Annotated in this window: 52 protein-coding genes (2 of these 52 running past the window's edge); 32 read left to right on the top strand and 20 right to left on the bottom strand. The window is 70.6% G+C overall.

What is annotated here, in order from left to right; translation table 11 throughout:
• The 3 genes in view from IPH07_33090 to IPH07_33100 are tightly spaced (at most 7 nt apart) and all read left to right on the top strand, a layout consistent with a single transcriptional unit that may run on beyond the window.
• Positions 1-55: the 3' portion of a hypothetical protein gene (locus IPH07_33090; protein ID MBK6922274.1), read on the top strand. 644 nt of this gene lie to the left of the window's left edge; the window shows 55 of its 699 coding nt (coding positions 645-699); its start codon lies off the left edge, out of view; it ends in the stop codon at positions 53-55.
• 7 nt (positions 56-62) lie between these two features.
• Complete coding sequence (locus IPH07_33095) at positions 63-686, top strand: sigma-70 family RNA polymerase sigma factor (protein ID MBK6922275.1); 624 nt, start codon at positions 63-65, stop codon at positions 684-686.
• Positions 676-1,530 (top strand): tetratricopeptide repeat protein, encoded by an 855-nt coding sequence (locus tag IPH07_33100; GenBank protein ID MBK6922276.1) that lies wholly within the window; start codon positions 676-678, stop codon positions 1,528-1,530. The genes IPH07_33095 and IPH07_33100 overlap by 11 nt, the downstream gene beginning before the upstream one ends.
• A 3-nt stretch (positions 1,531-1,533) precedes the next feature.
• Here the strand turns inward: IPH07_33100 and IPH07_33105 are convergent, their stop codons facing one another.
• Positions 1,534-1,851, bottom strand: coding sequence for a hypothetical protein (locus tag IPH07_33105; GenBank protein ID MBK6922277.1), 318 nt, complete (start codon positions 1,849-1,851; stop codon positions 1,534-1,536).
• A gap of 55 nt (positions 1,852-1,906) precedes the next feature.
• Positions 1,907-2,533 carry a PH domain-containing protein gene (locus IPH07_33110; GenBank protein ID MBK6922278.1) on the bottom strand — a complete coding sequence of 209 codons (627 nt, stop codon included), beginning with the start codon at positions 2,531-2,533 and terminating at the stop codon, positions 1,907-1,909.
• Between the two features lie 170 nt (positions 2,534-2,703).
• Here IPH07_33110 and IPH07_33115 point away from each other — a divergent pair, with 170 nt between their 5' ends.
• Complete coding sequence (locus IPH07_33115; protein MBK6922279.1) at positions 2,704-3,795, top strand: hypothetical protein; 1,092 nt, start codon at positions 2,704-2,706, stop codon at positions 3,793-3,795.
• A gap of 64 nt (positions 3,796-3,859) precedes the next feature.
• On the opposite strand, the gene IPH07_33120 is transcribed toward IPH07_33115, so the two are convergent.
• On the bottom strand, positions 3,860-5,290 hold the full coding sequence (locus IPH07_33120) for a DUF1552 domain-containing protein (protein MBK6922280.1): 1,431 nt from the start codon (positions 5,288-5,290) through the stop codon (positions 3,860-3,862).
• Complete coding sequence (locus tag IPH07_33125) at positions 5,287-7,044, bottom strand: DUF1592 domain-containing protein (GenBank protein ID MBK6922281.1); 1,758 nt, start codon at positions 7,042-7,044, stop codon at positions 5,287-5,289. Before IPH07_33125 ends, IPH07_33120 begins: the two co-directional genes overlap by 4 nt.
• Positions 7,045-7,189: 145 nt before the next feature.
• Between IPH07_33125 and IPH07_33130 the strand changes: the two genes are divergently transcribed.
• The 5 genes from IPH07_33130 to IPH07_33150 all read left to right on the top strand — a co-directional run bounded on the left by IPH07_33130 (position 7,190) and on the right by IPH07_33150 (position 12,484).
• The gene (locus IPH07_33130) at positions 7,190-7,816 is read left to right on the top strand and encodes a sigma-70 family RNA polymerase sigma factor (GenBank protein ID MBK6922282.1); all 627 of its coding nucleotides are present in this window, start codon (positions 7,190-7,192) and stop codon (positions 7,814-7,816) included.
• Positions 7,817-7,840: 24 nt separating this feature from the next.
• On the top strand, positions 7,841-9,256 hold the full coding sequence (locus tag IPH07_33135; protein ID MBK6922283.1) for a protein kinase: 1,416 nt from the start codon (positions 7,841-7,843) through the stop codon (positions 9,254-9,256).
• Positions 9,253-9,939: a hypothetical protein gene (locus tag IPH07_33140; GenBank protein ID MBK6922284.1), complete on the top strand. Its 687-nt coding sequence runs from the start codon at positions 9,253-9,255 to the stop codon at positions 9,937-9,939. The genes IPH07_33135 and IPH07_33140 overlap by 4 nt, the downstream gene beginning before the upstream one ends.
• Entirely contained in the window at positions 9,936-11,351 is a 1,416-nt protein-coding gene (locus IPH07_33145) for a hypothetical protein (protein ID MBK6922285.1), read from the top strand. The genes IPH07_33140 and IPH07_33145 overlap by 4 nt, the downstream gene beginning before the upstream one ends.
• Positions 11,352-11,416: 65 nt before the next feature.
• Complete coding sequence (locus tag IPH07_33150; GenBank protein MBK6922286.1) at positions 11,417-12,484, top strand: hypothetical protein; 1,068 nt, start codon at positions 11,417-11,419, stop codon at positions 12,482-12,484.
• 22 nt (positions 12,485-12,506) lie between these two features.
• Here IPH07_33150 and IPH07_33155 read toward each other — a convergent pair whose 3' ends face one another.
• On the bottom strand, positions 12,507-13,505 hold the full coding sequence (locus IPH07_33155) for a penicillin-insensitive murein endopeptidase (protein ID MBK6922287.1): 999 nt from the start codon (positions 13,503-13,505) through the stop codon (positions 12,507-12,509).
• Positions 13,502-15,676, bottom strand: a complete 2,175-nt coding sequence (locus IPH07_33160) for a hypothetical protein (GenBank protein ID MBK6922288.1) — start codon at positions 15,674-15,676, stop codon at positions 13,502-13,504. Before IPH07_33160 ends, IPH07_33155 begins: the two co-directional genes overlap by 4 nt.
• 77 nt (positions 15,677-15,753) lie before the next feature.
• Here IPH07_33160 and IPH07_33165 point away from each other — a divergent pair, with 77 nt between their 5' ends.
• Together IPH07_33165 and IPH07_33170 are read left to right on the top strand one after the other, a co-directional pair.
• Positions 15,754-16,308: an RNA methyltransferase gene (locus tag IPH07_33165; GenBank protein ID MBK6922289.1), complete on the top strand. Its 555-nt coding sequence runs from the start codon at positions 15,754-15,756 to the stop codon at positions 16,306-16,308.
• Between the two features lie 62 nt (positions 16,309-16,370).
• Positions 16,371-18,125 carry a hypothetical protein gene (locus IPH07_33170; GenBank protein ID MBK6922290.1) on the top strand — a complete coding sequence of 585 codons (1,755 nt, stop codon included), beginning with the start codon at positions 16,371-16,373 and terminating at the stop codon, positions 18,123-18,125.
• Positions 18,126-18,143: 18 nt separating this feature from the next.
• Here the strand turns inward: IPH07_33170 and IPH07_33175 are convergent, their stop codons facing one another.
• Positions 18,144-20,618, bottom strand: coding sequence for an SUMF1/EgtB/PvdO family nonheme iron enzyme (locus tag IPH07_33175; GenBank protein ID MBK6922291.1), 2,475 nt, complete (start codon positions 20,616-20,618; stop codon positions 18,144-18,146).
• Between the two features lie 218 nt (positions 20,619-20,836).
• Between IPH07_33175 and IPH07_33180 the strand changes: the two genes are divergently transcribed.
• A complete protein-coding gene (locus IPH07_33180; protein ID MBK6922292.1) occupies positions 20,837-22,243 on the top strand; it encodes a proprotein convertase P-domain-containing protein in 1,407 nt (468 codons plus the stop codon).
• Between the two features lie 15 nt (positions 22,244-22,258).
• On the opposite strand, the gene IPH07_33185 is transcribed toward IPH07_33180, so the two are convergent.
• Positions 22,259-22,951: an SRPBCC domain-containing protein gene (locus IPH07_33185; GenBank protein ID MBK6922293.1), complete on the bottom strand. Its 693-nt coding sequence runs from the start codon at positions 22,949-22,951 to the stop codon at positions 22,259-22,261.
• Positions 22,952-23,166: 215 nt separating this feature from the next.
• Here IPH07_33185 and IPH07_33190 point away from each other — a divergent pair, with 215 nt between their 5' ends.
• The 9 genes from IPH07_33190 (at position 23,167) to IPH07_33230 (ending at position 32,376) form a co-directional block, all read left to right on the top strand.
• Entirely contained in the window at positions 23,167-24,147 is a 981-nt protein-coding gene (locus IPH07_33190; protein ID MBK6922294.1) for a hypothetical protein, read from the top strand.
• A gap of 147 nt (positions 24,148-24,294) precedes the next feature.
• Entirely contained in the window at positions 24,295-26,766 is a 2,472-nt protein-coding gene (locus tag IPH07_33195) for a serine/threonine protein kinase (GenBank protein ID MBK6922295.1), read from the top strand.
• Between the two features lie 169 nt (positions 26,767-26,935).
• The gene (locus IPH07_33200) at positions 26,936-28,042 is read left to right on the top strand and encodes a PAS domain-containing sensor histidine kinase (protein ID MBK6922296.1); all 1,107 of its coding nucleotides are present in this window, start codon (positions 26,936-26,938) and stop codon (positions 28,040-28,042) included.
• Entirely contained in the window at positions 28,039-29,052 is a 1,014-nt protein-coding gene (locus IPH07_33205) for a response regulator (GenBank protein MBK6922297.1), read from the top strand. The genes IPH07_33200 and IPH07_33205 overlap by 4 nt, the downstream gene beginning before the upstream one ends.
• A 27-nt stretch (positions 29,053-29,079) precedes the next feature.
• Entirely contained in the window at positions 29,080-29,445 is a 366-nt protein-coding gene (locus IPH07_33210; GenBank protein MBK6922298.1) for a roadblock/LC7 domain-containing protein, read from the top strand.
• 27 nt (positions 29,446-29,472) lie between these two features.
• On the top strand, positions 29,473-30,117 hold the full coding sequence (locus IPH07_33215) for an OmpA family protein (GenBank protein ID MBK6922299.1): 645 nt from the start codon (positions 29,473-29,475) through the stop codon (positions 30,115-30,117).
• Complete coding sequence (locus IPH07_33220; GenBank protein MBK6922300.1) at positions 30,114-31,037, top strand: hypothetical protein; 924 nt, start codon at positions 30,114-30,116, stop codon at positions 31,035-31,037. Before IPH07_33215 ends, IPH07_33220 begins: the two co-directional genes overlap by 4 nt.
• 29 nt (positions 31,038-31,066) lie before the next feature.
• A complete protein-coding gene (locus tag IPH07_33225; protein ID MBK6922301.1) occupies positions 31,067-31,840 on the top strand; it encodes an FprA family A-type flavoprotein in 774 nt (257 codons plus the stop codon).
• Between the two features lie 95 nt (positions 31,841-31,935).
• Positions 31,936-32,376, top strand: a complete 441-nt coding sequence (locus IPH07_33230) for a hypothetical protein (GenBank protein ID MBK6922302.1) — start codon at positions 31,936-31,938, stop codon at positions 32,374-32,376.
• A gap of 22 nt (positions 32,377-32,398) precedes the next feature.
• Here IPH07_33230 and IPH07_33235 read toward each other — a convergent pair whose 3' ends face one another.
• A complete protein-coding gene (locus IPH07_33235) occupies positions 32,399-32,953 on the bottom strand; it encodes a DUF924 family protein (GenBank protein MBK6922303.1) in 555 nt (184 codons plus the stop codon).
• A gap of 218 nt (positions 32,954-33,171) precedes the next feature.
• Here IPH07_33235 and IPH07_33240 point away from each other — a divergent pair, with 218 nt between their 5' ends.
• The 4 genes from IPH07_33240 to IPH07_33255 all read left to right on the top strand — a co-directional run bounded on the left by IPH07_33240 (position 33,172) and on the right by IPH07_33255 (position 38,475).
• Positions 33,172-34,317 carry a lamin tail domain-containing protein gene (locus tag IPH07_33240; protein MBK6922304.1) on the top strand — a complete coding sequence of 382 codons (1,146 nt, stop codon included), beginning with the start codon at positions 33,172-33,174 and terminating at the stop codon, positions 34,315-34,317.
• A 174-nt stretch (positions 34,318-34,491) separates the two neighbouring features.
• Positions 34,492-35,430 (top strand): hypothetical protein, encoded by a 939-nt coding sequence (locus tag IPH07_33245; GenBank protein MBK6922305.1) that lies wholly within the window; start codon positions 34,492-34,494, stop codon positions 35,428-35,430.
• A 58-nt stretch (positions 35,431-35,488) separates the two neighbouring features.
• The gene (locus IPH07_33250) at positions 35,489-36,865 is read left to right on the top strand and encodes a hypothetical protein (GenBank protein MBK6922306.1); all 1,377 of its coding nucleotides are present in this window, start codon (positions 35,489-35,491) and stop codon (positions 36,863-36,865) included.
• A 95-nt stretch (positions 36,866-36,960) separates the two neighbouring features.
• Positions 36,961-38,475: a hypothetical protein gene (locus IPH07_33255; GenBank protein MBK6922307.1), complete on the top strand. Its 1,515-nt coding sequence runs from the start codon at positions 36,961-36,963 to the stop codon at positions 38,473-38,475.
• Positions 38,476-38,527: 52 nt separating this feature from the next.
• Here the strand turns inward: IPH07_33255 and IPH07_33260 are convergent, their stop codons facing one another.
• The 7 genes from IPH07_33260 to IPH07_33290 all read right to left on the bottom strand — a co-directional run bounded on the left by IPH07_33260 (position 38,528) and on the right by IPH07_33290 (position 46,482).
• Positions 38,528-39,172 (bottom strand): hypothetical protein, encoded by a 645-nt coding sequence (locus IPH07_33260; protein ID MBK6922308.1) that lies wholly within the window; start codon positions 39,170-39,172, stop codon positions 38,528-38,530.
• Positions 39,173-39,191: 19 nt separating this feature from the next.
• Entirely contained in the window at positions 39,192-40,703 is a 1,512-nt protein-coding gene (locus tag IPH07_33265) for a hypothetical protein (protein ID MBK6922309.1), read from the bottom strand.
• A gap of 133 nt (positions 40,704-40,836) precedes the next feature.
• The gene (locus IPH07_33270; GenBank protein ID MBK6922310.1) at positions 40,837-44,052 is read right to left on the bottom strand and encodes a TonB-dependent receptor; all 3,216 of its coding nucleotides are present in this window, start codon (positions 44,050-44,052) and stop codon (positions 40,837-40,839) included.
• A 41-nt stretch (positions 44,053-44,093) separates the two neighbouring features.
• A complete protein-coding gene (locus IPH07_33275) occupies positions 44,094-44,522 on the bottom strand; it encodes a biopolymer transporter ExbD (GenBank protein ID MBK6922311.1) in 429 nt (142 codons plus the stop codon).
• Between the two features lie 4 nt (positions 44,523-44,526).
• Entirely contained in the window at positions 44,527-44,970 is a 444-nt protein-coding gene (locus IPH07_33280) for a biopolymer transporter ExbD (protein MBK6922312.1), read from the bottom strand.
• Positions 44,954-45,628, bottom strand: coding sequence for a MotA/TolQ/ExbB proton channel family protein (locus IPH07_33285; protein MBK6922313.1), 675 nt, complete (start codon positions 45,626-45,628; stop codon positions 44,954-44,956). The genes IPH07_33280 and IPH07_33285 overlap by 17 nt, the downstream gene beginning before the upstream one ends.
• 32 nt (positions 45,629-45,660) lie before the next feature.
• Positions 45,661-46,482, bottom strand: a complete 822-nt coding sequence (locus IPH07_33290; protein ID MBK6922314.1) for a TonB family protein — start codon at positions 46,480-46,482, stop codon at positions 45,661-45,663.
• Positions 46,483-46,696: 214 nt separating this feature from the next.
• On the opposite strand from IPH07_33290, the gene IPH07_33295 reads away from it, so the two are divergent.
• Positions 46,697-47,395 carry a response regulator transcription factor gene (locus IPH07_33295; GenBank protein ID MBK6922315.1) on the top strand — a complete coding sequence of 233 codons (699 nt, stop codon included), beginning with the start codon at positions 46,697-46,699 and terminating at the stop codon, positions 47,393-47,395.
• A gap of 68 nt (positions 47,396-47,463) precedes the next feature.
• On the opposite strand, the gene IPH07_33300 is transcribed toward IPH07_33295, so the two are convergent.
• From IPH07_33300 to IPH07_33310, 3 genes are all read right to left on the bottom strand, one after another.
• Complete coding sequence (locus tag IPH07_33300; GenBank protein ID MBK6922316.1) at positions 47,464-48,492, bottom strand: LamG domain-containing protein; 1,029 nt, start codon at positions 48,490-48,492, stop codon at positions 47,464-47,466.
• Positions 48,493-48,570: 78 nt separating this feature from the next.
• On the bottom strand, positions 48,571-49,587 hold the full coding sequence (locus IPH07_33305) for a hypothetical protein (GenBank protein ID MBK6922317.1): 1,017 nt from the start codon (positions 49,585-49,587) through the stop codon (positions 48,571-48,573).
• 58 nt (positions 49,588-49,645) lie between these two features.
• Entirely contained in the window at positions 49,646-50,047 is a 402-nt protein-coding gene (locus IPH07_33310; GenBank protein MBK6922318.1) for a hypothetical protein, read from the bottom strand.
• 156 nt (positions 50,048-50,203) lie between these two features.
• On the opposite strand from IPH07_33310, the gene IPH07_33315 reads away from it, so the two are divergent.
• From IPH07_33315 to IPH07_33325, 3 genes are all read left to right on the top strand, one after another.
• The gene (locus tag IPH07_33315; protein ID MBK6922319.1) at positions 50,204-50,356 is read left to right on the top strand and encodes an arginase family protein; all 153 of its coding nucleotides are present in this window, start codon (positions 50,204-50,206) and stop codon (positions 50,354-50,356) included.
• 74 nt (positions 50,357-50,430) lie between these two features.
• Positions 50,431-51,750 carry an Hsp70 family protein gene (locus IPH07_33320; GenBank protein ID MBK6922320.1) on the top strand — a complete coding sequence of 440 codons (1,320 nt, stop codon included), beginning with the start codon at positions 50,431-50,433 and terminating at the stop codon, positions 51,748-51,750.
• Between the two features lie 59 nt (positions 51,751-51,809).
• Positions 51,810-52,625, top strand: a complete 816-nt coding sequence (locus IPH07_33325) for an MBL fold metallo-hydrolase (GenBank protein ID MBK6922321.1) — start codon at positions 51,810-51,812, stop codon at positions 52,623-52,625.
• 11 nt (positions 52,626-52,636) lie between these two features.
• Here IPH07_33325 and IPH07_33330 read toward each other — a convergent pair whose 3' ends face one another.
• The gene (locus IPH07_33330) at positions 52,637-54,478 is read right to left on the bottom strand and encodes a serine/threonine protein kinase (protein ID MBK6922322.1); all 1,842 of its coding nucleotides are present in this window, start codon (positions 54,476-54,478) and stop codon (positions 52,637-52,639) included.
• 100 nt (positions 54,479-54,578) lie between these two features.
• Here IPH07_33330 and aroA point away from each other — a divergent pair, with 100 nt between their 5' ends.
• The 3 genes from aroA to IPH07_33345 form a co-directional block, all read left to right on the top strand.
• On the top strand, positions 54,579-55,946 hold the full coding sequence (gene aroA, locus IPH07_33335; GenBank protein ID MBK6922323.1) for a 3-phosphoshikimate 1-carboxyvinyltransferase: 1,368 nt from the start codon (positions 54,579-54,581) through the stop codon (positions 55,944-55,946).
• 137 nt (positions 55,947-56,083) lie between these two features.
• Complete coding sequence (locus IPH07_33340) at positions 56,084-57,418, top strand: class I SAM-dependent RNA methyltransferase (GenBank protein ID MBK6922324.1); 1,335 nt, start codon at positions 56,084-56,086, stop codon at positions 57,416-57,418.
• Between the two features lie 124 nt (positions 57,419-57,542).
• Positions 57,543-57,671 carry the beginning of a polymer-forming cytoskeletal protein gene (locus IPH07_33345; protein ID MBK6922325.1) on the top strand. Its footprint extends 300 nt past the window's final position, so 129 of the gene's 429 nt are visible here — the first part of the coding sequence; it begins with the start codon at positions 57,543-57,545; the stop codon falls past the right edge of the window.

Consider the following 57,671-nt stretch of genomic DNA (forward strand, 5'->3'; position numbering starts at 1 on the left):
ACGGGCGTGGAACTTCGACGCCAGCGACGCGAGCGTCGACGTCGTTCTCGAGTGAGCACGACGTGACGGCCCGCGCGAGCACGATCGATCCCGAGCTGTCGGTGCGCGAGCCCGACGCGCTGGTCGAGCGTGCGCGTGCGGGCGAGCGTGGTGCACTCGAGGCCCTGCTGCAGGGCGTCGCGCCCCGCGTGCTCGCGGCGGTGCGAGGCGTGGTCGGCCGCGAGGCCGGCGATGCCGAGGATCTCGCCCAGGAGAGCCTCGTTGCGCTGGTGCGCGCGCTGCCGTCGTTCCGCGGCGACTGTGCGATCGCGTCGTTCGCCTGCGGGGTCGCGGTGCGCACGGCCCTGCGATCCCGTCGCAAGTGGTTGCGACGGCGCCGCAAGGACGACGAGCGCGCGCTGCTGGCCGACACCACGCCGGTGGCCGACGATCCCGAGCGCGAACTCCAGCGACATCGGCGGCTCGCAGTGATGCGATCGCTGCTACGCGAGCTGCCGATCGAGCAGGCCGAAGCGTTCGCCATGCGTTGCCTGCTGGGCGACTCGCTGCCCGAGATCGCCGCTGCGAGCGGCGCCAACCTCAACACGTTGCGCAGCCGCATCCGCCTGGCACGGACGGCGCTGCTGCGACGGATCCACGACGATGCCACGCTGCAGGAACTCTTCGAGGTGACCGATGTCGGATGAACCCACGCGCCGTCGCTCGCTCGAGTCGCAGCTACACGACGACATCGTCGTCGACACCCGCGCGCAGCACGGCGACGAGCACCGGCTCGCACGCGTGGTCGGTGGCGCGCTCGCGACCGGCGGGGGCCTCGGGATGCTGTGGTTGGCGCTGCGATCGATCACGGCCAGCAAGGTGGTGATGATCGCGGTCGGCACGGCGGCGATCACCAGCGCTACCGCGTGGGTGATCGCGAGCGGCGAGCCCGACGGGGTCACCGTCGGCGCGACGCCGCGGGCGAGCGCGGGCGACAGCGACGCAGGTGTCGACCCGAGGCAGGACCACGCGACGCAGCCGCCGGCGACGCTCGACACGATCCATGCGCCCGCCGTGCCACCACCGCCCGACCCGGGCTCGACCGGCGCGACGCCCCGGCCCATCCGACCCGCGGCCGCGACCCCGCCGTCGGCCGAGATCGCAAAGCGCGACGACACCGCCCTCGACGACGCCGCGACCCTGCTCGAACGTGCTGCGCTGGCCCGTCGCGACGGTCGCAGCGACGAGGCGATCGCGATCTATCGCGCGATCGAGCGGCGCTTCCCCGGCTCGCGCGAGCACGCGGTCGCCTGTGTCGCGCTCGGGCGTGCACTGCTCGCGAGCGATGCCGACGCCGCGCTCGAGACCTTCGACGGCTGTCTGCGCGATCATCCCCGTGGGCAGCTCGCCGAGCCTGCACTGGTCGGACGCGCCGAGGCCCTGGCCGCGCTCGGCCGCCACGGCGACGAGGCCGCCGCGTGGGTCGAGCTGCTGCGACGCTTCCCCGACTCGCTGCACGCCGAGCGCGCCCGCAGCCGCAGCGGGCGGTGATCGTCAGCGCCAGATGTACGCCCGCGGGGCGCCATCGACCTCGAGCACCAGCACCGGCGTCTGCGTGGTGTCGAGCACGAGCTCGACGTCGTCGCCCATCGCGAGCGTGTCGACCAGCGCGTCGAGGCTGGTGCGCTGCGGCACCCCGAGGAAGGCAGTGCGTAGCGCGGCATCGTCCCCCGCGTGGACCTCGACCAGCGCCATGTCGTCGTCGAGCTCGAGCTCACGCTCGAGCACGGCCGCGCCCGGTGCCACGGCGACGTCCGTGCGTCCGCATGCGGAACCCAGGGTGGCGAGCAGCAGGAGCGACGTTACGAGCATCGTGCGGAGCATGCCCGCAAGCATCGGCCCCTGGCCGACCGCGCTTGAGCGCGAGCTACTGCTGCTCGAAGTGACCGTGCTCGAGCCCGTGGCCGTCGCCGACCAGCTCCATCGGCCGGTTGCTGTGTCGGGCCAGCTGCACCGCGTCACGCAGGCGCTCGAACAGCTCGCGGGGGTTCGGCAGGCCGTACAGCACGAGCTCCGGCGTCGACTGATCGGTGCTCGACACCGTCACGCGTGCGACCCCGACGACGCGATCCCACAGGCTCTGGCTGTACTTGACGTCGAGCACGCGCCACAGCTCGAGGCTGTCGACGGTCTTGCTCAGCACGCCGCGCTCGAACTCGATGCGACGCAGCGTGATCTTGTAGCGCGTCGTGGTGTGACGCAGGAAGGTCCACAACAGGCCTGGCAAGCCGATGAGCGACAGCACCCACAGCGGCCAACTCTGGAACAGGGCGATGTGCCCGAGCCCCCAGCCGAGCACACCCGCGGCCACCGATGCGAAGATCCACTTCACGTAGTCGAACACGTACGCGCCCTGCTTGGCCGGGCCGTAGTAGATGATTTCTTCGTTGCCGGGCTGTGCGACCGAGCCGGCCGGGGCCTGTGCACGCGCAGGTGTGGACGGCTGCTGCGGCTGGAGGGACGACGGCGGGGGCGGACCTTGATTGGCTGACATCGTGAGCTTGGCGTCTTCGCGGCGCGTCAGAGGATAGCAGCGTCAGCGACCCGACGCTGGCGCAGCCCGTTGCCGCGTGCGAGGGGCCAGCGAGCGACGGTCCGCGGGACAATACCGCGTGCAGCGGGACTTCTTCCGCGTGCGCCCGCTCCGGGCGCGAGGACCCGCCCATGCGTGCAACACCCGGTTTCGTCATCCATCTCGGCCTCGCGGCCGCATGCACCGTCGACGCTGCGAGCGACGACGCGAGCGCGTTCACTGCCACCGAGACCGAGACCGCGGCTGACGGCTCGACCACCGCGTCGACGGGCAGCGCCACGGGTGCATCGGCCACGGCTGCCAGCGCGACGGCGACCGGCGCCACGAGCATCGACACGGCGGCGGATGACGCCAGCGACAGCACCGACGACGACGGTCACGGCGACTCCACGGGCGGCGCGCCCGACGATGGCGCGTTGCCGGCGAAGCTCGTGGCCGGCTACTGGCAGATGTGGCAAGGCCCGCGGGTCGCCGAGATCACGGCGAACGCCCCCGAGTACAACCTCCAGTACGCCGCGTTTGCGCTGGGCACCGAGTCGGGCACTGGCCACGTGTCGTTCGACCCGGTGTACTCGCCGCCCGACGAGCTACGGCTCGACATCGCGGCCAGCCGCGCCGCGGGCTCGCGCTGGCTGCTCAGCATCGGTGGCGGTGGCGAGGGCGCGATCACCTTGCTCGAGGCCTCGCATGCCGACCAGATGGTCGCGTCGCTCATCCCCATCATCGACGACTACGGCTTCGACGGCATCGACTTCGACCTCGAGTCGGGGCCGGACGGCTGGAGCGTCGACGCGATGGCCGCGGTCGCGCAGCAACTCGACGCACACTACGGCCCGCAGTTCATCATCTCGGCCGCACCGCGCCCCTACGAGGACGAGTACCGCGATGCCGCCCTCGCGATGGGCGACACGCTCGACCTGTTCGGGTTCCAGTTCTACGACGCGCCCGAGTTCAACGACCCGCAGTTCCTGCACGACAACATCGTCTATCGCGTGAACCAAGCCATCGACCTCGGCATCCCGGCGTCGAAGATCATGATCGGCTGCATCACGTACTCCGACTACGGCTACGGGCACAACACGGTCGAGGTCTACCGCGACATCTTCCTCGAGCTCGAGCAGGACCACCCGGACCTGCGCGGGGTCTTCATCTGGGAGACGTCGCTCGATGCGCTCGAGGGCTGGAGCTTCGCCCACGGCATGGGCGCGGCGTTGCTGCCGTAGCGAAGCGAAACGCGCTGCCGACGTGGCGATGGCCGTCGCGGCCCCGCCACGCGGCCGCACGACTTCAGCCCATCGCGGGGCCCTGGTACAGCACCGGCAGCGGCGAGCGACGGCCCTGGGTCGAGCTCCAGAACTCCGGACTCGGCCGCTGGTCGAAGTCGCCGTTGTAGTAGCCGTAGCCGCCGCCGGGGCTCGACTCGTAGTCGCCCGACGAAAGTCCCATGCAGTTCATGAACGTCACCAGCAGGTTCGACAGCGGCAGACCGCGGCCGTCACCCTCGAGGCGGTAGTCGATGTAGTTGCCCTGCTGCAGGCGGCCGCCACCGCCACCCGCGACCAGCACCGGCATGTTGTCGTTGTTGTGCTGACCGTCGATGTGCACGCAGCCGTACTGCATGCACCAGTAGACGATGGCGTTGTCGAGCACCGTGCCCTCGCCCTCGGTGATGGCATCGAGCACGCCGAGCAGCCGCGCCACGCGGGCGCCGATGTGCTTGAAGTCGTCGATGATGCCGGAGTCGGTCGCGCCGTAGAGCTCGTGGTGCTCGGTGTGGCGCGTGCCGTAGCCCTGCGACATCCCCATCGTGATGCTCGCGACCCGGGTCAGATCGCAGGCCATGGCGGCGGCGAGGATGCGGAACTGGTTGTCGATCGTGCGCTCGACGTCGCTCTCGTCGTCGAGGGTCGGCGCCTCGCAGATGGCGCTGATCGAGCCATCGATCACGTCACGGACGAGATCCATGTACGCGTTCAAGCGCTGCTTGTCGTCGGCGGAGATGCGGCCGCCATCGCGCACGCGGCGGTAGTCCTCGTAGACACCGTCGACCAGCTTCTGCTCGCGCGGGTCGAGCCCGTCACCCTGCGCGGCGGCGAAGCCGGCCGCGAACGGATCGAGGATGCCCTGGGTCTGCTTGACCGGACGGACCATCTGGGGGTCGCCGTCGCCGCGCCACGAGAACGAGCGGTTGTTGCTGTAGTCGTCGCCCGACACCGGGTTCATGTTCACGACCCGGCGCACCTCGGGCACGTCGTCGCCGTAGACCTTGCTCGAGCGCGCGATGACCATGTCGACCGACTCCTGGCCCGACAGTGGCGCGGCCTCGTCGTTGTCGACGCCCGAGGCGTAGCCCGAGGCGCAGGTCGCGAACACGTAGTGGTGGTTGGGGTTCTCGATCAGCACGTCGAGCCCGCGCAGCACCGACATCTTGGCGCGGAAGGGGTCGAACGCCGCGCCGAGGATCGGCGAGATGTCGCCGCCGATCTCGTCGAGCGCCTGCAGGTTGACGTTGGGTTCGGGGCGCACGTTGGTGGTGCGATCGCCGAAGAACAGCGGGATGCTGGGGCCGTAGGGGTTGAGCAGCTGGATGTAGCGCACCGGCGCCGCCGCGACCCCGGCCTGTGCGCCGCGGGGCAGCAGCGACGAGAGCCAGGGCACCGCGAGCGTGAGTCCGGCACCGCGGAGGAACATGCGACGGCTGGATCGGGAGAGCTTCATGGCACGTGCTTCCAGAAGATGTCGTCATTGGCGATCGCGGCGACGAAGACCTCGAGCAGGCTGTCGTCGTGGCTGCGCTGCTCCATCGTGAGCAGTGCGCAGCCATCGACCTTCGCGTCGACACGGCGCATGCGGTAGTACTCGAGCACGCGCCGCGAGAAGCATGCCCGCGCCTTGTAGCTCTCGACCATCGCGTCGACGAACGCACCGGATCCGTCGATGGCCTCCGGGCCACCTTCTTCGATCCTGGGCTCCTCGACGTGGGTATCGATCGGCCAGCTGTTCTGCACGTTGCCGTCGGGATCGAGCAGCTGCTCGGTGGTGCGGGGCATGCCGACCTGGTCGTAGCCCTCGAACGCGAAGCCGAGACCGTTGATCACGCCGTGACAACCGGCGCACGCGCCGGCATCGGTCAACAGCGTGACCTTGTCGCGGTTGCTGAGCTGATCGAGATCGCCGAGCTCGTCCTGGCGGGCCATGACGGCCGCTGGATCGGGCAGGCCCAGCTCGTCGCACAACAGCAGCTTGCGGATGTGGGCCCCTCGCAGGATTGGGCTGGTCCGCGCACCGGCAGAGGCCAGCATCGCAGGGCGGTGAAGCAGTCCGCGGTGTTGGGCGGCGTCGACCGGAGTGTCGCCGCTGGCGACCTCGGTGCCGAACACCTGCGCCAGCGTCTCGCTGCGCGGGAACGCTGCGGTCGAGCCCATCAGCGTCGCGAAGTCGTCCTCGCGCCACACCACGTGCTCGAAGAACTCGTAGGCCTCGGCCTGCATCTGCGCGCCCAGACCCTCGACGTCGGCGATGCCACCCAAGGCCGCGACCTCGGGCAGCGGGTCGGCCACGGAGGTCAGCTTGGCGTAGTAGCGGAAGAAGTCGTGGACCTTCGGACCCGCGAGCTGCTGCCCCATCAGCCGTCGAACGTGCTGCTCGATGGCGTCGACGCTGTCGAGCTCACCCGCACGGGCGGCCGCGAACAACTCCTCGTCGGGCATGTCGTCGATCGCGAAGTAGGACACCCGCGAAGCGACCTCGAATTGCGTGAGGTGTACGCGATCGCCGTCGGTCTCCTCGGTGCCGTACTCGAGGTGGAACACCAGCGAGGGCGCCTGCAGCAGCCGACGCAGCAGGTACTCCATCCCCTCCGCGCCGCCACCGGACTCGACGAACCACGCCACGTAGTCGGCGATCTCGTCGTCGCGGAGATCACGGCGCCAGATCTTTGCGCCGAGCTCGGTCGCGACCGCGGCTGCGCAGGCCTCGTCGAGCTGTCCGGCACCGACGCAGACGGGCAGCTGTTGCTGCACCCACTGCGGATCGGCCAGCCCGACCTCGGCCGCGCGCTTGGCCACGCCCGACAGCGCGAGCGCGAGACCGACCGGCGGATCGATCGCGAAGTCCCCCGCGAGCACCGTCGCGTCGACCGGCAGCGCCGCCAGACGTCCGTCGATCTCTGGATCGGCGACGAGCTCCGCACCGAGCAGGCGCGTGAGCGTGTTGCGCAGCTCGGTGCTCGACAACCGCCGCATCTGCGCGAACGACAGGCCCCGCTGCTGCCGCTGCTCGTCGTCGCACGTGTAGTACATGCGCGGATCGACGGGTTCGCCGGACTCGCCGCCGGACTCGAGCCCACCACCGTCGCCGTCGGCCCCCGCGCCGCCGCTGGCGGCGGCACCGTCGGGCAAGCCGACGTAGCAACCCGTGATCGCCGCGAGCGCGAGCGCGACCGCCGTCATGCCCGCAACACGCGAGTCCACGCCCCCCGTTGCTCGTCGATCCATACGTCCCTCGCCCCGACCCATGCGGGTGATCCCGCGGCCTGTTCGAGGGAGTCCGACTCGCGGGCGGTTTGTCCCGCGCTCTTGAAAACTGCGCGCCGCGGGGGCAAATTGCCGGGCGCGCGTGGACGATGACGACGAGGTCGCGCTGCTGCACGCCTGGCGTGCAGGCGATCGCGCCGCCGGCGACGAGCTGATGCGCTCCTACTACGGTCGCGTGCTGGGCTTCTTTCGTCTGCGGGTGCCGACCGTGGCCGAGGACCTCACCCAGCACACGTTCCTGGCCTGCACCGAGGGCCGCGAGCGCGTGGTCGGCTCGAGCGTGCGAGGGTTCCTGTTCGGGATCGCGCGGCACCTGTTGCTCAAGCACCTCGAGCAATCACGGCGCGCCGAGGATGCCGCGGAGCTCGGCGCGGGCCAGCCGCAGAGCATCCTCTCGCCCAGCGGCGTGATCGCGCAACGGGCCGAGCACATGTTGTTGTTGCGCGCACTCGAACGACTGCCCGACGAGACCCAGATGCTGATCGCGATGCACTACGTCGAAGGCATGCGCAGCCGCGAGATCGCCGAGGCCCTGGGGGTGCCGACCAGCACGGTGACGACGCGGCTGTCGCGTGCGCGCGAGGCCCTGCGCGAGCAGCTGACGACGATCCGCGCCGCGCCACATACCCGCGCATCGCTGCTGTCGGAGCTGGACACGTGGGTGTCGTCGCTGGGGCCGCTGCTGCGCGGGTATCCCGATGCGAGCTAGCGGCCTATACTGCCCGTTCACCGCGTGTCGCTGCCCGCCCATCGCACCCTCACCGTGCGCGGCCTGAGTCCGGGCACGCGCCTGGGTCGACATGTCGTGGTGCGCCGCCTCGGCAGCGGTGGCATGGCCGAGGTCTACCTGGCGCGACTCGACGGACCCCAGGGCTTCGTCAAGCCGGTCGCGCTCAAGCTCATGCACACGCACCTGCTCGACGACCCCGCGTTCGTCGAGCTGTTCGGTCGTGAGGCCCGCATCGCCGCCAAGCTCGATCACCCCGGCATCGTCGGCGTGCTCGACATCGGTGAGGCCCAGGGCGAGCACTACCTCGCGCTCGAGTACGTCCACGGTCGCGACCTGCGGCAGGTGCTGGTCGACGCGCGCAACGAGCCGCTGCCGCTGGGTTGCGTGCTGCGCATCGTCATCGATGTCGCCGATGCACTCGCGCATGCGCACGGGCTCCACGACGCCGCCGGTCGGCCGCTCGACATCGTGCACCGCGACGTCTCGCCCAGCAACGTGCTGGTCTCGTACACCGGCGTCGTGAAGCTCGCCGACTTCGGCGTCGCGCGGGTCGTCGAGCAGACCCAAGCAACCCAGACCGCCTCGCTCAAGGGCAAGCTCGGCTACATGTCGCCCGAGCAATGCCTGCAGGAGGCGATCGATCGGCGCAGCGACGTGTTCTCGCTCGGCGTGGTGCTCTACGAGGCCACCACCGGTCGACGTGCGTTCGTCGGCGAGCCGCTCGCAGTACTCAACGCGGTCATCGACGGACGCTTCGTGCCGCCCGAGCAGGTCCGCCCCGACTACCCCGCGGGGCTGGCCGCGATCGTTCGCCGGTCGCTCGCCCACGAGGTCGACGCGCGCCATCCGGGCGCCGATGTCCTCGCGCGCGAGCTCGAGGCGTTCGCCGCCACCGCCGGCCTCGATGTGTCGCGCGAGGCGCTCGCGCGCGAGCTGGCGCGACGCTACGGCGCACCGGCCCTGCCCGACCTCACGCTGCATCACACCGACGAGCCGCCGTCGATGCCCGAGGACGACGCGACCCTCGAGCTCTCGACGCTGCGTCGCGCCACCGTCACGCCGACGCGATCGCGGTGGGTCTTGGGTGGCGTCGCGTTGGCCGCTGCGCTGGGGCTGGGCCTCGCAGGCTGGTCGTTCGCGCGGGAACCGGTCGAACCACCACCAACGATCGCACCCGCAGCGAGCGAAGACACCGCCCCTGCGAGCATCGCTCCGCAGACCGCGGCGGTGCCGGTGCCGGTCATGATCACCGCGCCCGAGCCGACCTCGCAGGCGCCCCGCGTGGCCGCACCGACCGCACGCACGCCGCCGCGCAACCGTCGGACGTCACGGGCGAAGCCAGTGACGACCTCGCAGCCGTCGCGTCCCGAGTCGAAGCTCGATCCACGCGACGCCATGCTTCCACGGTCGGCACGATGAGCCCCGCGGCCTGGTGGCTCGCGGCTCGTCTGCTCGCGCCCGACGACGACGCGTGGCGTGACAACGAACACTTCGTGCGCGGCACGCAGGCGTACGCCGCGGAGCAGTGGGACGAGGCCGCCAGGGAGTTCGAGCTCGCCAGCGACGAGCAGCCCCACGCGGTGTTCCTGTGGGCGTGGGCGCAGTCGCTGCGCTTCGGTGGCCACTGCGACGAGGCGGTCGTGGTCTACCGCCGCTACGTCGAGCTCGACGTCAGCGCGCTCGAGCGCCGCGATGCGCGGGCCAACATCCGCGAGTGCGGCGGCGAGCCCGAGCCCGCACCACCGCCACCGGTCGCGGCCACGCTCGACGTACCACCCCCGCCGGTGGCCGTGCCCGCGCCGGTCGCCCGCGATGGTTGGGGGCACGGGCTGACGTGGTCGGGGCTCGCGATCGCGGCGGCCGGTGGCGGCCTGCTCGGCGCCGCCCATGCCCGCGCGCAGCGGGCCGACGCCGCCGGCAACGAGGTCGACTACGCTCGTGCGATCGATTCGGCGCCCGCGATGTCGCGGGCCGGCATCGCGACGCTCGGTGTCGGCGCAGCGCTGCTGACGGCCGGCATCGTACGCTTCGCCGTGCTTGCCGCGCGCGCACGCCGAACGCAACAGGCGGCAGCACGTCCGCGCCTGCAGGTGCAGCGATGAGGCGCGCGACCCCACGCACCCTGGCACTCGCGGTGCTGTCGCTCTCGAGCTCGTGCATCGATCGCAGCGCGTATGCCTGCCACGACGACGTCGAATGCAACTCGGCGGCCGGTGGCGCATGTGAGCCGCTCGGCGTGTGCAGCTACCCCGACGACGCGTGCGACAGCGGGCGCCGCTACGGCGGATACGCGGGCGTGCTGAGCCATGTCTGCGTGGAGGCCGATGGCACCACCGCAGTGGTCACCGACACCACGACGACCGCCGATCCGAGCGTCGCGACCACCGCGGTCAGCGACGACGCCGGTGGCTCGAGCACCAGCGCGACGGACACCGGCTGCGTCGACGGCTGTCCGATCCCCGGGGGTACCGAGCTGTGGAGTCTGACCTTCGACGGCGACGTCCACGGCAACGATCGCCTGTCGAGCGTGATCACCAGCGCCGGCGGCGACATCTTCGCGGCCGGGGTGTACGGCTCGGCGACCGCCGACGCGCTGCTCGTGCGGGTCACACCGGACGGTGAGCTGGTGGCCCAGCGCGTCCACGACGTCGAGGGCGGCGACGACGATCTGATGGCGCTGCAGCAGGGCCCCGACGGCACCATCTGGACCTGCGGCCGCGGCAACAGCTCGACCGGGGGCCTGCGCGCGTGGCTGGGACAGTTCGACGTGCAGCTCACCGATGACGCGCCCAAGAGCAGCGTGACCATCGACCACGTGGTGTGTCGCACGCTCGGCATCGCGGGCGTCGGCACCTGGATCGCCGCTGGCGACGACGGCGACTACGGCGGCGGCTCGTGGATGTACACCTTCGCCCACTGGGACGCCGACGGCGGCAACGTCACCCTCACCACCGAGCCCGTCGACGATCGCTGGTCGGCCAGCGCGCTCACGGGTGACGGCACGCTGTTGTTGGCGGGCGTGCAGGCCGGTCAGGGCATCGTCACGACGAGTGACGGCAGCATGCTCGGCGACAATGTGCTCGGCGACGGCGCGGGCGCGCGGCCGCAGGGGCTCGCGGCGATCGGGGACACGGTCGTCGTCGGTGGATTCGAGAACACCGCGGGCCAGGCGGATCGATGGATCGGCGCGTTCGATACCTCCGGCGCACCGCTGTGGAGCTGGCGCGCGACCCCGCCCGTCGCGATCGGCGACGAGGTCGAGTCGCTCGCGATCGACGGCACCGGCGCGGTGATCGCGGTCGGTTTCGTGGCCGACGACGTCCGCCGCCGCTGGGCGATGAAGCTCGATCCCGACGGCAGCGAGCTGTGGTCGAAGACGTGGCCTGCAGCGGCCGATGCCCTCGACGCCGCGCGCGACGTCACCGTGCTGCCCGATGACGGCATCGTGGTGGTCGGCGAGATCACCACCGACGCGTCCGCCCAGGACGCCTGGATCGCACGCCTGGCGCCATGATCGCGCCGGTGCTCGCGGCCAGGGCGGGCCAGTCGCGGGACCCCTGCTATGCTCGTGCGCGCACGATGTATCTCCTTCGCGCGCAGCTCGAGCAGGTGCCTCCGTTCGGTACGATCGAGCTGCCGTTCGCCGACGAGGACGGTCGCGCGCGCCCGCTCACCGTCGTGCACGGCGCCGGCGGCGTGGGCAAGACGGTGCTGCTCGCGGTGCTCGGCGCGACCCGCCCCGGCAACGCCACGGTGCTGTTCGGCGGCTCCCAGGGCACCGTGCCGATCGCGACCTGCGAGTGGCAGCTGGGCCATGACGACCCCGAGCGTCCCCACCCGCTGGTGATCGCGACGCCGGTGCAGCCGCGCGCGGGCGAGGACGAGCTGGCCGCGATGCGACGACGCGAGCAGGCGCTGTTCGAGCGTCGCGCGAAGGATGGCGGCTTCGTGTTCCTCACGTTCCCCACCATCCGGTGGTTCTCGCGGCAGCCGGTGGCGATCCACGCCCCGACCCGCACCGTCGCGCACTACGACGTGCGCTCGACCGTGAACCTCGACGATGCCCAACGCGCCGACCTCACGCGCGACACCAAGACCGCCCTGGTCTACGCCGCGGTCGCTTCGGCGCTCACGCCCACCGTGCAGCGCGAACGCAACGCCCAGCGCGAGCGCTCGCCGCTCGACATGCGACTGTTCGGTGCCGCCATGCGCGAGGTCGTCGACAGCATCGTGCAGCTGGCGGGCTTCTCGTACGTCGGCGTCGATCCGATCTCACTCGAGCCGGTATTCGAGAGCGCGGGCAACCGCCGCGTGCCGTTCGACGGGCTACCGACCCGCGGCCGCCACCTGGTCGCGATCGCGGCGCTGTCGGTACGCACGCTGTGGGCCGCGTATCCCGGCACCGATCCCCGCGTGTCCGAGGCCGTGATCGCGGTCGACGACATCGATCTCTACCAGGACGCACACGTGCAGGAGCGCATCGCCGGCGCGCTGCGCCTGGCGCTGCCGGCCGTGCAGTGGATCCTCACCACCAGCTCGCCGATCGTCGCGGGCGCCTGCGCGGCCCACGAGATCCTCACGCTGCGGCGGCTGCCCGACGACGAGCGCGTCGAGCTGTTCGTCGATGCGCAGGCGCAGACCCACTAGTACCTTAGCGCGAGCCCCGGCTTCACTCCGCCCATCGCACGTGGAAGTGATCGTCGTGGCCGCGCCAGTCACGGATGATGCCGTGCATGGCGCGATCGCCATGGGGGTACTGGAACAACGACTCCAGCGTCTCGCGGGGGGTGCCGCCGTGCAGCGCGTGCTCGTACAGCAGCTCCTGCACGCGGTAGTCCATGAAGATCCACGCGACCGCGCGGGTGTCGATCATCGCCTTCACCAGCTTCCACGTCCGCGCGCGATCGAGGTTGGCGGCCGAGGCCCGGACGAAGCGGGCGACGTCGGCGTCCCGCCCGCTCAACACATAGCCGACGTCGACGTCGCGACCCGTACGGTGCGAGAGATGCGGCGGGAACGGCCCACCGCCGGCCTTGCTCAGGTCGCCGACGTGGACGTCGGGCCCGCCCTCGGCCACGCGCACGTACGCGCGCAACGACTCGCGCAGGCGGTGCACGGTGCGACGCGTGCCCCAGGCGAACGCCGGAGTCTTGATCATCCAGCCCGGACCTTCGCCGAGCTGCACGGCGTCGCGCATGTCACTGGGCTCGCCGTCCTCGACGAAGTCGGCGTAGAACACGTCGCGGGGATCGAGCTTGGCCGGGGTCGCACCGACCTCGAGGCGCTCGCGCAGCTCGTCGTGGACCAACTCGACGTGCCCCTGATCAATCGCCACGATCAGCACGTCTTTGCGGATCGCATCGCCGACACGGTAGTGCGCGATGGTGCCGGCGTCGCCGTCGCGGATCGTCGCGCGGGCGAGGCTGGCGTCGGCCGGCACCTGCGTGGCCAGCAGTGTCAGCGGCAGTGCAGTCATCGGCAACGGCTCGAGCTCGAGCTCGACGCTCGGCGCGGCGGTCGAGGTCACCGCCGACGTCGGCGGCGCGTCGACCTCGATGGCATCGCCCGCCGCCGTCGGCGACGCGTCGGTGGTGCCGGCTGGCGCAGGCTCGCCCGTGCGACTGCACGCGCCCGCCAACAACCACGGCAACCACGCGCGCGCGTTCACGGCACCACGATGTCGACGTCGACGCGTCGGTTGCCGACCTTCACGACCCGCTCGATCGGCGCGCGATCGGGCACCAGCACCTGCAACGTGTAGGTGCCGGGCTTGTCGACCGCGCGATCGAAGCGGCCGTCACGCGCCCGCGTGGTCCATCGCTCACCCTCGAAGGTGTGGTGCTCCGCGAGGCGGACTTCGGCGTCCACCGCCTTGCCGCCGGTGTCACGGACGTGGCCGCCGATCCACGGCCCCCGTACGCGATCCAGCAGCGTCTGCCACAGCGGCCGCGTCGCCTCGACCGCGGCGGTGCGCACGTCCAGCGGCGGGTTGTGGTGGGAGCCCTCGACGACGTACGCCATGGTCCCGAACGCGTGCAGATACCAGTCCTGATCGCTGCCGGCGACCGGATACGGCCCCTCGCGCACCGCGTACGCGCGGTCGTTGGGCTGTACCGGCGTCGCAGCCGCGAGCGCCTTGCCGATCGCCCGCGCGACGTCGGGCTGGTGGTCGCGCTTGCTCGGTACGACGTACGAGCTGTAGACGTCGGTGCCGTAGGTGTGGAACGACAACACCGCCGCGAAGCGTTCGCGCTCGGCCAGCCCCATCATCGCGAGGGTCTCGGGCTCGGAGCCCGGCGCGGGCCCGCGATACCACTTGTGCATGGGCGCCTCGGAGCTGCCGAGCTCGCCCCAACCGAAGGGATAGTTGCGGTTGAGATCGACGCCCTCGAATGGATCCGCGAACCCATCGCGATCGCCGTCGAAGGCGTTCTTGCGGATCGCGAAGCGCGACTCGTGCACGAACATGAAGGTGCCGTCGACGTTGACCAGCGGCACGCACCAGATCTGCAGACCGTCGACCCACGTCGTCACACGGGCGTCGTGCCCGTAGCCGGCGAGGAGCTGATCGATGGCGTCGAGCACGTACTCGATGCTGAGCAGCTCGCTGCCGTGGTGAGCACCGTCGAGCAGCACCGCCGGCTCGTCGGCGTCGTCGGCGGTGTCGGAGATGCGCAGCGCCCAGATCGGGCGCCGCTGGTGGGTACGGCCGATCTCGACCAGCTCGGTGATCGCGGGGTAGCGCTCGTGGTAGGCGCGCAGCAGCTGCTCGACCAGCGCGGGATCTTTGTAGCTGTCGTCGAGCACGAAGCCGCGCCCGCGACGGCTCGGCGCTCGGCTGGCGCGTGCGCGGAACTCGGGGTGCTCGGCCGACCACGGGATGTTGCTGTCGATCGCGAGCACCTCGACCTGCGAGCGACGTAGGCGTTCGTAGCCGACGGTGTCGAGGAAGAGGATGGCGCGACGCCCCGCCGTGGTCTCGAGGGTCGAGGTGATGCTCGCGCGCAGCGGTGCCGGCAGGCGCCGCACCTCGGCAGCGTCGATCCACGCGTAGCGCGTGTTGCCGAACGGTGTCACGTCGGAGGGCGGCTGCACGCCGTAGCGACGGCCGCGCGCAGGCATGTGCTCCCGCGACGCGTGCTTGCTGGCATCCATCGTCGTCAGCAGCGTCACGGCGGCGGTGCTGGTGTGTCGTGGCCCAACCCGCACGCCGACACAGCCGAACGCGTAGGTGGTGTCGTGCGCGGTGGTGGTCGCGATGTGCTCGAGCGTGTCGCCGTCGTAGACGCTGGCGACCAGCTGCGGGCCGATCATCAGCACCACCAGCTCGAGGCGCTTGCGCTTGGCGAGCGCGAGCTTGGTGGTCGACAGCGAGGCCTCGGAGCCCATCGGCAGCGCCATGCCGCGGTCCCATCGATGCAGCCGCAAGCGATCGCCCTCGACACTGGCGCCGTAGCCCGACGGCGTGCCCGGTGGATCGCCGACGTAGCGCTGGCGCACCAGCACGCTCAGATCGAGCTTGCCGACGTTCTCGACGCGCGCCCGCACGAGCCCGTCACCGAGGTGCGCGGCGGGGTCGTCGGGGAACCACAGCTGCTCGGCCGGCGGCGTCGCAAACACCGGCATCAGGCGACCGCCGTCATCGGTGAACTCGCCGTTGCTCTTGGCCTTGCCGACCACCGGCGTGTCGCTGGCGCGCACGCTGCCCAGCAGGGTGTGCTCCCGTGCGGGGTCGTGCTGGGGGAAGCCCGTCACCGCGGGCGCCGCGGCCGGGGCCCCACGCGAGGGCGACGGCGCGAGCGCGAGCGCGAGCGCGAACAGGCATGCGCGCGTCGACACGACCTCGATCATGGCGCGCGCGCACAGACGTGCGCAAGCTCTTTGCTATCCTGCCGCCGCGCGAGCCGCCCCCACGCATGCCGCACCTCAGCATCGCGCTGCTGCACCACCCGGTGTGCAATCGACTCGGCGAAGAGATCACGTCGACCGTCGATCACTTCGACGTCATGGACGGCTCCCGGCTCGCGCTCACCTACGGCGTATACCGGCTGTTCGTCGTCAACCACCTGCCGGCGCAGCAGGCCCTGGTCGAGCGCTTGATCCGACATGGCAGCGCGGCGTCCGAGCGCGACGACGCCCGTGGCGAGTTCGCCCGCACCCGCTGGGCGCCGGATCTCGCGGCTGCGATCGCCGAGCTCACCCGCGAGCACGGTCGCGCCCCCACCACGCTGGCGACCAGCGCTCGGATCGGCGGTGACGCGATCTCGTTCGCGCACGCGCGGGTGCGCCTGCAGGCCGGCGAGCCGATGCTGCTGCTGATGGGCAAGGCCTGGGGCCTCGCGCCGCGCGTGCTCGAGGGCGCCGACCTGCGACTGCAACCGATCGACGCCGGCACCGGCTTCAACCACCTCTCGGTCCGCAGTGCGATGGCGATCCTGGTCGATCGCCTGCTCGCCCCCGCGGCGTCGTGAGGCCGGCCCGATCTGGTGCAGGTGGCTGCGCCGCCGCGGCCGCGACCGTATGAGGGTCGCCGATGACCTCGACTTCGCGCGATCGACTCGCACTCCTCACCGCCGTACTCGGACTCGCCGCCTGCGGGGACGGCACCACCACCGCCGACGGTGGCACCACGCAGGCCGACTCCAGCGCCGGTGAGAGCTCGGGCGGATCGAGCTCGGGCGGACCGGGCACCGCGAGCCTCACGGGCGACAGCACGTCGACCGATCCCGGCAGCACCGGCGAGACCACCGTCGACCCCTCCGCGGGCAGCGACAGCAGCAGCACCGACGCGTCCGCGAGCGACTCCAGCAGCGGCGGCAGCTCGGACGGCTCCAGCTCCGGCGGCGCGGCCTCCAGCGAGACCACCGCGGCCAACCCGTGCGACAGCGACATGATCGCGCCGGCGGTCACCAGCGCGCTCGATGCGATCGTGGTCGAGGCCGGCACCACCAGCGTGCAGTACACCCTCAGCTTCGACGAGCCGGTCGCGCTCGCGGTCGGTGCGGTGTCGATCTCCGGCGGTGCGACCATCAGCGCGCCGAGCTTGCCCGCCCAGGGCACCGACTTCGATCTCACCATCGACGGCCTCGATCCCGGCACCAGCTACACCCTGTCGGTGAACGCCGCCGCGATCGCGGACAGCTGCGGCAACGCGCTCGCACAGGACGAGACGCTCGACCTCATCGGCGCCTGCACCCTCGATCAGACGCCACCGACGCTCACCAGCGCCGCGTTCGTGCAGCTGGACCCCGACACCACCGCGTCGGTGATCCAGCTCGACTTCGACGAGCCGGTCGCGCTCGAGGATGCCGACCTCGCGCTCGCCAACGGCGCTACGATCGACAGCGTCGAGCCGGCGCTCCCGACCACGGCGAGCAGCTTCTCGGTCTCGGTCAGCGGCCTCGTCGATCTACACGACCTCACCATCTCCGGCTTCGCCGACGCGTGCGGCAACGCGGCGGCCGACACCGGCTTGACGATCTGCGTCGGCAACTCGGCCCGCCTCGACTTCACCGGTGGCGAGCAACAGTTCGTGGTGCCGCCGTGCGCCGACGGCTCGGTGTTCATCGAGGCCTACGGCGCGCAGGGGGCCGACGCCACGGGTGCCGACCCCGGCACCGCCGGTCTCGGTGGCTACGCCGCCGGCGATCTCTCGGTCGCGAGCGGCGAGGTGCTCTACGTGTTCGTCGGCGGCCGCGACGGCTACAACGGCGGCGGTGCGGCCGGCACCGGCAACACCAACGCCAGTGGCAACGGCGGCGGCGCGACCGATGTCCGCTACGGCGACAACACACTGGCCGATCGCGTGATCGTGGCCGGTGGCGGCGGTGGTGCGGCCGGCGATGCGGAGGGCTCGTGCATCGACGCAACGCCGGGCAACGGCGGCGAAGGTGGTCACCCCGACGGCGGCAGCGGTAGCTCGGGCTTCGGCTGCGCGGGCGAGGTGCACGGTGGCGGTGGCGGTGCGCAGGCCACCGGTGGACTCGGCGGCATCAGTGCCGGCAATTGCTCGACCTCCGGTGGCAGCGGTGCCGACGGCGATCTCGGCCTCGGTGGCAACGGCGGGTCCGGCGTGCAGGGCTGCGGCGGCTTCACCGGCGCTGGCGGTGGCGGTGGCGGTGGCGGCTTCTACGGCGGCGGTGGCGGAGCCGGCGGCCCCGGTGGCGGTGGCGGCTCGTGGGCCGGCGGTGGTGGTGGCGGCGGCGCGTCGTACATCGACGGTGTCGACGGCGGCGTCACGGTCGACGGTGCCATCACCGGCGACGGCTTCGTCGTCGTCTCGTGGTAGTCGCTCGGCCCCTCGCAATCAGTCGGGGCGGCCACTGGGCAGACCGATCACGGTGACGTCACCGTGGTCGGTCGGGATGCGCTCGTGCAGCAGCTGGACGACCTGTTGGTAGCCGGCGCGCTGCAGGCGATCCTGCATCTGCCGCCCGCCCTCGACGTTGTGGTGCCAGTGACCAGTCTGCTTGAACGCCCCGCGCGACATGGTCTGCAGCACGATCGAGCGCTGATCGAAGGGCAAGCCGGCGACGTTGCGACGGTAGCCCTCGGTGATCTGACCGCCCCACGAGCTCGGCGCGTTCGAGGTGTAGAAGACCCGCACCGGCACGCCCAACGCCTTCGCGGCGAGCCCCACGGTGCGCAGCGAGTCGTCGCCCAGCAGGTCGCCCTTGATCGGCATGATGCGCCCCTGCTGGAACAGCAGCCGCACGTAGGCGTAGTGCTCGGGGTTGGCGAGCCAGCCGTAGCCCGGCGCCTTCGGATCGGGGGTCGCCTGCTCGCGGTAGTACTCGTGCAACCGCTCGCGGGTGGCGTGGTAGCCACGGCGCAGCTTGGCCAGCTCGGGTGAGCCTGCGAACGCAGTCTCGATGAGCGCCGCGGCACGCCTGCTCTGCGAGGGCGACCACAGCGCGACGAACTCCTCGGGTGTCGCGGCGGCGAGCACGAACACCTTCAGGCGCTGGTGGTGATCGGTGACACGTGGATCGTAGTCCATGACCCACGCCCACTGCGAGCGCGCGACTGCGATGAAGCTGTAGTTCTGATCGCTGCCGACGCCGATGTAGGCGCCACCGATGTTGGCGAGGTAGCGCCGCCACAGGTGTGCGCGTGGCTCGTTCGACTCGAGGTAGGGGAACGGATCGCGACAGTGCAGCTCGCTGCGACCCCCGCGGGACTGCGCAGCGCCCCAGCCGACGCGCACATCCTCGGAGCAGATCGCCTTGGTCTCGATGGGATCCTGCGTGATCGCGGTGAACTTCGCCAACGCGTCGGCCTCGGGCGGCTCGGGCTCGGGCACCACCGCCCGTGGAAATTCGATCGCGGCGCTGGGGAAGCGCGTCAGCACGCCATCGTCCGCGACACAACGCGCGCTCAGACGATGGTTGCCGCTCTGCATGAACTCGACGCGCCGATGCGCGCCGTGGATGCGTCCGGCGGGCCAGTACCACGAGCCACCCTTGAGCACGCGCGTGCGACCGCACGGCACGGCGCCGTCGCACGGCCCGAGCGGGTCGCGTCCGTTGCAGCTGCTGCCGCAGTGGGTGAGGTCCTCTTCGCCGGCGGTCGCCGTCCACTCGTAGCCGTTGCCGGCCATCTCGAACAGACCGTAGCGCGCGGCCGGCAGGGTACCGACCGGCTTGGTCGCGTGCTCGCTGCAGTCCCAGCGATGCTCCTTGCCGGGAAACGGCGTGCAGTGCATGGGCGCGCACTCGCGGTACTGCGCCCGCTCGCACGTCGGCTCGGCGTCACCCCACGGGAAGCGCTCGCCGTCGGGTCCACGCGCAGCCTTCTCCCACTCCCACTCGCTCGGCAGGCGCTTGCCCGCCCACGCGCAGAAGCGCAGCGCGCGATCCCAGTCGAGCGGCACCATCGGCTGATCGCCGGCGACGAACGGCGCCATGATGCGCTGCTGGCCGTTGCGGCGCTTCGGACACGCGCCCTCGGCGTGACAGCGATCGTACTGCGCGATGGTGATCTCGTGGCGATCGACGTAGAATGTCGAGATCTCGATCTCGCGTCGTGGCCGCTCCTCGGGCGGGCCGTCGTCGCTGCCGACGATCGCGAAGCCACCGGGAACGCACGACATGTCCGCGGGCGCCGGCACGCACGGTGCGTGATCCGACGGCAGGAGCGCGCGCCGGAAGCCCGCCACGCGCGCAGCATCGAGCAGCGGAACCAGCTCGGCGGCCTCGCGCGCATCGTCGATCTCGACCGCGAGCGGCCGCTGGCGATCGGGCGCGGCGGCGAAGAGCTCGGGCGTGGCCGCCTTCGCCGTCGCCAGCGAGCTCCCACCATCGAAGAGCTCGACGCCGTCGGCGCGCACCTGCAGACGCAGGGCGTCGCCCCGCGGCGCGAACGACAGCGGCAGCGCGACGACCTGCTCACCTGCCGCGATCTCGCCCACGCGATGTGTCGCCACCGACGCCAACACGCCCCGCAACGCACCGATGCGGCTGGTCGCATCGAGCTCGATGCGCGTCACCTCGGCGTCGCCGATCGCCGCCCGCACCGCGTCGATCTCGTAGGTGGGCTGGAGACCATCGGAGAGGACGCCGGGCGCCTCGACGGGACGCTGCGCCGCGAGCTCGCGGCCGTCGAACCAGATCGCTCCGCCGCGCAGCACGATCGCCGGCGGGCCCGCGACATCCTGGGCGCCACCGTGGCCGACAGGCTCGGCGGCCCCCGCTGTGGGATTGGCACTGGGTTCGCCCGGCCGCGGCTCGCCACATGCGAGCGCGAGCACGATCACCGAGGCGATGACGCGGACGTCGGACACTGCGGACGTTGATATCAGCAACGTGGTCGCTCCTTGGGCGGGCTCGGCCGGTGACGCGCGAGCCACCCCCCGCCATCCGGCACCCCAGCCTCCGGCCACCACTCTTGCCACCCGGCCCGGGGATTCGCCGGGGGCTCGGGGGCATGATTTCAAGGGCTTGGCTTCGGCACACAATGTGCTCGGGGGCAGGTGGAAGTCCCACCCGAGGATCCACGACGATGATGCTCCGCCGACTGCTCCGCCTGCCGCTCGCACTCGCCCTCTTCACCGCGTGCGACGCCGCCGACGACGACGCGGCGATCGATGCCGACGCGCCGCTGTCGAGCTACGACGCGCTCTTCGAGGGTGCACCGATCGGCAAGGACCTCCCCTTCGAGCTCAAGGCCGACGGTCCTGCGCCGCTGCACCACGACGAGCTGGTCGAGCTGCAGTCGCCGGTGAAGAGCCAGGGTCGACGCGGGGTGTGCTCGATCTTCGCGACCACCGCGCTGATGGAGCACCTCTACATCAAGGCTGGCGTCGACGAGCCCGACTTCAGCGAGCAGTACCTGCAGTGGTCGACCAAGTTCGAGCTCGGCGCGTTCAAGAACACCAGCGGCTCCAACAACACCTTCAACCTCGATGCGATCACCCGCTTCGGCATCCCGGAGGAGTCGGCGTGGCCGTACGAGATCGCCCAATGGGACGGCACCAACGACGCCGCGTGTGCGGCCGGCGGCGAGAACCTGCCGACGCGCTGCTACACCAACGGTGAGCCGCCGACCGAGGCCCGCGAGGCCGAGAAGTTCCACCTGCCCAAGAGCCGCTTCGTGAGCACGCGCCGCGCCGCGATCATGGACCACATCCGCGTCAACGGCACCGCGGTCGCGATCGGCCTCGACTTCTTCTACCAGAGCTGGAACCACCGCAAGTCCACGCTACCGGTCAACTCGGACAACTGGGACCGCGGCATCGTGCTGTTCCCGAACGACGCCGACGTCACCGCGAGCCACCTGCAGCGGGCCGGCCATGCCGTGCTCATCGTCGGCTGGGACAGCGAGTTGGAGGTGCCGCGTCGCGACGAGCACGGCGAACTCGTGCGCGACGACGACGGCAACCCGGTGGTCGAGAAGGGCTTCTACATCATCAAGAACAGCTGGGGCACCGCGGGCTTCGGCATCGACAACCCCCATGGTGCCGGCTACGGCTTCCTCTCGATGGACTACGTCGAGGAGTACGGCAACGCGCGAGTGAGCGACGTGCCGGTGGTGACTCCCGACGCGCCCGAGCCCGGTGAGGCCGAGCAGTTTGCCTCTACGCGCAGCATCGCGATCCCCGACAACGACACCACCGGCATCAGCGACACCATCGAGGTCGGCTCGATGGGTGTCGTCGAGCGCGTCTCCGTGGGCGTCGACATCAGCCACGGCTTCCGTGGCGACCTCGTGGTCGCGCTGCGCAAGGGCGAGCGTCGCGTGGTGCTCTCGAACAAGCAGGGCGGCGGACAGAAGGATCTGGTGCAGACCTTCGTCCTCGAGACCGAGCTCGACGGCATCGATCGCGCCGGCGCATGGACACTCGAGGTCGCCGACACCGCCCGCGCCGACGAAGGCACCCTGCGCGGCTGGACGATCGCGATCCAGTAGCTCGCGACGCGCCCGCTAGCGCGGGCGTGACCTCGCCGCAGACGTTCGCGCTGCGGCCTTCTTCGCAGGCTTCGCCTTCGCTGCCTTCTTCGCAGGCTTCGCCTTCGCGGCCTTCTTCGCAGGCTTCGCCTTCGCTGCCTTCTTCGCAGGCTTCGCCTTCGTCACCTTCTTCGCAGGCTTCGCCTTCGCTGCCTTCTTCGCAGGCTTCGCCTTCGCTGCCTTCTTCGCAGGCTTCGCCTTCGTCACCTTCTTCGCAGGCTTCGCCTTCGCTGCCTTCGTCGCAGGCTTCGCCTTCGTCGCGGGCTTCGCCGGGAGCTCACCGAAGCCGCCGAAGTAGAGCTCCATCGGCGTCAGGTAGTGCTCGTACCAGCCCTGGGCGTAGCGGGCGGCCTGGCCTGCCGGGATGTCCAAGTGCGTGATCGTGACGCGCGTGCCGTCGGGATCGGACTCGAGCTCGAGCTCGAGTCGCGAGTCCGGTGCGTCGGCGGGGAAGTCCCGCGTGCGCCAGTTCTGCACGATGCGCCCGCCACCGTGCTCGAGGGTGCGCGCCTCGATGTAGCCGCCCCAGGCCTCGAACACACCGTCGTCCCGCACCCGCGCGCTGCCACCCGTCATCGCCGCGTGCCGTGCGGGATCGAGCCACGCCTCGCGGATCGCATCGACGCTCGCGGGCAGGACGGCGGTGACGTACGCGCGCTCTGTGGCCATGGCCGCCCTACCGTGGCGCCTGCACGCCGCGGTTGTCAAACGTCCCAGGGGACGTCCCAGGGGGATCGCAGCCGATGTCCCAGGGGACGTCGCGCACCCGCGACGACGCGAGGGACCGCGACGTTGGTCGATCGGCCACACCCCCCGATGGCGCGACGCTTGCTCTTCGCTGCGACCTTCACATGCACGGGACGAAGGGGGCGCAGATGATGGACATGCACAGTTGGGGTTGGCTTGGAGCGCGTCGCGCGAATTGGATGATGGCGGCCGCGATCGCGATGGCGTCGGCATGCGACGCGGACTCCCCGGACGACGACGGCCTCGCGCAGGACCACCCCCGCTCGGGCGGCGGTGCGACGTGCCGGACCTGCGGCTACAAGAACTCGCCGATGCTCGGCAAGTTCGCGCTCGACACGTTCACACTGCCGACGGCGGCTGCGCCCGCCGAGGGCCTGCAGCTGGTCGGCATCGTCGACCCGGGCGGCCAGGCTGCGACGGTCAAGATCGACGACGAGGCCTTCTTCGCGGTCTCCGGCGGCGTGACCTACGGCGGCGCGCAGCTGGAGGGCTGGTCGCTGGTGTTCGCATCGGGCACCGGCGAGCGCTTCGAGGTCGAGATCGCAGTCGCCACCGGTGTGTTGGACTGGGCGACCGGCGCGACGGTGCCGAGCTACACGCTCTTGTACCGCGACCCTGCGAGCCCCGACGGCGACGACAACGTCTGCCCGGGTGTGAACCCCGACCACCCCTCGATCGTGCTGATCTCGGGCGAGCGCTACGACTTCGAGACGAAGTCGGTCGAGCCGGGCCTACCCGACATGGTCACGCTGGCCTGCCACGGCCACGCCATCGCGAAGCTGCGCATGCTCGGCTATGGCCCCAACGACGACGCCGGCGCGACGCCCTCACAGCGCCAGGCGGCGCTCAAGATGCTGACGGCGGACTACTGCGGGAAGGGACACTCGTTCACCGCCATCGGGCAGCCGCTCGACTGGCACGACGCGCTCGATACCTTCGTGTCGAGCATCGCAGACCCCAGCCGACTCGAGGCGAAGTGGACCGACGCGGGCGCGTCGTGCCTGGCGACACCGCGGCTCGTGAAGCGAAGCGAGGTCGAGAAGGAGTGCCCCGCCCTGCCGCGGTGCAACGGCACGCTCGACCTCGACGGCAACGACTGGATCTCGCTCAACCCCTGACCTACCGTCGGTCATGGTGTCGAGGTGACGCGCGTAGGCCCCACACCGAGCGACGCCACGCCGTCGCGTGGGCACGCCGCCCCCACGACCGACGGCGAGCGCCGCGAGCCTGTCGCTACGTCCGAACCGATCGCCGTCGATCGCTACGTGATCGTGCGCCCGCTCGGTGAGGGCGGCATGGGTGTGGTCTACGAGGCCCGCGATCCCGAGCTCGATCGTCCGGTCGCGCTCAAGCTGCTGCACCCGCTGCGTGGGGGCCTGCGCGCGAGTCGACGGCTGCTACGGGAGGCACAGCTGCTCGCGCGACTGTCCCATCCGAACGTCGTGCAGATCCACGACGCCGGCGAGATCGGCACGCACGTGTTCCTGGTGATGGAGCTGGTGGTCGGTCGCACGCTGCGCCAGTGGCTCGCGACCAAGCCGCCGGTGGCCGATGTGCTGCAACGCTTCATCGAGGCCGGTCGCGGCCTCGCGGCGGCCCATGCGGCCGGCATCATCCACCGCGACTTCAAGCCCGACAACGTGCTGGTCGGCGACGACGGTCGCACCCGCGTGGCCGACTTCGGGCTCGCGAACTTCGATCGCCACGGCGCGCCGACGACCGCGCTGTCGCTCGCGTCAGCGCCACGCGCGAGCACGCTGACCGCCACCGGCGCGGTCATGGGCACGCCGCTCTTCATGGCGCCCGAGCAACACCTGGGCGCCGAGATCGGCCCCGCCGCCGATCAGTTCGCCTTCTGTGTCGCACTCCACGACGCGTTGTTCGGTCAGGCCCCCTTCGGTGGCGGGCGCACCGACGACGTCGCAGCGGCAGTCATCGCGGGTCGCTACCGGGAGCCCGATCGCGTGCCCGCGTCGCTTCGCTGGTTGCATCACATCGTGCGCCGCGGACTCCAGCTCGAGCCCCGCGCGCGCTTCCCCGACATGCTCGCGCTACTCGACGCGCTCGCGCGCGACCCGGCCCGCCGCCGTCGTCGCTGGCTCACCGCGATCGCAGGCGCGGGCCTGGTTGCAGCGGGCACCTGGGCCGCGACACGCAGCGTTGCGACCGCGCCCTGCTCGGATGGTGCCGAGGCGATCGCGTCGATCTGGAACGCGGACGCGCGCAGAGGCCTCGCCGCAACCGCAGACGCGCGCGAGGCCGGCGAACGGCTCGCGAGCCACCTCGACGGCTACGCCCAGCGGTGGCGTACGGCCCACCTCGAGGCCTGCACGGCCCATCGCGACGGTGCGATGTCGTCGGCGATGTTCGATCGCGCGAGCGCCTGCATGGAGCGGCGCCGCGATGCGCTCTCGACCCTCCTCGAGCTCGCCGCCGCGCCCGACGCCGGCCTCGAGCATGCCGTCACCGCTGCGTTGCGCCTGCCCGACCCTTCGCGCTGCCACGATCCCACCGCCGTCGAGCTGTCCGTGGGCACGCGCACCGATCCGGACGCTGCTCGCACGATCGACGCTCTGCGCGACCGGCTCGCACGCGCGAAGGTCCGCCACGACGGTGGCGCCGTCGACGGGGCGACCATGGAGCTGGCCGCGATCGAGCGCGAGGCGCAAGGCCTGGCGGACCCTGGCCTCGTCGCCGAGGTGGCGCTCGTCACCGCCGTGCTGGCGATGGACCGCAGCGACTGGCCCGCGGCCGCATCGCAGCTCGAGGTCGCCGCGTCGCAAGGCCTGATCGCGCAGCTCGACGCGTTGGTGGCCGAGGCGCTCGCGCGCAAGCTGTTCGTCGACGGCATCGACGCACCCGACGTCGAGCGCGTGCTCGCCGATGCTGCCATCGCCCGCGCGATGGTCCACCGTGCCGGCGATCCACCCGAGCTCGCGGCGCTGCTGGCCAACAACAGCGGTGTCTTGCGCAGCCTGCTCGGACAGCGCGAGGGCGCGCGGCGGGACTTCGCGGCCGCGGCGGCGCTCGCCGACGTCGAGCACGCCAACCCGGTCGACGTTGCCGGCAACCTCGTCAATCTCGCGCTGCTCACCGAGGATGACGACGAGAGAGAGACCATCCTCGACCGCGCTGCCACGTTGCTACGCCAGGCGCTCGGCGAGCACCACCTCATGCTGCTCGACATCGAAGACGTCCGCGCGCGGCAGACCGGCGCGCGCGACCTCGCACGCCGACGCTTCGAGGCCCTGTGCCCGCAGTTCGACGCGCGCATGCCCGGCGCTGCGTGGCCGCGCCAGCTGTGCCACACCCGCCTCGCCGAGCTGTACGAAGTGCGCGGCGACGTCACCGATGCGATCCGCGAGCTGGAGCTCGCCCGCGCTGCGCTCGACGCGAGCGACGACGGGGCATCGCCGGCATTCCGTGCAATCACGCGCAACCAGCTCGCGGGGTGGCTCGCGTGGCTGCGCGGCGATGCCGAGCTCGCGCTCGCAGATCTTGACTCCGCAGCCGCAGCGCTCGTCGAGGTCGGATCGCGCGACTACGCCGACATCGCCGACGTCGCGTGGCTTGCCGCACGGGCCCAGCTCGCGCTGGGCCGACGCGACCAGGCGCGGGCTCGGCTCGCAGCGGCGATCGGCGGCTGGGCGCTGCACCTGCAGCGAACCCGCGATCCCGCGGTGCGTGATCGCATGGACCGAGCGCGCGCGCTGCTGACGAGCCTCGACGCGGGCTGATCGACCCTACCCCGCCGCGATGTGGGCGATCGGCGTCCTCGTCCGTACTGCATGCACGCTGCACATGCGAGACCCCGAATCGAGCGGCCCGTAGCGGTCCGTCTCGGCAGAGTTTGCCGACAGGAGCTCCGAGCGTTTCGCCCGAGAGCCCGGCATACCTCTAACTGTCGTGGTTGTCGCCTCCGATCGTGTGCCGAACAAGTTGCGGATCGTCCGCGACGCGGGCACCCAGGATGATCCGCCGCACGCCGGCACCACGCGTCCCGGATCGCTCGGCCTCATTCCGGGCTGCGCACTGGTCTGCGAGGGGCTGCTCGATCGTCTACCGGTCGCGCTGTTGCTGGTCGACGAGGCGGGGACCATCCGTTCGGCCAACGACTTCGCATGCAGGCTGCTCCGCCGTGATCGCGCGCAGCTCGAGATGCACCCGATCGCATGCGCACTCGTACCCCTCGAGCGCCTGGTCGCGAGCATCGGACGTGGCGAAGCACGGGTGTGCGTGCGAGGACTCGACGGCGCCGCAATCGAGCTGGCTTACGCATGCTCGCAGGTCTCGAGCTCACCCACCGGCGGGTACGGCCCCTACGCGGTGATCGTCCGCGCCGCGACCTCGCTCGAGTCCGAGGACATGCACCGGCTCGCGTCGGTCGGCGCCGCAGTCCCGGCGATGGTGCACCGCGCGAAGAACTCGCTGATGGCGGTGACCATGGGCCTCGAGCTGCTCGACCAGGTCGCCGACGACGCGGGCATCGACTCCGCCATCCACGCCACGCTCGGCGAAGCCCACGACCTCGTGATGTCGCTGGATGGCTTCGGTGCGCTCGGCCGACCGCTGCGCACCACCACGCCGAACGACCCCGCGCGCGTGCTCGAGGATGCCCGCCTGCGACTCGGCGAACGGGCCGACCGCGCCGGCGTCCGGCTCACGTGGCTCGTCGATCGCCTGCCACCCATGCGGCTCGAGCCGTCGGTCATCCACGCCCTACTCGTCAACCTCGTGTGTCACGCCTTCCGCCTCTGCGACGCCGGAGCGCAGGTACGCGTGCAGGCCGAGCTGATCGAACGGGGCCTGCGCGTGCAGGTCGAGGACGATGGCGCCCACGACCTCGCCGAGGCCTCGCCACGCGGTGAAATGAGCCTGTGTCAGCAGGTCATCGAAGCCGCCGGCGGGACACTCGAGTTCGGCACGACATCGCAGGGCACACACACCCGCATGGTGATCCTCGGGGACGTCTTCTCGCGCCCCCGCGCAGCCGGGCGAGGCAGGCCGTCGTGAATCGAATCCTGCTGCTCGAGGACCACGCGACGCTGCGACAGTCGATGTCGCAGGCACTCGCCGCGCTGCCCCACACCGCGGTCACGGCGGTGGGAACCATCGCCCGCGCGAAGGCGGCACTGCGAGAACTCGCCCACGACCTCGTGGTCTCCGACCTCGATCTTCCCGATGGCTCGGGCATCGAGCTCATGGGCCACCACGGCTGCGGCAGCGAGATCCCCATCATCTACGTCTCGGCACATCTACCCAAGTTCCGCGCGCAGCTGCGCGACTTCCCGGGCATCACGGTGCGCGAGAAGCCGATCTCGTTGCAGGAGCTGCAACGCCTCGCGACCACGCACCTCGAGCAGGCCGCGCAGGAGACCGAGGCGCCGTTCGGCGCCGGCGACTACATCCAGCTGGCGTGCATGGGCCGACACTCGGTCCGCATCGATGTCAGCATCGGCGACACCCACGGCGCCATCGTCGTCCGTGATGGTCGACTGTGGTCGGCCAGCGTCGGCCAGCTGCGTGGGGTCGAAGCGCTGCAGGAACTGACCTTTGCGTCCCACGCGACGGTGCGCTGCTCGACGCTCAAGCAGACCAGCGTCGAGCGCAGCAACCTGCCCGACAAGCCCTGGGAACAGCTGTTGCTCGACGCCGCCCGTCAGCACGACGAAGACAGCCGCGGCGCGGTCACGCAGGAGATCGTCTGCGCCGACGACCCCTTCGACTTCGGGTCGCTGTTCGACGGCGAACCTGCGGCACCGACAACCGCGGCCGCGCGAACCGAGCTCGAGATCCCCCGCATCGACGACACCACACGCATCGACGACGCGAAATCGAGCGACGACGAGGCATTTCTCGCCGAGCTCGAGCGCGGCGCCGAGGCACTTCTCCACAAGGACTATGCGTCTGCGCTACGCGCCTACGGGCGAGCGCAGACGCTGCGTCCGCACGACCGAATGGTCCACGCCAATGTCGAGCGACTCACCCAGCTGATCGCCCGTCAGAACCCCGCCACGCACTAAGGCGAAGCGCAACAAGGAAGCACGCACATGTCCAGAGTCGACAGCCTCAACAAGATCCTGCGTGGCCTGCAATCGGGCAGCCCCGATGTCGAAGCCAGCGCCCTCATCAGCGAAGATGGTCTGATGATCGCCAGCGCCCTGCCGCAGCACGTCGAGGAAGCTCGCGTCGCCGGCATGAGCGCGACGCTGCTCGGGCTCGGTACCCGCGCGGCCACCGAGCTCTCGCGTGGCGACCTCCAGGAGGTCCTCATCCGCGGCAAGGAGGGCTATGCCTGCATGCTCGATGCGGGGTCGGGCACGCTGCTGCTGGCGATGGCAACCCGCGAGGCCAAGCTGGGCCTGCTGTTCCTCGACATGCGCCGTGCGGTGGAGGACATCCGCCGCGTGCTCTGACGGGCGCTCTCGTCCTCGGAAGCAACCATGTCTGCCTCGACCATCGCCATCGACATGCCTCCGGGCGAGCACACGCCGGTGTGGTTCGTCCCGCTCGCGCTCGCGTTGGGGATCACGTGTTGGATCGGCGTCGGCCTCGAGCTGACGCGCGCGACCCCCTCGGCGACCGACACGCTGGCGCCACCGCAGATCGCGGCTTCGACGGCGCCGACGTCCGAGGCCGCGCCGCGAGAGGACGTCGCGCCGCAGCAGCCGCGCCCCACGGCCGCGAGCGAAGGCACCGCGGTCGCGTCGGCGCAGGTCGGCGCCACCAGCACCTGCGCACCGGTGACCGGCTTCGCGTTCGCACAGGGCGGCGCGTCACCGGGCTCGACCGATGACGGCGTCGATGCCGTGACCCGCTTCGCACGACGACATCCCGAACAAACCGTCACTGTCGAGGGCTACGCCAGCGCCGAGGGCTCGCCCGAGGTCAACCTGCGGCTCAGCCACGAGCGCGCGCAGGTGATCGCGAGGCAGCTCGAGAAGCACGGGCTCGCGAGCGAGCGCGTGCTCGTGCAGGCCTATGGTGAGTACCGCCCGTCGCTCCAGGGTCGCGGCAGCGACGAAGACCGCCGCGTGATCGTGCGCTTCCCGGGGCTGCCCGAGTGCCCGCAGGAGACTCCACCATGACGACGACCGCATTGCTCTTCGCCCTCGCGGGTATCGTGACCACCGGCGCCGCCGGCTACCTGCTGGGCATCGTGCTCGGCCGCGGCGCGCGACATCGGCTCGCCGCGCACGCGCAGGGGCAGGCACAGCAGATCGCGCAGCTACAGCTCGCGTTGTCCGAGCAGCAGGCCACGATGGCAGCGACCGCCGGCGTGCGCGAGCAGGTGCAGGGCGTGCTCGCAGGCATGATGGGCCAGCAGCAGGCCACCAGCGACGAGCGGCAGGCCCAGATCCAGGCCCAAATGCAGGCCCAAATGCAGAGCCAGTTCCAGAGCCAGATGCAGGCGCTCCAGCGTCAGATCGTCCAGCTCATGCAGCTCGGCGCCGGCGAGCGCACCGCCGACGAGGTCGAGCGCGTGCGTCAGGAGATCCACCGCGCGCTCGCGCCGATGCTCGAGCGCGATCGCGAGCAGAAGGGCCTGCGTGAGCTCGTGCTCGACTTGCTCGGTCCGATGATGGAGAGCGAGCGTCGCGCGCAAGGCCTGAAGAACCTCATCGCACCCGCGCGCGGTCGCGAGCAGCTGCCGATCCTGCTCGACAGCATCGCGCGCCGCGGTGGCTTCGCTGCGGTGCTGCTGAGCGACGAGGTCGGGCTGCCGCTTGCCGCCAGCTCGAGTGCGCGCAACGCCGACGTGTTGGCGGGCGTGTCCTCGCTCATCCTCTCGCTCGCCGATCGCGTGACCAAGACCGGTGGTCCGACCCCGACCGCGGTGTTGGTCCGCGACACCGCCAACCAACTCATCCTGCACCGCATCTTCACCGCCGCCGGCGAGCGCTTCCTGCTCACGGGCGTGTCGAAGGGCACCGAAGTGTCCACCAACGCCCTCGACCCGGCGCTCGCCGCCCTCGAGGACGTGCTCTCCAAGAGTCAGGCCGCCTGAACCCACCTCTCGCCACGAACGAGGCCACGATGTCCGACAACAAGCCGTTGACCCTCTTCTCCGCGGGCGAGCACCGCAACTTCCTGCTGCCCGACTTCGAGACCGGGACCCTCGCCGTGCAGGCCAACCAGCACCTGATCGTGCACGGCAGCGCGGGCATGCTGCTGGATCCCGGTGGGCACAAGGTCTACGCCAAGGTGCTGAGCGAGACCTTCGCCCTGCTCGGCCGCTCGACCCTCACGACGATCCTCCTCAGCCACCAGGACCCCGACATCGTGGCGGCGATCAACGGTTGGCTCACGACCACCGACGCGGTCGCCTACACATCGGTGCTGTGGGCGCGCTTCATCCCACACTTTGGGCTCGACCAGCTGCTCGGGAAGCGGTTGCTGCCCGTCCCCGACGAGGGCATGTGGATCGACCTCGGCGGCAGCCCGCTCGCGCTGCTGCCCGCCCACTTCCTGCACTCGTGCGGGAACCTGCACGTCTACGACCCGACCTCGAAGATCCTCTACTCGGGCGATCTCGGCGCGTCGCTCGGGCAGCCCTACCGCGAGGTCGAGGACTTCGATGCCCACCTGCAGTACATGGACGGCTTCCATCGCCGCTACATGGGCAGCAATTCGATGATGCGCGCGTGGGGACGCATGGTCCGCTCGCTCGACATCGAGCTCATCGCCCCGCAGCACGGCGCGCTCTTCCGCGGCCGTGAGATGGTCGAGCGCTTCATCGGATGGTGCGAAGGTCTCGAGTGCGGCATCGATGTGATGGCATCGAAGCTCGCGGTGCCACCGCGGCCGTAGCGTTCTTCCCCGCGCACGAGCACCTGCGCTCCGAGCACGCTGCCGCAGCGCTTGCGCGACCGCATGATGGCCGATCGGCCCATGCTGTTGCGGTGATGAGCCCACGAACGGCCGTTCTCGAAGCGGACTCGCCACTCCCCGCACCGCCGGCCTTCGCGGGGAGCGACGGCGCGGTCTTGCCGATGCCGCTGCTGATGCTCGAGGGCGCGCTCGATGACCTCGCGCCGTCGATGTTCCGGCGCGAGCCACCGCCCTACACTCGGCCGCGATCGAATCGCGACGATCGGCGCGTCACCGTCGAGGTCGCGGCGCTCGTCGACGCGGTCGAGGCGAGGTTGGCGGTCGACCCCGTGCGCGCGGTGTCGGCACTGGTCGAGGTCGCCGTCGACGCGCTGCTACGCAAGGATCTTCGGGCTGCGCTGACGGCCTACCTCGACGCGCAGACCATCGCCCCGTCGGATCGCACCATCGCCGGCAACATCGAGCGGCTGCGATTGCTGCTGCAACGTCGCGAAGACCTCGAAGGCGCGCGATAGCCGAGACGGGTCGGCGATCCGTTCACCCCGCGAAGCCGCCGGCGTCGAGGAACGCCTGCTCCTGCGCCGTGGTCTCGCGACCGAGCACCGCGTTGCGGTGGGGGAAGCGACCGAAGCGGACGATGATGTCGCGGTGCGTCTTCGCGTGCTCGACCGTGGCCGGTGCCATCTCCTCGCAGAGCGCAAGGCACCGATCCTGATCGGCGAGCGACTCGGAGTGCATGAAGGGCAGCAGCATGAACGCGCGGAGCTCGGGTGCGGTCGCGCGATCGAAGCCACGCTCACCTGCTCCGAGCGCGAACATGCGTGCGAGTGGATCGGTTGCGAACATGTGCGCGGTGCCGCGGAAGCAGTTGCGGGGGAACTGATCGAGCAGCAGCAACAGCGCGAGCGTCGACTCGGCGGCGGCCTGCCAACCATCGAGCTCTCGTGCAGCGGCGGCGCGGTGGGCATCGGCGAAGCGCGCGCGGAAGTCGTCGTCGAACGCCGGGTCCTTGCGGTACCACCGGGTCGGTCCGGCCTCGCGCCAGAATGTCACCACGGCGTTGGGGTCGTGAATGTTCGGCAGGGTCTGCATCGCGAACACGACCGTCGCAGCCCCCGCCCGCGCCCGCAACTCCCGCCTGCGCCCAGGGACGACTTCGACTGATCAAACCCCAGCGATGCGGGTCTATCCCAGGGAACGACGCCCGCGCGGGGCGACAACGGTGTGCTTGGGACGAATTCGCGGCCGAGGGATGGCCCGCGTCATGACTCGACCCCCGCGCGTCAATGGTTCCGTTCGTAGGGGTGAAGATGAGCAGCAACGACGTGAGCAGGGCGATGTGCCTGGCCCTGATGTACCTGTGCGCGTGCACCGGAGACAGCATCGGGGCCGACGGTGGCAGTGACAGCAGCTCGGGCGTGCCGGGGAGCTCTGGGTCCGACGGTCGAGACGACGCGGTGACCGTCGGCGCAACCCAAGGCCCGGGCAGCAATCCCCAGGACGAGCCGACCGACACCGACGCGTCCGCCAGCAGCGACGCCAGCGGCAGCAGCAGCGACGGCGAGCAGCCACTGGCGGTGTGTGGCGACGGCGTCGTGCAGCACGGCGAAGCCTGCGACAGGTCCGTGGGCGACGTGACCTGTGCCGACCTCGGTTGGCTGCACGGGACGCTGCTGTGCAACGACGCCTGCGAGTTCGACGAGAGCCACTGTTCCAAGTGCGGTGACGGGCACGCCGACACCAACGAGGCCTGCGATGGCGACGACGTCCGCGGTGAGACCTGCGCGAGCCTTGGCTTCAACGTCGGCACGCTGTCGTGCCTCGCATCCTGCGAGCTCGAGCTCACCCACTGCAGCACGTGCGGCGATGGTGTCGTCAACGGCGACGAGACCTGCGAGGCCGGCGAGTTCGGCGGCGACTGCAAGTGCAGCGACACCTGTCAGCTGAGCGGCAGCGAGTGCGCACCGCCGTCGCTGGTGATCACCGAGTTCTTCCCCGCGCCGCTGGCCGACCCCGACGCCGCCGAGGGCCAGTGGTTCGAGCTATACAACCCCACGCGGGGCGATCGCGTGCTCACGGGGTGTGTCGTCAGCGGCGACATCGCGAGCGACAGCTTCGAGATCGACAGCTACGTGGTGATCCCCGAGGGCGGCTACGCGACCATCGGCAGCGGTAGCGCGCACGAGCTGGGCTTCGTGCCGGACTTCTTGATGCCCCAGACGGTGGATCTGCGCGCCGACGCCGACTCGATCACGATCGCGTGCCACGACGTCGTGCTCGACGCGGTGCAGTACCGCAGCGACGGCGCGTGGCCAGCGGCGCAGCCGGGCGTGGCCCGTGCGACCCGCAAGCTCGGCGCCGACGGCAACGACGAGGGGGATGCCTGGTGCCTGTCGAGCCACGTCTACGGGCTCGGCCAGACCGGCACCCCGGGCGCCCCGAACGACTGCCCGTAGCGCGACAGCGGAACTAGACGGGCACCATCGGCGCGTCGTCGCTACGACCCCATGCGCGCGCATCGATGGCTGCCCTGCTTCCTGCTTGCCTGTACACCCTCGGGCGGACGCGCGCAGGGCGACACGCACGCCGCGTCGGCTGGCGCGGACGCGACGTCCCGCGCGGACGCAGCAGTGCCTGGCACCGCGCCGCAGGACCCCGGAGATGCCCCGTCCACCGCACCACCGTCGGCGGACGCGGACGCGGGGGCGGACGCGATCGCCGACGCACCCGCCGAGACCCCACCGCCGACGCCCGAGCGTCGCCGCCGCGGCACGATCCACATGGCCTACCCCGATCCCGAGCGCGGTTGGACCGTCGACATCATCGACCTCGAGGCCGACGCGATGGGCCGCGCGCTCCAGGCCCAAGCCGCCGCCGGTGAGTCGGCGCCCGAGTTCCTCCCGGCCGACGCGGCCGTGATCCCCAAGGGCTGGCGGATCGGCGACACCTGGACCCTCGTGACCCGCGGCGGCGTGCTGCGTCGCAGCGTCAGCGGCTTCCGTGTCGAAGGCGGCGCCAGCGAGGGTCACTTCCTGGTCGTGCTCGGCGGCGCAAAGACCCCCGCGACGAGGCGGGTGGTGGCGATCCGCGGCGACGACGTGCCCGACACGCTGCGTTTCACCAAGCCCGCCAAGTCGGAGCTCTCGCTGCTCGGTGACGACCCGGTCGGCGCGGTGCGGGACGCCGTGCTCGCAGCGGTACCCCGTGACGCGCGCTCGTTGTTCCGCCGCGCCCGCATCGGCAAGCGCCACATCAGCGTGTACGCAGGCCGCTTCGGCAACGGCCGCACCCATGTGGTGATCCTGGATGCACCCCTGCCCGCGGGTGAGGACACGGATCTCTACCGCGCGTCGGCGATGTTGATGCGCCGCGAGGACGGCTCACTGGAGTACGTGACGCGCCCCGGCGTGGACGGTTGGCTGGCAGTCCGAGCCGTGCTCGACATCGACGGCGACGGCATCGACGAGGTCTTCTACGACGACGAGTACTACGAGGGCGCGTACGAGGCGATGCTGGGGTGGAGGAACGGCGAGCCCACGACCCGCCTGCTGTCCGGGGACGGCGCGTGAGCGCGGTCGCCTCCCTGCGCGCGATCGCGATCGCGGCGGGTGCTGATATGCTCGGTGCATGAGCTTGCCCCGCACCGGGTCGTTCGTCGTCGCGCTGGTGACCGCGTGTGCCGGCGGTGGCGAGCCCGGCGTCACGGGCGGCAGCATCGGCTCGATCTCCAACGGCGGATCCGAGGGCCCCGGTGACAGCGGCAGCGCGACCAACCCGGCCACCAGTGCGGACTCGGGCGGCGACGCCGAGGTCTCGAGCGGCGGCGCCGACTCGACCGGCGGCGAGCCGCCCGATCTCGCGGGCGGGACGTGGATGTTCGAGAACGTCTCGATGACGCCGATCATGGGCTTCCACCCGCGCCGCGCCCTCACCGTCGACGGCCGCGAGCTGGTCACCTGGGCCGAGACGGCGCCCGACGACATCGGGACGCTCAACATCATGGCCGCCAGTCACGACGGTGGCAGCTGGATCAGCGAGAGCCTCACGTCCTACGCCGGGGTCCAGAACACGTTCCCGTTCATGGTCTCGGCGCCGTTTCCGATCGTCGCGTGGTCGGGCCGCACCGCGGTCGACGACGATGACGACGTCTTCGTCTCGATCGCGAAGCTCGATGGTTGGACGCCACCGCGCAACCTGAGCGACGCGCTCGAGCCCGCCACCGAGGCGCGTGCCGATCAGCACCCCGCGTTGGTGGCCACCGACGACGGCGAGCTCGCGATCGCGTACATCTCGGCCGCGATCGACGGCTCGCAGCCCGATGCGACCCCCGAGGTGTTCGTCAGCGAGTTCCTGCTCGAGGACGCGCCGAGCAAGCGACTGCCGCTGGTCGACGCGGCGACCACGACGTGCACCGACATCGCCGGCGCCTCGGCGCCCACCGGCGTGTTCCACTTCGTACTCGTCTGTGTGAAGTCCAGCGCGAGCACGCTGCTGCAGGCCACCAACCGTAGCGGCGACTGGAAGACCAACGAGCTGTCGGGGCTCGGCACCGCCATCCTCTCGCCGTCGATGGCACGGGGGGTCGCCGGCGTGCATCTGGTGTGGATCCAGAGCCTGCCGTGCGGCACCGAGACCTGCGCCGAGGTCTTCCACGCCGCGACGAACGACGAGGTGTTCGGCTCACCGGTGCAGGTCACCGACGAGGTCAACCTCGACGAGCGTCGCCCGGCGGTCGGCGTCGACCCGTGGGGTCGCGTGCTGGTGCTGCACCAGGCGTCGGTCGACGGCGTGGTCGGGGTCTATCTCTCGGTGTCCGAGGACGACGGCGCGAGCTTCACCGCGCTCGGTCGCATCAGCCCCAGCGACACCGACGACGACTACCAGAGCCCGACCTCGATCGGCTTCGATGCCGACGGCAACCCGAGCTTCGCGCTCGAGGTGCTCGAGACCGGCAGCGATCCGCTCAACGTCGACGTGCACGTCGCGCGCTTCGTGCCGGGCTGAGGGCGACACGCGCCGCGCCGTCGCGATCGCCCCGCGACGAGTCGTGGGACGCCCGTGGGAACCTCGCGCAGGGCCGGGCGAACCATGTTCGCGAGATGTCCGCGCAGCGCCGTACCCACTCGATCCTGCTGACGGCCCTCGGCCTCGCGCTGGGCGCATGCGACGACGGAGCCGGCCGCGGGCGCGAGCTCGGGCTCGGCCCCGCCGACGACGTCCGCGAGGTCGTCGAGGGCGACTACGGCCCCATCGCGCAGTACCTCGTCGACAACGCCAACACCCCGGTGCCGAGCGGCCAGGGCGAGAGCGGCGGCAGCGATGGCGGTGTCGATCCGAGCGCGGGCGGCAGCGGCAGCGATGGCGGCGGCGACCCCAGCGGCGGCCTGGGCTGCAGCGGCTTCTCGTGCAACGACGGTCAGTGCATCGACGCCAGCTGGCGGTGCGATGCGATCACCGACTGCAGCGGTGGCGAAGACGAGGCCAACTGCGGCAACGATGGCGGCAACGGCAGCGGCGGGGGCGGTGATTGCTCGGGCTTCGCATGCAACGACGGCAGCTGCATCGACGCGAGCTGGCAGTGCGATGGCTACTCCGACTGCAGCGGCGGCGAGGACGAGAGCGGCTGCGGCGGCAGCGGAGGCGATCCGTCCGGCGGCGATCCGTCTGGCGGCGATCCGTCCGGCGGCGACAGCTGCGACGGCTTTCGCTGCGACGATGGTCTCTGTGTGGAGTGGTCGTGGGTTTGTGACGGCTATGCCGACTGTGCCGTCAGCGAGGACGAATCGGGCTGCAGCGTCGATGCCGACGCATCGCTCGGCCTGACGCAGCCGCCGCGCGTGCAAGAAGGCCCCGCGCTCGACTGCATCGCAAAGTGGACCGTCGGCGGCGGCGCGGCCGGAGCAGCGGCGGGCGAGGCCATCTCGAAGGCCTGCGAAGGCGGCGGCGTCGTGGTCGGGCTCGCCACCGGCGGTGGTGGTTTCGCAGCCGCGACCGTGTGCTTCGCGGGCGACGTCACGCAGATCGACGCGGTCGTCGGTGGCATCTTCGGCGCGGTCGCGGGCCTGGTCGGCGGCATCGCCAGCTGCGAGGGTGACGCGCTGGCCGAGGCGGGCTCAGCACTGCAGGCGGTGCTCTCGGTCGGCTCGATCCCGACCTACAAGGTCGAGGCCTCGGGCACCACCGAGACCAAGCGGTGCGGCATCCCGGTCGACGTGCCGCTGTCGGGCGATCAGGCCGACTGCGACCAGCGCCACAGCACGATGAAGCAGTTCGAGCAGAACGAGCCCCACAGCTGCGACATCGACATCGGCAACGTCGGCAACGACGCGGCTTCGATCGCCGCGGCGTGCAGCGAGATCCGCAAGAACTTCGACAATGCCGCCAAGCTCGCCGACCTGCGGCTCGACGTCGGCCGTGCCTGCTATGAGAACGGCGACAAGGGCCCAATGGGCAACTCCGACTTCGGCCACCAGTTCGCGTGGTGCTCGGTCCACAAGGCCATGCAGCGCTGCGTCACCCAGGCCAACCACGCCAAGCTGAAGTGCGACCTGACGCAGACGATGGCGCAGCACTTCCTGCCCGCCGGCTGCGAGAACGTGCTCGCCTGTCAGTGACGATCGCGCGTGCCCGATCGATCCGACAGCGTTCGCGCCGATGGCCGCCGCCTCAGTCGACGTCGCGGAAGCTGAGCAGCTTGAAGCCACCGCTCGCGGGGTGTTCGATGATGGTGCCGAGCACCCCGAGGCGCAGCTCCTGTCCGTCGGCATCGCGCACGCGGAGCACGGGCTTCTTGTGGAAGACGAGGCCGTGGTGCGCCTCGGTGGCACGCACTTCGACGGCGACGAACTCGAGCGGCTGACCGCCCAGGCGATCGAGCGTCTGTTGCAGGTGGCCGAAGCTCTCGCCGGCATGCATGTCCCACAACAGATCGGGGCCCATCGCGAACGCCGATGGATGGCGAGCGATGGCCCCGAACAAGCGGGTCTTGTACTCGCTGGCGTCGATCGCCAGTGCGCTGAGCGCGACGCGATCGTTGCTCGCGAGCGCCTGCACGACCGCGCGGCCGAGCGCCTCGGTCGAGGGCTGCGCACCCGCGAAGGGTGCATCGCCGACCTCGGTCTCGGTCTCGACCGCGCGCGCGTCCGCGGGTGCGGCCGACGCTGCGACCGCGGGCTTCGCCGCGTTCGCGCGTGGGCTCGCCACGTCCGCCGACGCGACGACGACCGGCGCCGGGTCGCGCTCTCGTTGCTCGGCCACGCAACCTGCGAAGCACGTCAGCGAGAGCGAGAAGATCCAGCGCCGTCGTCCCATCGATTGCGTCCGCGTCGACTCAGTCGATCGCCCAGTTGATCCAGCCGGCCTGCGTCCAGTCGTCGCCGTTGGGATCGACGGCACCGACGTAGGTCGTGGCCTCGAGCGAGCCCGGCGTGACGCCAGCGCCGTCGGCCGGACCGCCGGCGGCGGGCTTGAGGTTCGGCGCCGTCCAGGTCCCGTCGAGCCCGAGGTCGACGTTGTCCTGCACGCCGTCCTGGCCCAGCAAGAAGTCGGCCCACTCGCCGTCAGTCCACGTGTACGGGCCCGAGCCCTGGTGGCCGAACGCGCCGTGGGTGCCCCACAGCACGCCCTCGTTGATGATGCCGCCGTCGGCGACATCGAGCGTGGCTTGATCCTGGAAGGTCGCGCCGGGGCCGGTGACGTTGGTGAAGTACGAGTTGTACACCGCCATCGTCGCGCCCTGCTTGATGTTGTAGCCGATGCTCTTCATCGCATTGCCGCCCTCGCCCTGACCGACGAAGGTGAGGTTCGCGATGGTCGGGCTGGTGAGCGGCTCGGCGGTGAAGTTGTCGGGGCCGTTCGACCACTCGAGGCCGTGGTTGCCATCGGGCTCGCCCGGATCCTGGTGGACCACGACGTACTGGAACGAACCCGTGAAGCCCAGGTCGACGTCGAGGGCGTCGTCGGCCATGCCCGAGAGGATCAGGTAGGTGGCATCGAACGCGCCGCCGAAGAATTCCATCGCGTCGTCCGAGCCCATGTGGCTCTGCACGTGGTCGACGGTGGTGTCGGTGCCGCAGGTGTAGAACGTGATGCCGTTCAACTCGTTGTCCATGACGAGCTCGAAGCCGGCCCACTCGACGCGGACGTACTGCAGCGTGCCGCAGTCATGCGCAGCGTCGCTGCCACCGTAGGTCGGCGGGTCGGCGAAGCCCTCGGCATCACCGACGCCGTTGGGCAGGTTGGTGACCGCCGTGCCGAGCAGCACGAGGCCGCCCCAGTCGGCGCGCTGACGCTCGCCCTTGGCCTGCGCCGAGGTCAGCACGATCGGCGCGTCGGCGGTGCCGGCGGCGTTGATCTGCGCATCGACGTCGATGACGAGCGCGCTGCCGTTGGCGCCGACCACGGTGGTGCCGGGCTCGAGCGTCAGGGTCGCGCCGCGCACGAAGGTCGCGGTCGTGAGCACCCAGACGGTGTCGCAGGTCAGCGTGGTGTCGGCGGTGACCTCGGCGGCGACCTCCATGCGGGGCGCGTTCGGGTCGTCACCGTCGACGCAGCCCGGCGGGGGGCCGGTGTCGGTGTCGGTGTCGGTCGTGTCGACGCTGGTCGTCGTCATCGTCGCGGAGGCCGAGTCGGTCGCCGAGGCCGAAGCCGAATCGGTCGCCGAAGCGGACGCGCTGGCCGACGCCGAGGCCGAGGCGGAGGCCGAGTCGGTCGCCGAGGCCGAGCCGTCGGTGGTGTCGGCGCCGGTGTCGTCGGCATTGGTCTCGTTGTCGGTGTCCGACGGGCAGCCAGCCAGCCCCAGGGGGAGGGCGATGGCGACGCAGATCTTGCTGAGGCGCTGCATGGAAAAGCTCCTGCGGGTGAAGAAGTGGTCCCGCTTCTCGGCCAGCGTTATGGCTGACCGAAGTGACCGTTCGAGTGCACGCAAGCGAACTCTCTGTCACGAAGCGGCCGAGCGATCGTCACGCCGCGGGGCGCTACAGCTCATACGAGATGCCGAACATGATCGTGGCACCCGGATACATGCGGTAGTTCAGCGCCTTCTGCGGCCCCTGTCGCCACACGATCGGCCAGTTGAGCATGTTGCCGACCTGCAGCAGGCCGGCGAGGTTCTTGTAGATGCGCTGCTTGCCGACGAAGTCGAGCTGGTGGATCGCCTGCTGGTAGATGTCGGGCAGCTTGTTGCCGCCGACGAACGCGAGGTTGCGGCCGACCATGTTGTAGAGCAGACGCAGGCTGGTGCCGCTGCTCTTGTGCTCCCAGTCGAGGTAGGCGTTCGCCACGAACGGCGACTGCCCCTGTAGCGGCCGCACGCGCGAGGTCGAGACGTCCTTGGCGGCCTCGGGATCGCACAGCGGATCTTCGATCGCGCAGTTGTCGTTCAAACGTACGCGGGAGAACACGTACGCGAAGTTGGCGCCGACCGAGACCTCGCGCAGCTGCTTGGTGATGAACTCGAGGTTCTTGCGCAGCTCGAGCTCGGCGCCGACGTTGTAGGCATAGCGCGCGTTGCGGAACGAGACGTTGGGGTTGCTGGCGCCGGCCGACATCGTCCGCTCGATCGGATCGATGAAGTACTTGCCGAACAGCGACACCGCGACGACCTCTTCGGCGCTCGGGAACCACTCCCAGCGCAGATCGCCGTTCCAGATCTGCGCCGACTTCAGGCTCGGGTTGCCCAGCACCGTGATGCCGCCGGCGAAGTCCGAGAACAGAAATGGCGCCAGCTCGCGGAACTCGGGTCGCGCGACCGTCTGCGTGGCGCCGATGCGCACGTTCATCTTGTCGGTCGCCGGGAAGATGAACGACAGCGAGGGCAGCACGCTGTTGTTCTTGATCTTCGACGAGCGCATTGCGTCGGTCTGGCCGGTGAACTGATCGAACGGCTCGACCTTCTGACGGTTGGCCTCGAAGCGCACGCCGCCGGCGATGCGGAACCACCGCACGATCGGGAGGTCCAGCATGCCGTAGGTGGCGTAGATCTGCTGCTCCGCACGGTAGCTGTCGTAGGGCTGCGTGGTCTCGGAGAGGTAAAACGGCTGCTGGCCACCGGCCGCAGGGCTCAGGCCGCCGCCGATGTACTTGTTGATGAGCAGGTTGCCGGTGCCGAGCGGCGCATCGATGCCGTTGACGGTCTGGAAGGTGAAGCGGCGCACCGTGAAGGTGCGATCCTTGCCCTCGGCCCACACGCCGATCTTGGCCTTGCCATCGAGCTGTCGCCACTGCTTGAACGGCAGCGTGAAGTCGACCGCGCCGCTACCGGTGTGGTCCTTCAGGTTCAAGAACATCACGCTGGCGCCCGACCCCGACAGCCGCCAGTCGCCGGCGCCGGGATCGGGCTGGTAGACCATGTCGCGGATGCTGGGATCGTCGCGCTGCGCCTGGGCGTAGGAGCCGAACCAGTCGATTGCGAGATCCTTCGCCTTGGGGATCACGTGGTGACCACCCAGGCGCGTCAGCAAGATCGAACGCATGACGTAGCGGATGCGCGTGGTCAGCAGGTCGCCGTTCTCGGCCGGGCCGGTCAGCGAGCGGGCCTCGTTGTCGGCATCGCGCGAGTAGAACGCCAGCGCGCTGAGCTTGTTGTGCTCGTCGACGTCGTACTTGACCATCGCGACGGTCGACCACTGCGCGTTGGCGACGGTGCGGATGCCGCGGAAGTCGATGCGCGGCGCGGTGAGATCGTAGTTGCCCGAGCCGGTCGGCTCCTCGACCACCGAGTACCACTTCCAGTTCTCCCGCAGCGTGCGACGCTGGTTGCGATAGCCGGCCGACACCAGGAAGCCGAGCTTGCTGGTGTTGGTGGGCTTGAAGCCGTAGCCGACCGTCGCTTGGCCGTTCAGATCCGGCAGCGCGACGCGACCGCGACGCACGCGGGTGTCGGTGTAGAGCGACTCGCCGAAGCGCTCGATCTGCTTCGCGGTCCACACCGGCTTGAGGTCGTCGCCGAGCGCGTTGCGGTTGGCGGGATGATCGTTGGGAATCGCGTCGGGCAGCCGGCGCGGCAGGTTGCCGAAGCCGAACGCATCGGGCCCTGGAAATCCGCCCTCGAACGTGCGGTCGCGGAACGTGGTCTGGGTGTTGCCGCCGGTGCGCAGGTTGAGCTCGAACAGTAGCTTGCGCGGGATCTCGCGGCTCTCGAGCTGCACCGAGCCGCCGGCGAAGTCGCCGGGCCGATCGGGCGTGAAGGTCTTCTGCACGTTGATGGCCGACAGCGCACCCGAGGGCACGATGTCGAGTGGCACGGTGCGGATGTCGGGCTCGGGCGAGGGTAGGCGCGCGCCGTCGAAGAGCGTGTTGCCGTAGCGGTGGCCGAGGCCGCGCACGAACAGGTACTTGCCGTCGAGCACGGTCGCACCGACGATGCGCACCGCCACCGACGCGGTCGAGCCACCGCCCGACTTCGAGATGCTCTCGCGGCTGAGGATGTCGCGCGTTGCCGCCGACTCGCGCCGCTGCTGCAGCCGCGCGCCCTCGCTCTCCTTGTTCATCTCGGCCTTGACCGCGACGACCATGTTCGCGCCCGCCAGCTGGGTGAGCTCGCTGTTGATGGTCTCGTCGCTGCCCTTGCTGACGACCACGCCCGAGATGCGGCGCGGCTCGTTGGCGTCGCTGCGGATGCGCAGGTCGTAGGTGCCCGGCGGGAGCTCGAGCACGTAGTTGCCCTCGAGATCGCTCTTGGTCTTGTACTGGGTGCCGAGCGCCTCGACGTAGGCGCCGATGAGTGGCGCGCCGGTGGTCGCGTCCTTGAGCTTGCCGCGGATCGTGCCCGCGTCGCCCTTGACCTCGACGGTCTTGACCTCGAGCTCCTTCGCGAGCGCTTCCTTGTCCTCGGTGAGATCGACGACCTCGAAGCCACCGTCCCAGCTCTCCTCCTCGGCGGGCGCGACCGGGCCGGTGGGCTTGGCGGGTGTCGGCGGCGTCTCGGCCGGCGGCGGCGTCTCGGCCGGCGGCGGCGTCTCGGCCGGCGGCGGCGTCTCGGCCGGCGGCGGCGTCTCGGCCGGCGGCGTCGTCGGGGCCGCGCCCGGTGGCGTCGACGGTGGTGTCGACGGCGGCGGCGTGGCGCTCGGTGGCGTCGGCGTCACCGCGCCCGGCCCCTGGTAGTCACGCGACGCCGGCGGCGCGGCGCGTGCCACCTGCGGAGCTGCGGATAGACCCATCGCGAGCAGGACCCGTTGGACCCGGCGAGACATCGTCATGTTGGCCTTCTGCAAGCGCGAGTGGATCGCGATCGCTACTCGAGCTTCTTGGTGATCATCACCACCGGCGACGCAGCTCCACTGCGCGCCAGATCGACGGCACCGAGCACGGCGCCGTAGGGCGCCTCGTCGTCACCGTCGAGGTAGAGCACGTTGTCGGGGCGCGCATTGAACATGCGGCGCAGACGCTCCGGCAGCTCCTCGCGCGCGAGCGCGACGGTGTTCACCTCGAGCGAGCCATCGGCGAGCACGCTCAGCACCAGCGGCTTGTCGGCGTCGTTGACCTGATCGAGCTGCTCGTCGGTGTCGTCCTTGGGCGGCAGCCGCACGTTGAACGCCTCGGTCATCACCGGCGCCAGCGTCATGAAGATGATGAGCAACACCAACACCACGTCGACCAGTGGCGTGACGTTCATGTCGGGGCGGACCTTGGCCTTGAAGCCGGTGCCGATGCTCATGCCCATGGTGCTAGCTCTCCTCCGACGACCACTCGCGACCCACGCCGACCGCCAGCGAGACCCCGGCGAAGCCGATCTGCTGGGCCTCGTGGAAGTAGCCGCGCATCACTCGATACGGCAGCGTGGCGTCGCCGCGCAGCAACACGCGACGCCTTGGATTCTCCGACCAAGCCTGCCGCAGCGCGGCCATGCACTGGTCCTTGCTCATGTCGACCTTCTCGTAGGTGCAGACCTCGGCGCGATCGACCGTGAGCGTGATGGGCTCGTTCTCGGTGTCGACCTTGTCGGCCGCGGTCACCTTCAACAGCTCGATGGTCTTGCCATCCTGCATGTTGGGGATGACCACCATGAAGATGATGAGCAGCACCAACACCACGTCGACCAACGGCGTGACGTTGATGTTAGGGGCGATGCCGCGCTTGCGGCCGCCACCAGCGTCAAGCTGAACGCCCACCGGCGCCCTCCAAGTAGTCCACCAGCTCGCTGGCGGCGTGCTGCATGGTCATGTCGAACTTGTCGAAACGCGCGGTGAGGTAGTTGAAGACCAACACCGCACCGATGGCGACCACGAGGCCCACCGCGGTCACGATGAGCGCCTCGGCAATACCGGCCGAGACCGCACCGATGCCACCACCACCCGAGGCAGCGATGCCCTGGAAGGCGGTGATGATGCCGATGACGGTGCCGAACAGGCCGATGAACGGCGCAGTCGAGCCGGTCGACGCGAGGATGCCCATGCCACGGCGGGCCTCGGCGGCGAGCTGCTCGAGGCGTCGCGCGAGCTCGCGGCGCGACATCTCGACCGCATCCACGGCCTCGTCCTTGCGGTTGGCCTTGAAGCTCTCGAGGCCGAAGCGGATGAGCCGCGGCAGCGGTGCCTTGGCGTACTCGGCCCCGCGCGCCAGATCGAGCAACGTGTCGACGTCGCGATCCTCGAGCAGCGGCCGGGCCTTGGTGGCGAACGCCGACGACAGCGCGGTCGCGCGACGCAGCACCATGATGCGCTCGATGGCGACCACGAGGCTCGCGAAGCCCATCCCGACCAGCGAGATGGCGACGAGGCGGGCCATGAGGCCCATGGATTCCCAGATTTCGACGAGTGACAGCTCCATGACGATGACTCCTGGCGGACCGAAGCGGGCGTCTAGCCGCCGGTGAGAGAGAACGGAATGGTCGCTTGCTGCCAGACCGAGATCGGCTCGCCAGCGATGGTGGAGGGCGTGAACTTCCAGCTCTTGACCGCATCGATCGCGGCCTTGAGGAACAGCTTCTCCGCGGCGTCCTTCTCTTCCTCGGTGGCCGCGGTGCTGCGCTTGCGCAGGACCTTGGCGCCGCGGACGGTGCCGTCGCGGTGGATGTGCAGCTTGAGCACGACCTCGCCGGTGATGCCCTGGTCGCGCAGCGACTCGGGATAGGCCGGCGACTTGTTGCCGGGATCGGGCTTGGCCGCGGTCGCGTTCTCGGGCCTGTCGATCGGCTTGGTCGGATCGATCGGCTCGGCCTCGGGCTTCTTCGGCTTGGGCGGCGCTTCGACCTTGGGCTTGGGCGGTGCTTCGAGCTTCGGCTTGGCCGGCTTGGGCGGTGCGGTACCGGTGCCGGTGCCACCGGGCGTGCCACCACCGGCGGGCGCGTCGTAGGTCTTGCCGACGTTGGTCTCGGGCGCGACGTCCTGCGGCTTGGCTGGCGGCGGCTTGAGCTTCGGCTTCGGCTTCGGCTTGCTGGTGACCTGCACCTTCGCCTCGGGCGGCGGCGGCGGAGGTGGCTCCTCCTCGACGACCGGTTCTTCTTCGACCGCGAAGTCCTTCAGCTCGGGCTCGAGCCCGACATCGACGATCTCCTCGTCGTGGTCACGCGTGAGCCCGTAGGCCAACGCGCCCGCGTAGATGGCGATCGCCGTCAGCAGCGCGCCGCCACGGCGTCGCTGGAAGAACAGCTTCTCGCTGCTGGGATCGAATCCGCCGAGCATGCGCAGCGGGACTATGGCCGCGCCCGGTATCCGACGCATGGCGGCGATGTTTCAGGTGTGTCACGAACGCAGAGTGTCGTGGTGCCGTGATGTGACGTAACTGCGGCCCGCGTCACACAGGCGTGGCCCACGCGCGCCGATCGACGCGGACGCCCGACAATGGTTCGGTGGCGTCACCTGCCTGTGACGTGGGCACGCGACGGTCATGATCCCGATGTCCACCACCATCCTCGTGGTCGATGACGAACAAGATCTCGTGGCGACGATGGAGCATGCTCTGCGTCGCGAGGGCTTCCGTACCGTCGCGGCTCACAACGGCCAGGATGCGCTCGCGCTGGCCTCCCGCGAGCCGCTGCCGGATCTCGTGCTCTTGGATCTGATGTTGCCTGATCTCTCGGGCACCGAGGTCTGCCGCGCACTGCGGGCACGCGACGCCACCCGCAACCTGCCCATCGTCATGGTGACCGCGCGCGACGAAGAGATCGATCGCGTGGTCGGCTTCGAGGTGGGCGCCGACGACTACATCGCCAAGCCGTTCAGCCTGCGCGAGCTGGTGCTGCGCGTGCGCGCGATCCTCCGACGCGCACAGAACCCCGAGCCCGAGTCGAGCGAGACGTTGATCGAGCTCGGCCCGGTGCGCATCGACGCGCTGGGGCACCGCGTATGGATCGGCGGCGAAGAGATCCAGCTGACCGCGCTCGAGTTCAAGCTGCTGCACACGCTGGCCTCGCGACGTGGGCGCGTGCAGACCCGCGAGACCCTGCTGCACGATGTCTGGGGCCATCAGTCCGGCATTCCCACGCGCACGGTCGACACCCACGTGCAACGCCTGCGCAAGAAGATCGGTGAGGCGTCGGACTTCATCGAGACGCTGCGCGGGGTCGGCTATCGCTACCGCCCCAACGTCGAATAGAGCCGGGCGCGGGCACGCCCACCACCACCCTCGAGCCCCCGCGACGGCGGTTGGAGGTCGACGGGGCGTCAACCCGCCGCGACGATCAACGCCTCGAGCTCGACCACGTCGAGCGCGTGCGCGTACACGCGAAGATCATCGAGCTCGCCGACGAAGAAGTCATCGAAGATGTTGCCGGTATCGTTGTCGGCGCCCAAGACCAGCGGCGCGTCCTGGTAGCCGATGCTGACCCCGTCGACGGTCGCGACCGCCACGGCGTCGCGGTACAGCGTGGCGGTCGCGCCATCGACCACCAACGCGACGTGGAACCAGGGCTGGTTGGGGTCGAAGGCATGGTCCGCGCCGAGCGTGTACGGCGTGGTTCCATCCGACACGGCGGCGAACAGCTGCCCCGAGTAGAACTCGATCTCATAGCTCGCGAGGTTGCCATCGCCGACGAGTCGATTGAGGAAGACCCGGGTGCTCGTCGAGTTGGTCGTGTCGCGCACCCACAACGCGATCGTGAAGGCGCCCGCGAGATCGAGCGGGCCCGTGCCCGCGACCGTCAGGTAGCTCGAGCCGGTGAAGCTGGCGGCGTCACCGATGCGGCCGGGCACCTTGGCCGGGCACCCGGGGCCGTCGCACACCACGGGCAGCTCCAACGGCCCGATGTCGGTGGCACCGGAGAGCGCCATGAAGTCATCGTCGAGCGGCAGGTGCAGCACGAGATCGGACTCGCCACCGCCACTGCTGCTGCTGTCTGCAGCCGCGCCCGTGCTCGAGTCGGTGGCACTCGTCTCGGGCTGGCACAGCCCGCCGTCGCACATCAGACCGGGCAGGCACTGGGCCTCGATGCACGGGCAGCCCTGCGTCGCCGACACGCAGTCGTCCGGGACGCACAACATGGTGGCGGGGTCGCAGACGAGCGAGTCGTTGCAGGTCGCGTTGGGGTAGCAATCACATCCGGCGTCACCGGCCGCGCACGCCTGCGACGTACTGCCGACGCCCGTCTCCGAACCATGGGACTCGCCCTGCGCCGCCGTACCGGCGCTCGACGACGGGTTGAAGCACGCCGTCGCGAGCAACGAGCCGACGAGAGGCAGCCACTGCGCACGCATCGTCGGAGCGTAGCGCAACCGGGCCAGCGCATCACCTACCGCGGGGTCCCGCGGAATTCGCCGTTCACGCCGCGACCTTCACTGCGCCGCGAAGCGGCGCACGGGCACCATCGCGCCCTCGCTGATCGTCACGAACGCGCTCCCGCCGGGGAGCACCGCGAGCGCCTCGCCATCGGCGTCGGGCAACGTCGGCAGCGGACAGGGCGGGCCCGCGAAGGCCTCCGCGAGGTCGACGCCCGTGGGTCGCCGCCACGCGAACGCGTGGGAGTAGGTGCGGACGATCGCAAGACTGCCGTCGTCGGCGATGTCGCCACCGGTCGCGAGCGGACTGCCCGGCAGTGGCTCGACCCCGAACGACAGCGTCGCGATCTCCTCCATCGTGGTCTTGCTCTCGACGTCGATCGGCGCGACGGCGCGGAACACCCGCGAAGGCCCCGCGTCCTCCTTGGTCACGATCAGCAGATCGCCGGTCAGCGGGTCCGACAGCAGCGTCTCGGCGTTGTGCGGCCCATCGGGGTACTTCAGATCGATCGGCACCACGCCGCCCAGCGGCAGGCCCTCGCCGCCGGCCGCATCGACGACGGGCTCAGGCACGCGGTAGACCGTCACGTAGCCGCGGATGGTTCCGTTGTCACCGATGTCCGCGAGGTAGAGATGGTCGACGCCGGCCTCGGGCCCGGGGCCCAGCGCCATGTCCTCCCAGTCGAGCGCGAACGCCCCTTCGAGCAGATAGCTCGCGATGGTCTCGCCCGTCGGTCGCACCGCGAACACGCGCGGCGTGTCACCCGAGTCGTTGTGCAGCCACAACACGTCGGGCTGGGTGCGGCTCGCGACCAGCCCCGAGGTCTCGACGATCGCCGGGTCGGTCAGCATCCCGATCGGCTCGCCGTCGGCGAAGCTCGGGCACGTCGGCAGCTCCGGCGCGCCCGTCGAGCTCTCCGCACTGCTACCGCTGGCCTCGCTCGACGAGGCGCCCGTGCCATCGCCGTGCGTCGAGCCCGAGCTACCCGCGGTCGAGCCTACTTCGCTGTCGGCGGCGGCGGATCGATCGCCACAGGCGACGGTGAGCGAGCACAGCAGGGGGACGACACGCAAGGCAGTGGACATGGCAGCGGGCGCATCCCTCGACGCGCCCGCGCATCCTACTCCAGCTTCACACGAGGCGGCGCAGCATCACCCAGCCCAGGCCGATGAGCGCCGCGACGAAGCCCACCAGTCCGAGCACGCCGGTATGCACCAGCATGAACACGCGCATCGCCGACAGCAGCCAGTAGATCACCGCGAAGCCAATCACCATGATCGCGCCGCCGCGCACGCGCGCACGAATGGCTTCTTGGCGCCCGGGGTGGATGCGGTGCTCGATCATGATCGCCGCGCCGAGCATCCACACCGGCGCCAGCAGCCAGGTCACGGGCACGTCCGTGACCGTGCTGGCACCGTGCTGCGAAATCCACACGAGCGAGCAGATCGCCAGCAGCACCGCGCCGAGGCCCACCGCAATGCCGAGGTTGGCGACCGATTGCGAGCCCCGTCGATGGCCGCCGCGCGCCAGCATCCACGCGGCCGCACCGAACATGAACGGCACTGCCACCAGGACCACGAGTGAACTCGCGCCGCCCCCCAGCAGTGCGCGCATCAGATCGGCCATGCTCACGGTCGCGCGGTACCGTGGTCGGACCGCCAGCATTCCGCGGCCCGAGCACGCGAGGCGATGGCCCTGCTGCGTGGCCTCGCGGGTGTGAACCTGTGCGGCATGGATCTGGTCGAGGTCACGCCGATGCTCGATCACGCCGACGTGACGTGCTTGCTGGCGGCACACCTGCTGTACGAAGGCCTGGCCCTGGCCGCGCTGCCCCGCACGTAGCGTACGCGCGTCGACGCGCGTGCCGTCGGCCGTGCAAGCCCGGCCGGGTTCCGGCACACTCGCGGCCCCTCGCCGTGACCGCCCCCACTCCCCGCGTCGGCATCGACTTCGGCACCTCGAGCTCGGCGATCGCCATGGCCGACGCCGATGGTGCCGTGCGATTCGCCCAGTTCCCCGCCGGCGTCGATCCGACCGCCGCGGTCGCAACCGGCATGGGCCCGAGCTGGCGCACGCTGTTGTTCTTCGACCCCGACGCGCAGAAGGTCGAGCTGCCGGTGCAGTACCACGCCGGCGCCGAGGCCATCGCCGCGTACCTCGAGGCCGCAGGCGAGGGTCGCCTGGTGCAGTCGTTCAAGACCCACCTCACCAGTGAGTCGCTCGGGCGCACGCAGATCGCCCACCACGCGCTCGGGCTCGAGGACATGATCGCGCTGTACCTGCTGCGGCTGCGTCAGCGCGCGGAGGCCGATCTCGGCTGCACCATCGAGCGCGCGCTCATCGGACGGCCGGTGCGCTTCGCCGGTGGCCGCAGCCCCGAGGACGACGCGCTCGCCGAGCGACGACTGCGGGCCGCGGCTGCGCTGGCGGGCTTCCACGAGGTCGAGCTCGAGCTCGAGCCGGTCGGCGCCGCGCACCACTACGCGCGCACGCTGACGCGTCCCGAGCTGGCGCTGGTGGCCGACTTCGGCGCCGGCACCACCGACTTCTGCGTGATGAAGGTCGGCCCGACCGGGCACGACACCGCACCTGCGCGCGACATCGTGGCGATCGGCGGCGTGGCGGCGGCGGGCGACGATCTCGACGCCGCGCTCATCGATCACATCGTGTGCCCGCTGCTGGGCAAGGGCGACAGCTACGTCGAGATGGGCGGGCAACGCAAGGCCATCCCGAGCTCGTACTACTACAAGCTGGCGCGCTGGCATCACCTGTCGTTCTTGGGCGGCACGCGGACGCGCACCGAGCTCGAGCGGCTGCGTCGGGGCGCCCAGCACCCCGAGCGCATCGCCGCGCTCATGCATATCATCGAGACCAACCAGGCCTTCCACCTGCACAAGTCGGTCGAGCGCGTGAAGCTCGAGCTCTCACGCCACGAGCACGCCGCCTTCCACTTCACCGACGGGCCCATCGACATCCACGCCGAGGTCACCCGCGCGGACTTCGAGCGCTGGATCGTCGACACCACCGACGCCATCGCGAAGGCGCTCGACGACACGCTCGCGCGGGCCAAGCTGGCCCCGCGAGCAATCGACTGCGTCTTCATGACCGGCGGCACCGCGTTCGTGCCCGCGGTGCGGCGCCTGTTCGAGCAGCGCTTCGGCGCCGACAAGCTGCGCAGTGGCGACGAGCTGATGTCGATCGCCTCGGGTCTGGCGCTGCGTGCCAGCGGGTCGTGAGTTGTCGATTCGGCCTCGACGGACGGGGTCGCGAGCGGGTATGCCAGCGGCCGATGACGATTCGAGTCCACCACCTCGAGTGCGGCCGCATGACACCGATCGCGGGCCGTCTCGTGTTCGGTGCGGACGCGCGGCACCGCCACCTGCTGTGCCACTGCGTGCTGCTCGAGCTGCCCGATCGTCTGGTGCTGGTCGACAGCGGCTTCGGCCTGGCCGACATCGCCGACCCGCGCGGGCGTCTGGGTGGGCTGTTCCTCGGCGGCATTCGGCCGCAGCTCGACTCGCACGCGACCGCCGTGAGCCAGATCGAGGCCCTCGGGTTCGCGATGTCCGACGTCCGCGACATCGTGCTCACGCACATGGACGTGGATCACATCGGCGGCATCGCCGACTTCCCCCACGCCCGCATCCACGTGAGCCAGGCCGAGCTCGATCGCGCGACCACGCGGCCGACCTTCGACGATCGTCTGCGCTATCACCCGGCGCAGTGGGCCCACGACGCGAAGTTCCGCACCTACGCGGCGCAAGGCGAGCCGTGGTTCGGCTTCGCCGCGGTGCGCTCGCTCGACGACCTGCCGCCCGAGCTGCTGCTGATCGAGCTCGCGGGCCACTCACGCGGGCATGTCGGTATCGCGATCGACACCGGCGCGCGCTGGCTGCTGCACTGTGGCGACGCGTACTTCCACCGCAACGAGGTCGCCGCCACACCGAGCTGCCCCGCCGGCCTGCGGTGGTTCCAGCGCTTCATGGCCCAGGACAACGCGCTGCGCGTGGCCAACCAGGCCCGCCTGCGCGAGCTCGCCGCGGAGCACCGGGCAGACGTGCGTCTGTTCTGCGCCCACGATGTCGACGAGTACGAGGCGCTGGCGCAGTGATGCGCGCCCGGTCAGAGCCGTACCTGCGACACCGGCTCGAGCCGCGGCGGATGACCGCGGCGCGCCGAGTGGACGCGGTAGCGACGGCGCAGGATCCAATCGCCCTGTAGGAAGTCGATGTCGACCTCGGCTGGCGCGTCGATCGGCTCGGCGACGAGCTCCATGCGGAGTGCGTGTCCCGACAGCGGCGTCACGCCCAGGCTCTTGCGCTTGTCGGCGTCGACCAGCTCGAGCTCGCCGCGCCGGAGGATCAGCAGCGTCTCGCTGGGGTGGCGCGTGAAGACCAGGCCGATCGCCGCGCCGTTGCCATCGAACTTGCGCAGCAGCTTGGCGGACTCGCTGTGCACGAGCTGCACCTCGCTGCCGATGCCGAGCGCGAGGTATCCGGCCGCCGCGGCGACGCCGTGGATGGCCTGCGCGCCGACGCGCTGCTGCCACGGCACCTCGCGCAGCTCTCGATCCCAACGCGTCACGGTGCCGTCGGCCTGGCCGACCAGCAGGTCGCCCTCGCGTGCGCGCGACAGCGACGTGACCAACGCGGGGCTCGGCAGCGGGCGCATCACGGTCTCGGCGTCGGCATCGGCCCAGTAGCTGAGGCCGCGCGCGTCGGCGCGGTACAGCGAGGTCCCGCTCTCGAGCACGAGCGCGCCCGGTGTCGCGAGCCCCTCGCGATAGCCCGCGCTGACGTCGGTGACGACCGGCACCGCGGCCGCCGAGCTCGCCGGCGCGGCGACCGGTTCGACGGCCTCGGCAGCGGACTTGGACCCCGCCTGCGACGACGCCCACGCGAACGCGCCCGCCGTCGCCACACACGAGATCACCGACGCGACGATCCACGGCGTGGCACCACTGCGCCGCTGCACGACCGGCTCGATGGTGGTGACCTCGGCGGTGCGTTTGGGCTGGACCGACGTGCGCAGCGCGGCCCGCAGCGCGACCATGAGCGTGTGGGTGTCGCTGAAGCGGTCGCTCGGTGCCTTCGAGAGGCAGCGCTCCGCGACCGCTGCGACCGCGGGCGGCAGCTCGGGGCACAGCGTCGTCAACGGCGGCGGCGCGTCGTAGACGATCGCGTGCAGCAACGCCGGGGTCGACGGAGCGTCGAACGCCCGCCGCCCGCTCAGCAGCTCGTAGAGGATCGCACCGAGCGCGAACACGTCGGTGGTGGCGTCGACCGAGCTGGTGTTGCCGGAGGCCTGCTCGGGGCTCATGTAGTTCGGCGTGCCCATCACCACGTTGGTGCGGGTCATGGCCTCGGCAGCGCTCTTCATCTTGCTGATGCCGAAGTCGAGCAGCTTCACGCCCATGCGCATGCCGGCCTCGGCGGTCTGCGTGCGAATCATGATGTTGCTGGGCTTCAGGTCGCGATGCACGATGCCGGCCGCGTGCGCGGCCGCGAGCGCCGAGCACAGCGGATCGAACAGCCGCAACACCTCGCGAGGCGTCGCGCGCCGCCCGTGCATCCAATCGTCGAGGGTCACGCCGTCGACGAACTCCATCACCATGTACGGGCTGCCGTCGACGTCGGTGTTGAAGTCGAACACCTGCACGATCGCGTCGTGATCGAGGCTCGCGGCGATCTCGGCCTCTTGCCGAAAGCGGGCGTAGGCCTCGGCATCGCGGGCGAGGTGGTGCTCGAGGAACTTGATCGAGAAGCGCTGCTGCAGGCGTACGTGCACCGCCTCGTAGACGGTACCCATGCCGCCCGCGGCGATCGCTCGCGTGATGCGATAGGTGTCGGCGAGCAACGCACCGATGCGATTGTCGCCGGCCCGGCTTCCCGCCGCGCGCGCGGCCGCCATCCCCGGGTCGTCGGGCGGACCGCCCAGGAACGCGGTGCGCTGGTCCGCAGACACGACCGCGAGGCTCGAACGACCCGACACGGATCCGGTCATCGGCGGCCATTCGGGCTGCTTGAGCGCGCCGCGGGCTTTGCGGCCGCGTGCCGGCAGGACGATGGTTCGCCTGCACGCACACATTCGACCGACTATCCTCGACCAGGTGCAGTCAGGTGACGACGTGCGAACGAGCCTGTGGGTCGGCCCCGGCCCCGCGTGCGATCGCGTGCCGCGGATCCCGGGCAGCAAGAGCCTGACCAACCGCGCGCTGCTGCTGGCCGCGCTTGCGCGCGGTCGCTCGTCGATCAGCGGTTGGCTCGACGCCGACGACACGCGCCTGATGGTGGCCGCGCTGCGGGCGCTCGACGTGTCCATCACCGGTGGCGACGACCCTGGGCAACCCTTGCAGATCGACGGGCGCGGCGGGCCGTTGCGCTGCGACCACGCGCCGACGCTGCAGGTCGGCACCGCTGGCACGGTCGCGCGGTTCTTGCTGGCCGCGGTGGCCGCGAGCCCCGGCGTGTTCGTGCTCGACGGCAGCGCACGCATGCGCGAGCGACCGATGGGCGGACTCGTCGCAGCACTACGCGATCGCGGCGCGGTGCTGACCGCCCTCGAGCGCGCCGACGCGCTGCCGCTGCGCAGCGGCCCGCATCCGGCCGCATTGCGCGGCGGCACCATCGTGCTCGAGCGACCCGCCAGCTCGCAGTTCGTCAGCGCGCTCGCGTTCGCGGGGCTGCTGGCCGACGCCCCGCTCGAGATCGTCCTGCGCGAGGGCACGCCCGCGCGGCCCTACGTCGACATGACGCTGGCGGTGATCCGCAGCTTCGGCGGCGAAGCGCGCTGGTCGGCCGCGGACCGCATCCTCGTCACCCCCACCGTGCTGACGGCGATGCCCTACCGCGTCGAGCCCGACGCGTCGGCGGCGACGTACTTTCTCGCGCAGGCGGCAATCTACGGCGGCAGCTGTCGCATCGACGCGCTCGGCCACGACAGCCTGCAGGGCGATGCGGCGTTCGTCCATGTGCTGGGGCGCATGGGTGCGCAGGTCGAGCAACGCGGTGATGTCACCGTGCTGCACGGCGGCGCGGCGCTGCAGGGCGGCACGTTCGCGCTCGACGACATGCCCGACACCGCGCTCACGCTCGCGGTCGTGGCCCTGTTCGCGCGCGGGCCCACGCACATCACGGGGGTCGGCGTGCTGCGCCACCACGAGAGCGATCGGCTGGCGGCGGCGGCCTGCGAGCTGCGCAAGCTCGGTGCCGCCGTCGAGGTCTTCGACGATGGCCTACGCATCACACCGCCGAGCGCGCGCCCCGAGCAACCGGTCGCGATCGACACCTACGACGATCACCGCATGGCGATGGCGTTCAGCCTCGCGGGTGCCGTCGAGATCCGCGACCCCGCCTGCGTCGCCAAGACCTTCCCGGGCTACTTCGACGAGCTGGCCCGCCTGGGCGTGCCGGTGCAACGCACACCCGGATAGCCCCGCGCCCGCGCCCGCGCGCAGGCGCCCGTGCGCCCGCGAAATCGCTGCCGATGGTCGCGCAGCCGCGTTCGACGTGATACTTCGGCGAATGGCACCCCGAGGTGAGTGGGTGCGGCTGCCGACCGAGACCTCGCATGAAGCCTGGCGACACGCTGACCGTCATGGCCGAGACGCTGTCGAAGCACGGCGACGGCGTGGCCCGACAGGGCGGCATCGAGATCCACGTCGCGGGTCTGCTGCCGGGTGAGACGGGCGACGTCGAGATCGACTACGTCAGCCGCCAGAAGCCGCGCGCCCACGCCCGCGTGGTGCTGCGACGCAACACCCATCCCGGTCGTCGTCCGGCACCGTGCCGCCACCACGGACGCTGCAACGGCTGTGGTCTGATGGACATGGACCTGCCGAGCCAGCGCCAGCTCAAGCGCGTCGAGCTCGAGCGTACCTACGGCATCTTCATCGATCGCATGGTCGGCGAGACCCTCGACGGTCGCGGCTATCGCCACTCGAGCAAGCGCGTGTTCGCCGGCAGCCCCGGACACATCCGACTCGGCAGCTACATGCGGGGCACCCACAACGTCGCCGACATGGGCGGCTGCCTGGTCGATCATCCCGACATCGCGGCCTGTGCCGACGAGCTGGCGCAGGCCGCCGATGCCGTGCACGCCGTGCCCTACGACGAGACCGACGGCGAGGGCGACCTTCGCTACGCCTGGTTCAAGGCCGACGGTCGGGGCCGCGTGCTGCTCGCGATCATCACGGCCGAGCCGTGTCACACCGCGGTGCACGAGGTCGCCTCGCGGCTGACGATCCCGGTCGGCATCGCGTGGGGCGTCAACGCGCGCATGGGCAACGACATGCGCGGCACCACACTACGACCGCTGCGTGGCCGCCAGAGCATCGAGATCGAGTTCGCCGATCCGCTCCGCGACGAGGCCATCGTCAGCCATGTCGGCGCGTTGGGCTTCCTGCAGCCGAACCCGCAGGTCGCGTCGTTGGCCTACCACGACTTGGTGCGGGTGCCGGCCGGCGGCGCCCTGCACGGACGCACCGCGCTCGATCTCTACGCCGGCGCGGGCGTGACCACGCGCCTGCTGCGACGCCACTTCCAGATGGTCGCGCCGTGCGAGTCGTTCCCCGAGAGCGCGCGGGCGCTGGGCGCCGAGCCCGAGCTGGTCGAAGAGTTCCTGGCGCGCATCCTCGCCGATCCACACCACCTGCATCGCCACCCCGAGCTGGTGGTCGCCAACCCGCCGCGCGGTGGGCTCGGCCCCACCGTCTGCGAGCAGCTCAACACGCTGGCAGTTCCGCGCCTGCACATCATGAGCTGCTCGCCCGGATCCCTGGTCGAGGACCTCCGTCGCCTCACCGGGGAGCACGGCCGCTACAAGCTCATCGGTGCGCGAGCGTTCGACACCCTGCCCCAGACCAACCACATCGAGGTCGTGGTCTGGCTGGTCGGCCGAAGCTGATCCAAGCGCTCGCCCGCGCCGCTTGGTGCCGCGCCGACCGACGGTTCCGCGGCCGACCCGAACGAGGGTGCTTGCCGCCGCCGGGCGATTGGGGCGACAATCGAACGCACAGAAGAGGTGCCCGATGGCGAACCCGCAGAACTTCATCTCCGAGGACACCACCATCAAGGGCAGCATCACGACCGCGTCTTCGCTCACGGTCGCGGGCGCGGTCGAAGGCGACATCAACGCCGGCGGTGACGTGACCATCCTC

The sequence above is a fragment of the Deltaproteobacteria bacterium genome, from assembly GCA_016709225.1.
In the GTDB taxonomy this organism is placed as follows: domain Bacteria; phylum Myxococcota_A; class Polyangia; order Nannocystales; family Nannocystaceae; genus Xiheibacterium; species Xiheibacterium phototrophicum.

Coding starts and splice junctions, on each gene's coding strand:
- IPH07_33295 (MBK6922315.1), top strand. CDS start 46,697: ATGTCCACCACCATCCTCGTGGTCGATGACGAACAAGATCTCGTGGCG.
- IPH07_33270 (MBK6922310.1), bottom strand. CDS start 44,052: ATGTCTCGCCGGGTCCAACGGGTCCTGCTCGCGATGGGTCTATCCGCA.
- IPH07_33145 (MBK6922285.1), top strand. CDS start 9,936: ATGAGGCGCGCGACCCCACGCACCCTGGCACTCGCGGTGCTGTCGCTC.
- IPH07_33285 (MBK6922313.1), bottom strand. CDS start 45,628: ATGGAGCTGTCACTCGTCGAAATCTGGGAATCCATGGGCCTCATGGCC.
- IPH07_33185 (MBK6922293.1), bottom strand. CDS start 22,951: ATGGCCACAGAGCGCGCGTACGTCACCGCCGTCCTGCCCGCGAGCGTC.
- IPH07_33165 (MBK6922289.1), top strand. CDS start 15,754: ATGCCGCACCTCAGCATCGCGCTGCTGCACCACCCGGTGTGCAATCGA.
- IPH07_33315 (MBK6922319.1), top strand. CDS start 50,204: ATGGCCCTGCTGCGTGGCCTCGCGGGTGTGAACCTGTGCGGCATGGAT.
- IPH07_33260 (MBK6922308.1), bottom strand. CDS start 39,172: ATGGGACGACGGCGCTGGATCTTCTCGCTCTCGCTGACGTGCTTCGCA.
- IPH07_33235 (MBK6922303.1), bottom strand. CDS start 32,953: ATGCAGACCCTGCCGAACATTCACGACCCCAACGCCGTGGTGACATTC.
- IPH07_33225 (MBK6922301.1), top strand. CDS start 31,067: ATGTCCGACAACAAGCCGTTGACCCTCTTCTCCGCGGGCGAGCACCGC.
- IPH07_33110 (MBK6922278.1), bottom strand. CDS start 2,533: ATGTCAGCCAATCAAGGTCCGCCCCCGCCGTCGTCCCTCCAGCCGCAG.
- IPH07_33210 (MBK6922298.1), top strand. CDS start 29,080: ATGTCCAGAGTCGACAGCCTCAACAAGATCCTGCGTGGCCTGCAATCG.
- IPH07_33340 (MBK6922324.1), top strand. CDS start 56,084: ATGAAGCCTGGCGACACGCTGACCGTCATGGCCGAGACGCTGTCGAAG.
- IPH07_33190 (MBK6922294.1), top strand. CDS start 23,167: ATGCACAGTTGGGGTTGGCTTGGAGCGCGTCGCGCGAATTGGATGATG.
- IPH07_33170 (MBK6922290.1), top strand. CDS start 16,371: ATGACCTCGACTTCGCGCGATCGACTCGCACTCCTCACCGCCGTACTC.
- IPH07_33230 (MBK6922302.1), top strand. CDS start 31,936: ATGAGCCCACGAACGGCCGTTCTCGAAGCGGACTCGCCACTCCCCGCA.
- aroA (MBK6922323.1), top strand. CDS start 54,579: ATGGTTCGCCTGCACGCACACATTCGACCGACTATCCTCGACCAGGTG.
- IPH07_33255 (MBK6922307.1), top strand. CDS start 36,961: ATGTCCGCGCAGCGCCGTACCCACTCGATCCTGCTGACGGCCCTCGGC.
- IPH07_33100 (MBK6922276.1), top strand. CDS start 676: ATGTCGGATGAACCCACGCGCCGTCGCTCGCTCGAGTCGCAGCTACAC.
- IPH07_33220 (MBK6922300.1), top strand. CDS start 30,114: ATGACGACGACCGCATTGCTCTTCGCCCTCGCGGGTATCGTGACCACC.
- IPH07_33290 (MBK6922314.1), bottom strand. CDS start 46,482: ATGCTCGGCGGATTCGATCCCAGCAGCGAGAAGCTGTTCTTCCAGCGA.
- IPH07_33180 (MBK6922292.1), top strand. CDS start 20,837: ATGATGCTCCGCCGACTGCTCCGCCTGCCGCTCGCACTCGCCCTCTTC.
- IPH07_33105 (MBK6922277.1), bottom strand. CDS start 1,851: ATGCTCGTAACGTCGCTCCTGCTGCTCGCCACCCTGGGTTCCGCATGC.
- IPH07_33240 (MBK6922304.1), top strand. CDS start 33,172: ATGAGCAGCAACGACGTGAGCAGGGCGATGTGCCTGGCCCTGATGTAC.
- IPH07_33250 (MBK6922306.1), top strand. CDS start 35,489: ATGAGCTTGCCCCGCACCGGGTCGTTCGTCGTCGCGCTGGTGACCGCG.
- IPH07_33140 (MBK6922284.1), top strand. CDS start 9,253: ATGAGCCCCGCGGCCTGGTGGCTCGCGGCTCGTCTGCTCGCGCCCGAC.
- IPH07_33300 (MBK6922316.1), bottom strand. CDS start 48,492: ATGCGTGCGCAGTGGCTGCCTCTCGTCGGCTCGTTGCTCGCGACGGCG.
- IPH07_33215 (MBK6922299.1), top strand. CDS start 29,473: ATGTCTGCCTCGACCATCGCCATCGACATGCCTCCGGGCGAGCACACG.
- IPH07_33115 (MBK6922279.1), top strand. CDS start 2,704: ATGCGTGCAACACCCGGTTTCGTCATCCATCTCGGCCTCGCGGCCGCA.
- IPH07_33310 (MBK6922318.1), bottom strand. CDS start 50,047: ATGCTGGCGCGCGGCGGCCATCGACGGGGCTCGCAATCGGTCGCCAAC.
- IPH07_33120 (MBK6922280.1), bottom strand. CDS start 5,290: ATGAAGCTCTCCCGATCCAGCCGTCGCATGTTCCTCCGCGGTGCCGGA.
- IPH07_33275 (MBK6922311.1), bottom strand. CDS start 44,522: ATGGGCATGAGCATCGGCACCGGCTTCAAGGCCAAGGTCCGCCCCGAC.
- IPH07_33150 (MBK6922286.1), top strand. CDS start 11,417: ATGTATCTCCTTCGCGCGCAGCTCGAGCAGGTGCCTCCGTTCGGTACG.
- IPH07_33265 (MBK6922309.1), bottom strand. CDS start 40,703: ATGCAGCGCCTCAGCAAGATCTGCGTCGCCATCGCCCTCCCCCTGGGG.